Genomic DNA, 55,074 nt, shown 5'->3' on the forward strand with positions numbered 1-55,074 from the left:
AGGAAGCACGGCGACGACTGCCTGCAGGAATTGCGCTGGCTCTACGACCGGCGCGATCTCGCAGAGGCCAGGGCTGATCTTGCCGCATGGCTTGCCAAATGGTCGGCACGCTATCCGCGCCTGACAGGCTGGGCCGAGGATGCCATCGAACAAACCCTGACCTTCTTCAGGCTGCCGAGACAGCACCACAAGCATCTCAAATCCACCAACATGCTGGAGCGGNCAAGCATCTCAAATCCACCAACATGCTGGAGCGGCTCAACGAGGAAATCCGCCGGCGCACCTATGTCGTGCGCATCTTCCCCAATACCGAAAGCTGCCTGCGCCTGGTCAGGGCGTTGGCCGTCGAGACCAATGAAAACTGGATGGAGGCCAACCGATACATCAACATGGACGACCTGCGCGAGCACAAGAAGCTCGCTCTGCGCCAAGCCGCATGACCAGCATCATGGCCGCCCCATTTTGCAGAACTTGACGCACACAACCGCGCATTTGCGACGAGGACGGCGCAGAGCTTTATGCCGGCCCGGCCGACGGGGCGTATTCGGCGTAGGCAACCACTCCGATCCGCGACCTTGCCTTCTCCCTTGGGGGTGAGAAGCGGTCCGCGCAGCAGACGAAAAGCCAATTGTTGGCTTTTCGAGTTTCGAACGCCCTGAGCCTGCGAAGGACCAAGGGTGGTCCGGTCCACCCGCCCGGTCCCCGCTGCTTCGCAGGGTCCCGGCATTCGCCGCCTTTTTTATCGTGCCAGTGGGACGGTGAATTCGCCTCCGGCGGACTCACCCGACAGGGGAGAAGGAAAAATCAGCAGGGGCCGTCCTCGACGACGCGGTAGTCGGCGGCACGGGCCTCGCAGGCGTTGGGAAAGGTGCGCAGCTCGCCATGGCGGCGGGCGCAGACCGGGGCGTATTCGCGCGTGCAGAATGTCGGCTCTTCGCCACCACCGCCACCACCGCCGCCGTCGCGGCAAGGGCCGTCGCGAACGATGCGGTAGCCTTCCCGTTCGGCAAGGCAGGCATTGGCGAAGGTCTGGCGGTCACCGCCGCGCCGCGCGCAGACCGGCTCGTATTGCCTGGTGCAGAATTCCGGTTCCGGCCGTGGCGGGCGCGGACGTGGTCCCGGCCCGTCATCGACGACGACGGTGCAGGCCGCAAGAAGACCCGACAGGAAGAGAATAGTAAAACCCTGGCGCGAGAAGATCGTCGCAAGAAATCTCATGAATATGCCTCCCTCGAGACCCCCGTCCCCGGCGCAAAACGCGCCTGTCGATCCTCGCCATTCCCTTGCCAAATGCAACCCCGTTTGCGGCGCGGGAGCCATGCGATGCCCGGCCCGCGCATTGCTTTGGCCCTGGACCAAACCGCTGGACCATGCGTGGCCGGGCTCTGGCTGATGAACTCTTAAGAACCCAGGTTTATCGAAGCGCCTTCGTTGGGATGCGTCGATGGACGCGGCCCGCGGCGCTATCTTGCAACGATCACGTTTCCGTGCGATAAATTTTGTGTTCGGGCATTTGCGACCCGGAGAGCGGAACGTTTTGGACGACCTTTCCCCGATACTGTGAATCTCTGACGGCCCCATTTTCGGCGGGGGGTTTTACCATGCGCAAATGCAGGACTGCCGAAGCAACCACCGGGACTTGCCCACGATGCCAGGCGGCGGGCAAACCATAAGACTGACACGGGTGAAGGAGTTTCCCCAATGGCCCAGACCGGCACCGTTAAATTCTTCAACGCGACCAAAGGCTTCGGCTTCATCACGCCCGACGGCGGCGCCAAGGATGTGTTCGTCCACATTTCCGCGATCGAGGCCTCGGGCCTGCGTACCCTCGTCGACGGCCAGAAGGTCACCTTCGACGTTGAACCCGACCGCATGGGCAAGGGTCCGAAGGCGGTCAACCTCCGCGCGGCCTGAACCGGCGGTGCCCGCGCGCCCGTCAGGGCGCTCGAAAAAGCACCTAAAGCGTGTTTGAACCGGCTTTGTCAGCCGTCCAGAGTTTCGAAGGCGCGACGTTTCCCGTTGCGCCTTTTTCATGACCGCCGTCGCCGGAGGCAAAGGACGCTTTATCGGTCAATGCCGTGGCTGATCGCCGGAGCAATCGTCTGGCGCGAATTGCCTTCGGTGCCACGATCTATTTGACCAGCCTTCAGCGTTGCCGCCGTCGCCAAAACTTTCTCTTGCCGATAGCGCTAAAATAAAGGACAAATTTCCCTTCGGGCATTTGCCGGCCCGAAACTGGACTTTATGGGATCAAAGGGAGCTTCCCATGCCGCAGACCGGCACCGTCAAATTCTTCAATCATGCCAAAGGCTTCGGCTTCATTACGCCCGACGACGGGCAGAAGGATGTCTTCGTTCATATTTCGGCCGTGCAGGCTTCGGGTCTTTCCGGTCTGGAGGATGGACAGAAAGTGACATTCGACACCGAGCCGGACAAGCGCGGCAAGGGTCCGAAGGCCGTCAACCTGTCGGTCGGCTAAGCTGGCTCAAGACAGTCCGGACGGAGATTGACGAGGCGGAGCGCCTTGCGTACGCGCTTGGTTTTGCCGCAAGAACTGGATCGTATCAGCCAATTCCGTTCAGCCCCCGTTCAGCCACGGTCTTCTATTAATCGTCCCCTAGGCTGGACCGCATCCCCGAAAACTATCCGGGCCGGCACGAAGGAGACCAAAATGAATCGCATTTTCAAGACCGCCATCCTGGGCGCCGCTCTCGCCGCGACCACCCTCGCCACCTTGCCTGCCGCCAATGCCAAGGACTGGAACCGCTGGCATCATGGCCATGGTCGTCATCATAATGGCGACGCGCTTGCGGCCGGTGTCGTCGGCCTTGCGGCCGGCGCTCTGATCGCCGGTGCGCTGAGCAACCCGCAGCCGCGCTACAGCAGCTATGATGACGATTACGACTACCGCGAAGTGCGGCCGGCGCCGGTGCGCCGTTACTATGCCGAACCGCGGGTCGTCTATGCCGACCGCTATGCCGAGCCGTGGACCCGCGACTGGTACGAATACTGCTCGGACCGCTACCGGAGCTTCAATGCCCGCAGCGGCACGTTCACCGGCAATGACGGTGAGCAGCATTTCTGCGTCGCGAATTGAGCTTCCCTGTCCCACAAAAAGCGCTGACCGCAAGGCCAGCGCTTTTTTTTTGGCAGAAAGACATCGCTAAGTCAGGAAGGGATTGGTCCGCCTCTCCTCGCCAAAGCGGCCACCCGGGCCGTGGCCGCAGATGAAGCCGATCTCGTCACCGAGCGGCAAAAGCTTGTCCTTGATCGAGGCGATCAGCGCCGCATGGTCGCCGCCCGGCAGGTCGGTGCGCCCGACCGAGCCGCGAAACAGCACGTCGCCGACATGAGCGAACTTCGCCGCGCGATTGTAGTATACGACATGGCCGGGCGCATGGCCGGGGCAGTGCAGCACCTCGAACATATGTGAGCCGAACGACACCGTCTCGCCCTCTGCGAGAAACCGGTCGGGCACGCAGTTGCGCGCCCCGGCAATGCCGTAGCGCTGGCCCTGGTTCTCGAGATTGTCGAGCAATAGCTTGTCGGCTTCGTGCGGGCCGATGATCTCGATGCCGAGTGCTTCCTTCAGCTCCATGGCGCCGCCGGCGTGATCGATGTGGCCATGGGTGATCCAGATCGCAGCGGCGGTGATCGCATTGTCCTTCAGCACCGCCAGCACCTTGTCGATGTCGCCGCCCGGATCGACGACGACGCCATGCTTGTCATCCATGTCGAACAGGATGGTGCAGTTCTGCTGGAAAGGCGTGACCGGCACGATGCCGGCATTGAGCTGACCCATGATTGTCCTTTCGCTGTTCCAGCGTGATGTAGAGGCGCGGGCGAAGGCCGTCCACTGCTGAAAGGCAAACAGTCCGTCCCAAAACAGAAATGGGCGGCCCAACGGCCGCCCATTTGACGAAGCCTGAGTCTCGAGCAATTCCAGGAAAAGTGTAAAGCGGTTTTCCGTCCGGAATTGGGTAAAACAACAAACTAGATCATTCGCCGTGAAACGGTGAATGATCTAGAGGCTTACTTCTTCATCGCGCCCATGACCGCACCGATGATGCCGGTCAGGATGGCGCCGCCGCCGGCGCCGCCGAGCAGGTTTTTGAGGTTCAGCGTATCGCCCAATCCGCCCGCTGCCGTTGCAGCCGCTGCCGGGTCGGCCGTGCCGCCGAGCAGGCTGCCGAGGATCGCCGCCCCGCCGACGCCGCCAACGGCGCCACCGATGATTTTGGTCAGCTGGCCCATCGCCGCATTCTTCAGCGCAACGCCGACCGCCTGACCACCGACAACACCTGCAATTACCTGTACAACGAGCGCAATGAGCGTATTCGTATCCATGTACCTAGTCCCTCCATAGCTGCCAGCCTCCCGGGCCGACACCATCATGAGACGCTGAATTGTACGAAAGTCAAATGCACAGATGCTGAAATAAAGGGGCCGGCCTCAAAACCGCCCCTGCTTGCGAAAAAAGCTGTGACTTTCGTTATTCTGCGGCTATCGCATGCTTAGGTTGCACCGCAGCAGAATAGTCGTTCATCAAAGTCTTGGCGATCTCGCCGACCTCGAATCGGTACGGACCGATCTCGGAGACCGGCGTCACTTCCGCTGCCGTTCCGGTGAGGAAGCACTGTTCGAAGCCTGCGAGTTCCTCAGGCATGATGGCGCGCTCGACGACTTCAAGGCCGCGGTCTTTCGAGAGGCCGATGACGGTGCGGCGGGTGATGCCGTCGAGGAAGCAATCGGGCTTCGGCGTGTGGATCTTGCCATCCTTGACGAAGAAGATGTTGGCGCCCGTTGCTTCGGCGACCTGGCCGCGCCAGTCGAGCATCATGGCATCGGCATAGCCCTTGGCCTCGGCGGCATGCTTGGACATGGTGCAGATCATGTAGAGGCCGGCGGCCTTCGACTTCGACGGCGCGGTGCGCGGATCGGGCCGGCGCCATTCCGCCAGATCGAGACGGATGCCCTTGAGCTTCTGCGCCGGGTCGAAATAGCTCGGCCATTGCCAGATGGCGATGGCGCAGTTGATGCGGCTGTTCTGCGCCGACACCCCCATCTGTTCGCTGCCGCGCCAGGCGATCGGCCTGACATAGGCGTCCTGGAAACCCTGCTTCTTCAGAAGCGTGGTCGAGGAGTCATTGAGCTCGGCCACGGAATAGGGAATATTGAAGCCGAGCAGGCGCGCCGATTCATGCAGACGCTCGGTGTGCTCGTTGAGCTTGAAGATGGCGCCGCCATAGGCGCGCTCGCCCTCGAAGACGGCGCTGGCATAGTGCAGGCCGTGGGTCAGCACGTGGATCTTGGCATCGGCCCATTTGACGAACTCGCCGTTGATCCAGATGAAGCCGTCCAGTTGGTCGAAGGGAACGGATGCCATGGAAACCTCCCGCGGGCGGCGACCCGCACATCATTAGTGTTGTTCTTGTTGCGCGACAGCCGCGTCGGGCGGCCCTTGAAGCGTAAGCGGAGAATCGAACTCTGGCAAACTCAGGAAGTTCCGGAAAAACCGCACTCCCTTGCCTTTTCGTTCGCATTCAGCCGAAAAGCTTGTCAAAAATTACCATTGCGGGGAAATTACGTCAATAGTACTGACATAATTTCCCTCTATGGACGGAGAAATGATGACGGATCGAAGCCCAACTGCCGGAAAACCGATCAAGACGCCGATCACCGACGAGGACGGCATCGACTTCGCCATCATCGAACTGTTCTTCTTTGCGTATCGCGATTTCACTTCCGATCCGGACCAGATCCTGGCCGATTACGGCTTTGGCCGCGCCCATCACCGGGTGCTGCATTTCGTCAACCGCCGGCCGGGACTGACGGTCGCTGAACTGCTCGACGTGCTCAAGATCACCAAGCAGAGCCTGGCGCGGGTGCTCAAGCAGTTGATCGACACCGACCATATCGTGCAATTGCAGGGTCCGCGCGACCGCCGCCAGCGGGAGCTCTATCCGACAGCCAAGGGGCGCGCCCTGGCGCTGGCCCTGGCGCGGCCACAGTCACGCCGCATCCGTGCTGCATTGGAAGATTCCGGAGCCAGCGAGCGTCCCTTGATCGAACGATTCCTGGAAGCCATGGTCAATCCGGAACTAAGGGCGCAGATCGACATTGTGCCTGCAAACATGTCAGGGAAAAGCCATGGAGACCATTGAGAGGGTGGACCAGCCGACGGCGCCGGACGATGACGCGCCGCATCTGCTTGTGGTCGACGACGACACCCGCATTCGCAATTTGCTCAAGCAGTATCTGACCGAAAATGGTTTTCGCGTCACAGTCGCCGGAAATGCCGGCGAGGCCAGGCGAAAGCTTGCAGGACTCGACTTCGACCTCCTTGTCCTCGACGTCATGATGCCCGGAGAGACCGGCGTCGACCTCACCAAGGCGCTGCGGGCGGAGAAGAACGTACCGATCCTGATGCTCACCGCGCTATCGGAAACCGACAGCCGCATCACTGGGCTCGAGGCCGGCGCCGACGACTATCTGCCCAAGCCCTTCGACCCGCGCGAACTGATCCTGCGCATCAATAACATTCTGCGCCGCGGCGGCCCGGCGACGACGCCCAAGGTCGAGCAGCTGGTCTTCGGCCCCTACACCTTCCAGATCGCCAGGCGCGAGCTGAAGCGGGGCGGCGAGGCGCTGAAGCTGACCGACCGCGAGCAGGAGATCTTGGCGATCTTTGCCGCGCGGGCCGGCGAAACGATCCCGCGTCACGAGCTTGTCGGCGACGATTCGGAAGTCGGCGAGCGCACCATCGACGTCCAGATCAACCGCCTGCGCCGCAAGATCGAGCGCGATCCGTCCAATCCGGTCTGGCTGCAGACGGTGCGCGGTATTGGGTATCGGCTCAGCGTGGAATAGAATGCCGCTGACGGCCGCCCTTGGCCATAGATGTGTGGCCATCGACCAGCGGCCATTGACCCAGCGGAAGGATAAATGGCGACCACGCAACTGGAACGGCCGGAACAAGGCGGCTTTGGCGCGCGCGTATCACGCGCGCTGAAAGCAATGCCGCGTGCCTGGAAGCGGTTCTGGCGGCTGGTTGCGTTCTATATGCCCAAGCGGCTTTATGCCCGCTCGCTGATCATCGTCATCGCGCCGATGATCCTTCTGCAGTCGGTCGTCGCCTTCGACTTCATGGAACGCCACTGGGCAACCGTGACGCAGCGCCTGTCGCAGGCCACCGTGCGCGACATCGCCGCGATCATCGACATGATCGAGACCTATCCGCATGATGGCGACTACGCCAACATCGTCCGCATCGCCCAAGACCGCATGCAATTGAAGGTCGACCTCTTGCCGCCCGACCCGTTGCCGGCGCCTGGACCCAAGCCCTTCTTCTCGATCCTTGACGACGTCCTTTCCACCGAGATCACCCGCCAGATCAACCGCCCGTTCTGGATCGACACGGTCGGCAATTCCAACATCGTCGAGGTCCGCATCCAGCTCGAGGGCAAGGTGCTGCGCGTCTTCGTGCGCCGCAGCCAGGCCTATGCCTCCAACACCCACATCTTCCTGATCTGGATGGTCGGGACGTCACTGGTGCTGCTGACGATTGCCATCCCCTTCCTTCGCAACCAGATCCGGCCGATCCTGTCTCTGGCCGAGGCCGCCGAAAGCTTCGGCAAGGGCCGGCCGATGCCGCGCGATTTCCGCCCACGCGGCGCCGAGGAGGTTCGCCGGGCCGGCTTTGCCTTCATCCAGATGCGCGAGCGCATCGAACGCCAGCTGGAACAGCGCACCGCCATGCTGACCGGCGTCAGCCACGATCTCAGAACCATCCTCACCCGCTTCAAGCTGCAGCTGGCGCTGGCCGGCGGCAAGCCCGAGACCAAGGCCGCGCTCAACCAGGACATCGACGACATGCAGTCGATGCTGGAAGGCTATATCGCTTTTGCCCGCGGCGAAGCGTCGGAAGATGCCGGCCATTTCGATCTCGAGGCCTATTTCCAAAAGCTCGGCGAGGAGGCGTCGCTGCACAAGCGCAAGCTATCGACCGTGCTTGCCGGTGATCCGGACGTGCATGTGCGCCCGCACGCTTTCGCCCGGCTGTTGTCCAATGTCGCCGGCAATGCCTTGCGCTATGCCAAGACGGTGGAGATCAGCGCCGATCACGGCCGCGGCTCACTCGTCGTCACCATCGACGATGACGGTCCGGGCATCCCGCCGGAAAAGCGCGAGGACGTGTTCAAACCGTTCGTGCGGCTCGACGAGGCGCGCAACCTCGACGCCAGCGGCACCGGCCTTGGTCTCTCTATCGCCCGCGATATTGCCCGCAGCCATGGCGGCGACATCATGCTGGAAGACAGCCCGCTCGGCGGCCTGCGGGCGGTGATCAAGGTGCCCGCCTGACCAAAGCATGATCTGGAAGTCGGGCTCGGCCAAAAACCACCTTCATCCGCCCGTCATGAAACCATGGTCAAGAGCGCGCATGAAGCGCGCGACCTCAGTTGATTCAGCTCAGCCGCCTCACTTCGACCTCGTGCCTGCCCGGGTGCGCTGGAGCGAAGCGAGGGCAGCCGGGCCGTACCGCTATCGCATCAAGGCAACTGTCGACCCGAGCAAAGGACCGCCATGCGCATCCTGATGGTCACCGACGCCTGGCGGCCGCAAGTCAACGGCGTCGTCCACACGCTGGAGCGGCTCACCGAAACGCTGAAAACCTTCGACGTTGCGGTCGACTTCCTGACCCCGAACATTTTTCGCACCTTGCCGTTGCCGACCTACCCCGACATCAGGCTGGCGCTGACCACGCCCGGCCATGTCGCGCGGCTGATCGAGGCTCGCAAGGCCGACCATATCCATATCGTCACCGAAGGCCCGCTCGGCATCATGGCGCGGCGCTATTGCCGCAATGCTGGCCGTCCCTTTACCACCAGCTATCACACCCGCTTTCCCGAATATCTCAGCGCCCGCCTGCCGGTGCCGGAGAGGTGGGCCTATCGCTGGCTGCGTGATTTCCACAATTCCGGACAAGGCACGCTGGTCGCCACCCAGTCGCTGGCGGAGGACCTTGCGTCGCGAGGCTTCACCAAGCTCAGGCCGTGGACGCGGGGCGTCGACACCGATCACTTCCGCCCGGACAAGAAGAAGGACCTCGGCTTTCCCGGCCCGGTATTCCTGTGCGTCGGCCGCGTCGCCATCGAGAAGAACCTGAGCGCCTTCCTCGATCTCGACCTGCCCGGCAGCAAGGTGATCGTCGGCGAAGGACCGGAACTGGCCAGGCTCAGGGCGAAATACCCGCAGGCGCATTTCCTCGGCCATCGCCCGAACGATGAGCTGGCCGAGATCTACGCCTCGGCTGATGTTTTCGTTTTCCCCAGCCGCACCGACACGTTCGGCAACGTGATCATCGAGGCGCTGGCCAGCGGCACGCCGGTGGCCGCCTATCCGGTCACCGGACCGATCGACATTGTCGGCGACGGCATCGGCGGCGCGGTGTCGACCGATCTGCGCGAGGCCTCGCTCGCCGCGCTCAATGTCGACCGCGCCGAGGCGCGCGAACGCGCCATGCGCTACAGCTGGAAAGCCTGCGCCGAGATGTTCATGGACACGGTCGAAGAGGCGCTCGGCACCACGCGCAAGCTGGCCGCCTGACGCAATCTTCCTAAAATAGTCGCCCGCCGTCCGGCACCTTGCGCTCGATGGCGCCAAGCACCACGGCGCCTTCTTCATCAGGGAAGCCGAGCGTGAGCACTTCCGACATGAACGGACCGATCTGGCGCGGCGGGAAATTCACCACCGCAAACACCTGCCGTCCCACCAGCGTTTCCGGCGCATAGTATTTCGTGATCTGTGCCGAGGATTTCTTCACGCCGATCTCAGGGCCGAAATCGATCTTCAGCTTGAAGGCGGGTTTGCGCGCCTCGGGGAAAGGCTCAGCCTCGACGATCGTGCCGGCACGGATGTCAACACGATCAAAATCGGCAAAGCTGATCTCGGGCTTGCGCGCGCTGCTCGAACTCATGGAAGCTCAAGCGTTGCCATAGGTCTCGAACAGGACGCCGGCCAGCGCATCCTTGGCCGAGGTTCCCGACCAGACAACGAACTGGAAGGCCTGGAAATAGCACTCGCAGGCTTCAAGCGCCGACGACAAAAGCACCTCGACCTGCTGGCTCGACGGTTCGACCCCGCCGGCGAGCAGCAGCGACTGGCGAAACATGATCGCGCCCTCCTGCTCCCAGAGATCGAAATGGCCAAACAGCATCTGCTCGTTGATCAGCGACAAAAGCCGCATCACTTCCAGCGCGCGGGCTTCCGGCACCTTGATGTCGAAAGCACAGGCCAGATGCAGCGCCTCGAAATCCTCCATCCATGAGAAGGAGACGTGATAGTCGGTCCAGCTGCCGGCAACCGAGATCGAGATTTCGTCATCGCCGGCCCGTTCGAAGGACCAGTCATTGTTATGGGCGACCTGCTCGATGACATCCACCGGATGGATTTCGCGGGAGAATTCGAGTTCGAGAAGTTCCATGGAATGCTTCCTGTGTTCAGGGGAGCGCCACACGCTCCGCGGGGCACACACGACGAACAATCTTGTCTTGAACTCGGACGGCCAGGACTTCACGACACAAAGACCCCGGACCGGACCCCACCGCCCGGCCGCATGACCCTGCTCCGAATCATGCAACAAATTCAGTCTATTGATCGGGAGTCGCGTGAACAGCCTAATTTTTCGCACTGCGTCATCAGCATGTGGAAAGGCGCTGTCACAAAGATTCATGCATCGCCGGTAAACGATTCACGGCAAAGCATTTTTTCGGATTGTGCTTTGTGGAAAAGTTCAAATTTTATTTTTTTGCTTTGGGCTTTGCCGCAGCCACAGGTGCGGCCTGTCCGGTCAATTCGGCAAGCCTGGCCTCGAGCGCATCGATGCGGGCGGCCAGCCTGGTGTTTTCTTCGCGGGCCTTGGCAGCCATGTCGCGGGCAGCCTCGAACTCCTCGCGCTGCACCACATCCATGGTGTTGAGGATGCGCTCGGCCTGCCCCTTGAAGGCAGTCTCCACCTCGCGGCGCACGCCTTGTGCGGCACCCGCGGCATCGGTCATCAGCTTGGCGAATTCATCGAGAATGCGGTTCGGTCCGGTCGACATGGCAAATCCTCGCTTGCTGGAATTGACGTAGTGACACTGCCTGCGGAATGCAAGAACGTTGAAGCTGGTGCGGCTTCATGTCGGACGCGATTTGGCTCACGGTCCGGCCGACAGATTGCTATTATCGCAAATGGATTCTTGGAACGACGGTTGCCGTGACGGACAGTGCGGACTTGGAGAAGCGCTTTGCAGCACTCGATGCAGCACTCGCAAAGGGCATTTCGGATGCCAGTGCGGGCCGGGTCTAGCCTGGCGACGAGGTGCTGGACAGGCTTGAAGCCAAATACAGGGCAATGGCAGAGAGAACCAAGTGAAGTTACTGGTCTTCACAGACCAGCGGCCTAGTTTTCCTCACGACTTGCTCCAGGCAAGAGTCACTCTCATTCAGGATCAACCAATGGCAACGCCCCCGCGCCGACCGACCAATCCGATGGAAGCCGCTGAAGCGGCCTTCAAGCCGGTCAAGAAACCCGTGCCTCCCATTCGCGAACCCTCCGCTGCACCAAACGTTCGCGAGCTTGTCTCGATCAGGATCGATCGCGCCGTGCTCGACCATTTCCAGGAAGATGGCCCCGGCTGGCAAGACAGGATCAACGATGCGCTCAGGCAATTGGTCGCCGGCAAGCCGCAGGGTTGAGCCCGTTATCTCTGACGATCAGGCTGTCGTCACCTTGCCTTGACCCCGCCAAAACCCTGCCGCATGGTCCGCGCCCTAACGCGAGCCCTCCCGGGAGATCCTGTTGAACGACTATTTCCTGCTGCCGATGGCGTCGCTGTCCTTCCCCAACATCGACCCGATCCTGGTTCAGATCGGCCCGCTGGCGGTGCACTGGTACGGCATCGGCTATATCGTCGGCATCCTGTTCGCCTGGTGGTACGCCAAGCGGCTCGTCACCAACACAAGGCTGTGGCCTGATGGCGTCTTGCCGATGAAGCCGATCGACCTCGACGATTTCATCGTCTGGGCCGCCGTCGGCGTCGTGCTCGGCGGACGCACCGGCTATGTGCTTTTCTACGATTTAAAGCGCTATATCGACCACCCGCTCGACATCTTCGCCGTCTGGCAGGGCGGCATGTCGTTCCATGGCGGCCTGCTTGGCGTCATCCTCGCCATGACGCTGTTTTCCCTCAAGCGCGGCATCCGCACCTGGACGCTGTTCGACGTGGTGGCAGCCGGCGTGCCGGTCGGGCTCGGCCTCGTCCGCATCGCGAACTTCGTCAATGCCGAACTCTGGGGTCGCGTGACCGACGTGTCGTGGGGCGTCGTCTTCTGCAACGAGCGTCTCCAGCAGACCGTGGCGGGTTGTGTCGCGGGCCTGGAGCCTCGCCATCCGAGCCAGCTCTACGAAGCGCTGCTCGAGGGCGCGGTGCTGTTCCTGGTCCTGCGCTTCCTCACCCATTCGCGGCTGAAGCTGAAGACGCCGCGCTTTGTCGGCGGCGCCTTCATTTGCGGCTACGGCCTGTCACGCATCTTCGTCGAGTTCTTCCGCGAGCCCGACCAGCAGCTCGGCTACCTCCTCGGCGGCTGGCTCACCATGGGCATGGTGCTGTCGCTGCCGATGGTGCTGGCCGGCATCTGGGCGATGGCCACAGCCAAACCGGCGCCGCAACCACAGCCGGCATGACACGGCTGAAGACCCGCATCGTCGACCTGATCGGCGCGCTCGGCCCCCTCCCCGTCAACGAGTACATGGCGCTCTGCCTGTTCGATCCCAGCGACGGCTACTACACCACGCGCGAGCCGTTCGGCGCCGCCGGCGACTTCGTCACCGCACCCGAGATCAGCCAAATGTTCGGCGAACTCGTCGCCGTCTGGCTCTATCAGGCCTGGCTGGCGATCGGCCGACCCCTGCCGGTCACCATCGCGGAGATCGGGCCTGGCCGCGGCACGCTGATGAAGGACATGCTTCGCACCCTGACGCGGCTCGATCCGGCTATCGCCGCCGGAGCATCCTTCGCTCTGGTCGAGACCAGTCCGCGGCTGACTGAAATCCAGAAGCAGACGCTTGCCGAAACTTCGGTTGAGCTCGGCTGGCACGAAACCATCGCCACACTACCGCAGGCGCCGTTGCTGATTGTCGGCAACGAATTGTTCGACGCTGTGCCGATCCGCCAGTTCATCCGCGCCGGCGCCGGCTGGCGCGAACGGGTGATCGGCCTCGATGTCTCAGACGAGTTGAGCTTCTTCGCCGGCGCCGGCTCGGTCGAGGCGACGCTGCTGCCGGAAGACGCCGCCGAGGCGCCACAAGGCTCTATTTTCGAAATAGCACCGGCCCGCGCGGCACTGATGGCGACCATTGCCGAACGCATAGCCGACCACGGCGGCGCCGGGCTGTTCCCCGATTACGGCCATCTCCAGCCCGGTTTCGGCGACACATTGCAGGCCGTGCGCAGGCACGCCCCCGAAGATGTGCTGGCCAATCCCGGCGAAGCCGATCTCACCGCCCATGTCGACTTCGCTGCACTGGCCGCCGTCGTGCGGGCGCATGGCCTCGATGTGGAATTGGCGACGCAGGGCGACTTTTTGCTTGGCACGGGATTGCTTGAGCGAGCTGGCCAGTTGGGCAGCCAGGCAAGCCAAGAGGCACGACAAACCATTGCCGATGCCGTCGAGCGCCTGGCCGGCCCCGACGGCATGGGCACGCTGTTCAAAATCCTGAAAATCCTGCCGCATCAGCCAGTCTGACCCTCAGAGATCGTTACAAGCCGTCTCGCCATGTCGCTTGTGGTCGCATGCCTGCTTTTGGCCAATGCAAAGTCGACGCGGCAGCACTGTCGCAATCACTCGGCCGAACTTCGCCTTGACGAAAACGCCGGCGCGGACAACAAACCCATCCATGCTGAATCAGACCAAACCGGATCCTGTTCGCTCGCCGCTGCTGGAAGCGGCCAAGCCGCGAGGTATCCGCCATGGCTATTTCACCCGTATCGGCGGCGTCTCCGGCGGCATCTATCAGGGACTTAACATCGGCACCGGCTCGGATGACGATCAGATGCTGGTCGCCGAGAACCGCCGCCGCGTCGCTGCCTGGATGGGTGTGCCGGCCAGCCATCTCCTGACCGCGCATCAGGTCCACTCGCCCGATGTCGTTATTGCCAGGGAACCCTTTCCCGGCCCGCGGCCCAAGGCCGACGCCATCGTCACCGACCGGCCGGGCATCGCCATCGGCGCCTCGACGGCCGATTGCGGCCCCGTGCTGTTCGCCGATGCGCAAGCGCGCATCATTGGCGCTGCACACGCCGGCTGGAAGGGCGCTTTCACCGGTGTGCTTGAAAACACCATTGCCGCGATGGAAAGCCTCGGCGCCCGCCGTGAGCGCATCATTGCGGTTCTCGGTCCTTCGATCGGCCCCGACAATTACGAGGTCGGGCCGGAATTCGTCGCCCGTTTCGTCGAAGCCGATGCCGAAAACATCGGCTATTTCGCGCCTTCGGCCAATCCGGCGCATGCAATGTTCGATCTCAACCTCTATACGGTCGACCGGCTGAAGAAGGCTGGCGTGACCGCGCAGGGGCTTGGCCGCTGCACCTATGCCGAGGAGGATCTCTTCTTTTCCTACCGGCGCGCGAGGCATCGCAAGGAACCGGACTACGGTCGGCAGGTTTCGGCAATTGTTTTGGAGAACGGATAATGGCGCTGCATTTCGAACGGTCGGAATTTGACGCCCGGCGTGACCGGTTGATGATCGAGATGACGGAAAAGAAGCTCGATGCTGTACTGCTTTTCGCCCAGGAGAGCATGTACTGGCTAACCGGCTACGACACGTTCGGCTTCTGTTTCTTCCAGTGCCTGGTTGTGAAGGCTGACGGCTCGATGGTGCTGCTCACCCGCTCGGCCGATTTGCGCCAGGCGCGCCACACATCGATCATCGACAACATCGTGCTGTGGACCGACCGCGACGGCGCCAACCCGGCGGTCGACCTGCGCAACCTGCTCAACGACCTCAATCTCCTCGGCGCCCGCATCGGCGTCGAATACGACACCCATGGCCTGACCGCCTTCAATGGCCGCCGCGTCGACGAGCAGCTGCAGACCTTCGGCCAGATCGCCGACGCCTCCGGTATTGTCGGCCGTCTGCGCCTGTTCAAGAGCCCGGCTGAAATCGCCAAGGCCGAAAAGGCCGCCAACCTTTCCGACGACGCGCTCGACGCGGCCCTGCCGCTGATCAAGCAGGGCGGCGACGAAGCGCTGATCCTTGCCGCCATGCAGGGCGCGGTGTTTGCCGGCGGCGGCGACTATCCGGCCAATGAATTCATCATCGGCTCGGGCATCGACGCGCTGCTCTGCCGCTACAAGGCCGGGCGCCGCAAGCTGACCAAGAACGATCAGCTGACGCTCGAATGGGCCGGCGTGTTCCATCACTATCACGCGCCGATGATGCGCACCGTGCTGACCGGCAAGGCGTCGAAGCGCCATCAGGAGCTGTTCGACGCCGCCCGCGCGGCTCTTCTGGCGGTCGAGAAGGCGATGACGCCCGGCAACACCTTCGGCGACGTCTTCGACGCGCATGCCCGCACGCTGGAGGCGCACAGCCTGACCAAGCATCGGTTGAACGCCTGCGGCTATTCCGTCGGCGCCCGCTTCACCCCGTCCTGGATGGATATGCCGATGTTCTACCAGGGCAATCCCGAGCCGATCGCGCCCAACATGACATTGTTCGCGCACATGATCATCATGGACTCCGAAACCGAGACGGCGATGACGCTTGGCCGCACCTACCTGACCACCGAATCCCAGCCGAAGCCGCTTTCACGCCATGATCTCGACTTGATCGTACAGTGAATCCATAATGGTTGGTCCACGCGGGGGCGTTCGCGACTAAGGAGTTTTCGGGCAGATGAGACGATCGCATGTGACGACCGTGTCATTGCTCGCAGCGCTTGTGCTGGCCGCTTGCACCAATGCCAAGGACGTCCTTGAGCCGTCCGCCATCACGCCGCCGGCAGCCTCGGCCCAACCGGCTCAGCCCTTGGCTGCCCCGGGCATCGCGCCCGCCGCCACACCAGCGCCGGCCGTCGGCGCCACGACACCCGCCAACCCCGCGCAGAGCGCCGCCGCTTTGTCGAAGACCCGGCTGCAGATCGCGCCGATCGTCGGCGCCTCCGTGGAAGCGGCAACGCCGCTGACGGCCGAACTGCAGACACGCGCCAAGCAGCGCGGCATCACCCTTGCCGGCAGCGCCGACCAGGCCGCCACCCATGTGCTGAAGGGCTACTTCTCGACCATGACGGAAGGCAAGGATACCACCGTTATCTATGTCTGGGACGTCTATGACCCCGCTGGCAACCGGCTACACCGCATCAATGGCCAGCAGAAGGCGCCCTCGGTCAATGCCGCCGAAGGCTGGCCCGCGGTTGCACCCGCTACCATGCAGGCGATCGCCGACCAGACGATCGACCAGTTCGCGGCCTGGCTCGGCGGCAGCGCCGGCTGATCCGCCTGTTACCGGCTTCCGTTCACTGTTGACGTTTTTGAGATTAGCCGGCGGATTCCCGTCAACGAGGCTTGCAATACCGGCACGGCTCGCTACAAGCCCGATTAAGAGGACCTCCCCATCCTTCGCCAGGAACGGTGCATGAAGCTTTTCGCGGGCAATTCCAACCGGGTGCTGGCCGAAGCGGTCGCCCGCTATCTCAATGTCCCGCTGGGCAAGGCCAGCGTCAGACGCTTCGCCGATCAGGAAATCTTCGTCGAAATCCAGGAAAACGTGCGCGGCGAGGATGTCTTCATCCTGCAGTCGACCTCGTTCCCGACCAACGATCATCTGATGGAACTGCTCATCATGATCGATGCCTTCATGCGCTCCTCGGCCAAGCGCATCACCGCGGTCATCCCCTATTTCGGTTACGCCAGGCAGGATCGCCGGGCCTCGGGCCGCACACCGATCTCGGCCAAGCTGGTCGCCAACATGATCACCCGCGCTGGCGTCGACCGCGTTTTGACGCTCGACCTCCATGCCGGCCAGATCCAGGGTTTTTTCGACATTCCGACCGACAATCTGTTCTCGGTGCCGGTGATGGCCCGCGACGTGAAGGCAAAATACAAACAGCTTGCCAATGTCGTCGTCGTCTCGCCCGATATTGGCGGCGTGGTGCGCGCCCGCGCGCTCGCCAAACGCTTCGACGCACAACTGGCCATCGTCGACAAGCGCCGCGAACGTCCCGGTGAATCCGAAGTGATGAACATCATCGGCGCGGTCGCCGGCAAGGATTGCCTGCTGATCGACGACATCGTCGATTCCGGCGGCACGCTGTGCAACGCCGCCGATGCGCTGCTCGCCAACGGCGCTACCAGCGTCACCGCCTATATCACCCACGGCGTGCTGTCGGGCGGTGCGGTCGCCCGGATCAGCGGCTCGAAGCTGCAGGAACTGGTGATCACCGATTCCATCCAGCCGACGCAAGGCGTGCTCGACGCCCCGAATATCCGCGTCATCTCCATCGCCGACCTGATGGGCGAGGCGATTTCGCGCACAGCGACCGAAGAGTCCGTGTCGAGCCTGTTCGATTAATCCATGTTGCCCAAAAGCGTGCCCACGGGCCTGGCTCGGGGGTAATCTCCTTTTTGGAATCTGCCCCAAACCGTCGTGAAAGGAGCCAGCTGATGCGCAATCGAATCAAGGCTGCAGGCATCGCAGGAATGCTTCTCGCAATCGGCATCGCCAGCGCGGCCTATGCGCCGACAATCGCTCCGGTTTCGACCGCGCAGGCGCAAACGGAATATCTTCCCACCGAAAAGGATTTCATCGGCAAATGGAGCATCGCAGGGTCCGCAATCCGGCCACCGCGTGATCTGAAAGAGCCGGCGAAGCCCGACCAGGAAGCGTCTGCGACCGAATTTCAGCAGACTGTGACCGCCTTTTATGGCGCCTTCGACTATCTGGAGATCACGGCGGACGGCCGCTACAATTTTCACCAACCGGGTGACCCGGCATCGGGGCCTTGCGTCTGGTGCGGGACATGGTCGTTCAAGAACGATTCCCTGTGGCTCGAACTGGACACGGCGCCCAGGCTCGACATCTACGCCGAGGGCGGCGACATGCAGATGACCTACACGGCCGAGCCTGAAGAGACGTCACGATACAAATGGCTTGTTTTCAGCTGGACCAAGGCTGATTGAACTGAGGGGTGAGGCGTTCTCGCGCACGCCAACCGAAGCATCGGTGTCAAGCCCGATCTCCTGAGGCGGGCAGTCAGTCCATGGTTGCATTGTGCGAGGAGTTCACCATGGCCATACTGCCCCTCCAATCAACGGAGGAGTAGCAGATGCGGCGTAGGACTTTGCTCGGGCTCGCGGTTTCCATCGCAGCCACCCTTTCAGCACCGGCGGCCTGGGCCGCCGATTTTCCGGACCGGACCATCACCATGGTTGTCCCCTTTTCCGCCGGTGGCTCGACGGATCTGGTCGCGCGCCTGGTCGCCAACAAGATGTCCGAAAAGCTGGGCCAGCAGATTGTCGTCGAAAATGTCGGCGGCGCCGGGGGCAGCATCGGCGCTGCCCAGGTCGCCCGAGCCGAACCGGACGGCTACACGATCCTGATGGGCACGGTCGCAACCCACGCGCTCAACCCGCTGATCCTGAAGACAAAGCCCTACGACGCGGAGAAGGATTTTGCGCCGATATCGTTGCTCGTGCTGGTGCCAAACGTCCTGGTCGTAAACCCTGAATTCCCCGCCAAGGACGTCAAGGAACTGATCGAGATGCTGAAGAAGGACCCGGACAAATATGCCTACGCCTCATCAGGCAATGGCACCCCGCTGCATCTCTCCGGCGAGCTTTTCAAGACGATGGCCGGCGTCAGTATGCAGCACATTCCCTACAAGGGCGCCGGACCGGCCTTGAACGACGTTATCGGCAATCAGGTGCCGATGATGTTCGACAACCTCCCCTCTTCATCGGGCCATATCAAGAGCGGGACGCTGAGAGCGCTTGGCGTCACCACCAAGGAGCGCGTTCCCTCCTTCCCCGACATACCGGCCATTGCCGAAACCATTCCCGGCTATGAAACCTACAGCTGGAACGCTCTGTTCGCGCCCGCAGGCACGCCGCCGGAGGCCGTCGCCGTTCTTCAGAAGGCGGCAGTTGAAGCCCTGAAAGACCCTGATGTGATCGCCCGCATGGCCCAGTTCAGCGCCTCGATCGTGGCCTCCACCCCGGAAGAGCTTGGAGCGCATGTGAAGGCCGAACTCGCCAAATGGGAACCGATCGTCAAGGCCAGCGGCGTTCAGCTGGACTAGGGCCTACGACAAAGTGCTGCGGGCTTTTTCCTGGCGCTACGGCGCCGGGGCCTCAAGTCGAGGCTGAGCCCGCCGCATGCCTTCGTCGCGGGCGCCGCGCATATAGCCGCGCGGCGAGGCCCCGAGCATGCGCTTGAACATGGTTATGAATGCCGGCACGCTGTCATAACCGAGGTCGAGCGCCACCCTGGTGATCGGCTCGCCATCGGCGAGCCTGGGAAGTGCCGCAAACAGGCAGGCCTGCTGGCGCCAAGTCGACAAGGACAGTCCGGTCTGGCGCTGGAAGGCGCGGGTGAACGAACGGCGGCTCATGCCTGCGGCATCCGCCCACTCGTCGATCGTGGCGTGCGGCGAAGGTGCCGCGACAAAGCGTCGGCAGAGCGCCGCCAGCTTCGGGTCGGACGGGAACGGCAGCCCGAGCGGCCGTTCCGGCAAGGTCGGGATCTCGTGCAGCAAGAGGTTCATGATCAACCCGCCGCGGCCTTCCAGTTCGCCACCTTGCGGCAGCTTTTCCGATTCTACGATCAGGCTGTGCATCAGCTCGGTGACGCCGACGACACGCAAGCCTTCCGGCAGGCCGGGGATAGCGCCCGGCATGACATAGACCGAGCGCATCGAGACGTCGCCCAGCATTTCGACAGAATGCTCGGTGCCGGCCGGTATCCACATTGCGTGGTCGGGCGGCACCATCCAGCGCCCGTACCTGGTCGTCACCAGCACGACACCGACCAGCGCATGCAGCAGTTGGCTGCGGCTGTGGCGGTGTTGCGGCACGAGGTAACCGTCCGGATATTCGGTCGGCAAAGCCACCGCCGGCCCGGAAACCTCCTCCAGCCACTGCCAGCGGCTTTCGTGCAATCGGCCGAGATCGGCATTGCCGGCGCGGAAGATGTCCCTGCCATGTGGCATCGGCTATGGCCCACTTGCGAAACTATTGGACCAAACCACGAAAGAAGTCGCCTCGCAAGCGGCTTATAAGGCAGCCATCCCCAAGGCGCTCCGCAGGGGCGTCGCCCAAGCGCTTCAGACGAGCGTCCTTAAGGCGGTCCGCGGGAGCGGCCGCCAAGCCTGCCCGCGGGCAAACACCCGCCAAAAAGACCTCGGAGCCTGCCTTGACCGATACGACAGCCACCAGCATTGCACCGCAGCCAAGCGCCAGCCTCCCTTCAGCCCAGGCGACCGCCTTCACCGTCATTCTGGCGGTGAGCTTTTGCCACGGCATCAACGACATCATGCAATCGCTGCTGCCGGCGATCTATCCGCTGCTGAAAGAGAATTACGGTCTCGATTTCTGGCAGATCGGTCTTCTGACCTTCACCTTCCAGGTCACTGCGTCGCTGCTGCAGCCGGTCATCGGCATGATCACCGACAAGCGGCCAATGCCCTATTCGCTGCCCTACGGCATGGCGTCCTCGCTGATTGGCCTGATCGTTCTGGCCTATGCCGGCCACTATGCGCTGCTTCTGGTCGGCGCCTCGCTGATCGGAATCGGCTCGGCGATCTTCCATCCGGAATCCTCGCGCATTGCCCGCTTTGCCTCCGGCGGCCGCTTTGGCCTGGCGCAATCTTTGTTCCAGGTCGGCGGCAATTTCGGCCAGTCGATGGGGCCGCTGCTCGCTGCCTTCATCGTTGTGCCCTTCGGCCAGACCAGCATTTCATGGTTCGCCGTCGGGTCTCTGATCGGCATCATCGTTTTGTCGCGGGTCGGCGGCTGGTACAGCCGGATGCGCGCCGCGCAGGGCAATCGCAAGGCGGCAAGCTTCGTCTCCCCCTTCCCGCGCAAGAAGGTGATGGGAGCGCTGGCGGTGCTGACGCTGCTGGTGCTGACCAAGAACGCCTACATCGCCTCGCTCTCCAGCTACTACACCTTCTATTCCATCCATAAGTTCGGCGTGTCGGTGCAGATGAGCCAGGTCATGCTGTTCCTGTTCCTCGGCGCCTCGGCGCTGGGCATCCTGCTCGGCGGACCGTTCGGCGACCGCTACGGCCAGAAGGCGATGATCTGGTTCTCGATCGTCGGCGTGCTGCCGTTCACGCTGGCGCTGCCCTACGCCAATTTCGAATGGACGATGATGCTGACGGTGCTGATCGGCCTGATCCTGTCCTCGGCCTTCTCCAACATCGTCGTGTTTGCGCAGGAGTTGGTGCCGGGACGTGTCGGCACCATCGCCGGGATCTTCTTCGGCTTCGCCTTCGGCATGGGCGGCATTGCAGCCGCTGTGCTCGGCGTCGTCGCCGACATGAAGGGCATCGATTTCGTCTTCCAGATCTGCTCGTATCTGCCGCTGCTCGGCCTGCTGACGGTGTTCCTGCCCAACATGAAGGAAGCCAGGAAGGCGCAAGCGGCGGCCAGATAAAACCGGTCGATTTTGCGGATTTGACGCAGGGCGCGGCATTGCTGCGCCCTCTGTGATTCTTTCACCATGCGCTGGTTGAAAAGCCTGCTAGAGATAGTCATCAACGAAGGCTTGGGGCCTTCGACGTCTCTGGGGGATGACATGCGCAAGATCGTATTGGCCGTATTGGGTGTGCTTCTTGTTACCTTGCCGGCGACGGCACGCATCGTTCCCTTTCCGCCGGGTTTCAAGACGCAGTCCGTCGAAACCAACGGCACCAAACTCTATGTGCGCGTTGGCGGCAAGGGTCCCGCCGTCGTGCTGCTGCACGGCTTTGCCGATACCGGAGACATGTGGGGCGCCGCGGCCATCGCCCTCGCAAAGGACCACACCGTCATCGTGCCGGACCTGCGCGGCATGGGTCTGTCGGCCCACCCGGAAGCGGGCTACGCCAAGAAGAGCCAGGCCGTAGACATCGCCGGCGTGTTGGATGCCCTGAAGATCGACAAGGCAGATCTCGTCACCCACGACATCGGCAACATGGTCGGCTATGCGCTTGCCGCGCAATATCCCAAGCGCATCACCAAATGGGTCATCATCGATGCGCCGCTGCCCGGCATCGGCGATTGGGAAAAGATCAAGCAAAGCCCACTGCTTTGGCACTTCAACTTCCGCGGCCCGGATATGGAGCGGCTGGTCGCAGGGCGCGAGCGCATCTATCTCGATCGCTTCTACAACGAACTGTCGGCTGACCCCAAGAAGATCGACGAGGCCACGCGCAAGCACTACGCCAAGCTCTATGCCCGTCCGCATGCGATGCATGATGCTTTCGAGCAGTTCAAAGCCTTCGACCAGGATGCGATCGACAACCAGGCGATGCTCGCCGCCGGCGGCAAACTGACCATGCCGGTACTGGCTGTCGGCGGTGAAAAATCCGCTGGCACTACGCAGGCCGATCTCCTGCGGCTTGTTGCGACCGATGTCACGGGCGGCATCGTGCCCGCTTCCGGACACTGGATCATGGAGGAAAACCCCGACGACACCGTCAAGCTGATCACTGGTTTTCTCGATAAGTAGGCACTGTCCCGCTGACATTTCGACGAAACCAAAAGCACCCGCCTGACGGCGGGTGCTTTGCCTATCCAGGTGGACGATTCTAGGCCTTGAAGAAGGCCAGCAGGTCGGCGTTGATGACATCGGCATGGGTGGTCGCCATGCCATGCGGGAAGCCCTTGTAGATCTTGAGCTCGCCCTTCTTGAGCAGCTTGACCGAGAGCAGGGCGGAGTCGGCGATGGGAACGATCTGGTCGTCGTCGCCATGCATGACCAGCACCGGCACGTCGATGGCCTTCAGATCGTCGGTGAAGTCGGTTTCCGAGAACGCCTTGATGCAATCATAATGCGCCTTGGTGCCGCCCATCATGCCCTGGCGCCACCAATTCTCGACGACAGCCTGCGATACCTGGGCGCCGGGGCGGTTGAAGCCGTAGAACGGGCCGGCCGCAATATCGTGGAAAAACTGGGCGCGGTTGGCTGCCTGGGCGGAGCGGAAACCATCGAACACCTCGATCGGCAGGCCACCCGGATTGGCCGCCGTCTTCAGCATGATCGGCGGCACCGCGCCGAGCAGTGCGGCCTTGGCGACACGGCCACCGGAACCGTACTTCGCGACATAGCGGGCCACTTCGCCGCCACCGGTGGAATGGCCGACATGGATCGCGTCCTTGAGGTCGAGATGCGCCGCAAGCTCCGCGACATCAGCGGCGTAGGTGTCCATCTCGTTGCCGGTATCGGTCTGGGTGGAGCGGCCATGGCCGCGCCGGTCATGGGCAATGACGCGATAGCCCTTGGACAGGAAGAACAGCATCTGGGCGTCCCAGTCGTCGCTGCTCAGCGGCCAGCCGTGATGGAAGACGATGGGTTGTCCCGTTCCCCAATCCTTGTAGAAAATTTCGGTGCCGTCCTTGGTGGTGATCGTGCTGCTGCCGGGCTTGGTCATCTCGCTCTCCATTGATTGCTTCCGCGATAATCAATATCGCGATAACCATACGACTAGCGCAGGTCCAAATCCTTGTCTACAGAAAATATGTATCGCGATATCATTTTTCGTGGTACATATTGATGTGCTCAGTCGGCAAAGGAATGCCTCGTGCCTCTCCCGTTGGACAACCAGCTCTGCTTCACGCTTTACGCCACCAGCATGGCAATCAATCGCACCTACAAGCCCATGCTGGACGAGATGGGCATCACCTATCCGCAATATCTCGTGCTGAACGCACTTGCCGAAGCCGGCGGGATGTCGGTCGGCTCGATTGCGCACAGGCTCGCTTTGGAATCGAGCACCATCACGCCGCTGGTGAAGCGCATGGAACAGGCCGGTCTCGTCACCCGCCAGCGCAGCCAGACGGACGAGCGCCAAGTGCAGGTCGACCTGACGCCTGCCGGCCGCGCGCTGCTCGTCCAGTGCAACTGCCTCAACGAAACCCTGATCGAACGCTCGGGCATGACGATGGCTGATCTCGATGCCTTGAATCGGCGGATCCAGGCGCTGCGCGAAGCGTTGAGCAGCAAGCCGGACTAGCTGCCCTACAAACACGCCAGGCTTAATCCTTGCCGGCCAGCCAGCGCACGACGTTGCCCATCAGCTTGCCGTAGAGCGGCCAGCCGAGAAAGTCCTGCGACAGCCAGTGCGGGCCGATATCCGTCGCCCAGGCGACAGTGCGGCCGTGGCCAACGCTGCGAGCAGCAAGCAGCGGCCAGTCCGTGCCACGATAATGGCAGGTCGCCAGCAGCTGGGACGAGCCATCGCGCCTGAAATCGAGTTTGTTCATGCCGAGGATCGGCGGCAACGGGCCCGCGACACCGGCAAGGATTGGATGCGACGCCTGAAGGATCGACGGCTGCAGGCCTTGCGGCACTTCCAGCCCGTCCGAGAATGGCAGGCAGCGCACGGGCAGCACGTCCTCGACCGGGGTGTCGTGGAAACGCGCCGTGCCGAACATGCCCTGGAACCCCAAATAGCCGCCGGTCAGCATCAGCCCGCCGCCGCCTTCGACATAGGCCTTGAGGACGTCGAGGCGGTTGACGCCGATGCGCCCGGCGCGGGCCTCCGGCGTGACCAGCAAGGTCAGCGCGCCGACATCGGAGATCACCACCGCCTGGTATTCGGCCAGCGCGTCGAGGTCATACGGAAATTCGGCCGCGCAACGATCGCCACCGATCTGCGTCACCGCTATGCCCTCTGCGGCAAGTGCGGCATTGAAGGCCGTCGCGCCGTTTACCCACGTCGCACTCGTCAGCACATCGCCGCCGGCGGCGACCGAGGTCGTCGCCGCGAAGGTCTCGCCTGCCAGCAAGAGTTTCATCGTCGCCCTCGCACTGTTCGACTGAGGATTGAAAGGCGAGCGCCGGCTCGAACCGGCGCCCGCAAAGCCTTGGGAGGCTTAGAGCAATTCCAGGAAAAGTGTGACCGGTTTTCCGTCCGGAATTGCGTAAAACAAAGGGATAGAGCGGTTCGCCGTTTCCGTGAAACGGTGAAACGCTCTAGAACTTGAACTCGGCCAGGTTTTCCGGCGTCACGATCTTGGCCGGGCCGAGGATCAGTTCACCGCTGGCGCCGATCGTGTACTCGCCGAGCCTGCCTGCCGTGAACTTCTCACCTTCCTTGCCGGTGATCTTGCACTGCGCCAGCGCCTGGGCCGCCTGATAGGTCAGGTAGCCGAGATCGGTGACATTCCACCAGATATCCTGGGCAGCGCCATCCTTGATGTATTTCGAAATCAAAGTGGCCGGCGCAAGGCCGGTCAGCTTGACCTTGCCGATCATACCGGCTTCCTCGAGTGCGCGCGCGGCCGCCGGAAGGCCTATGCCTGCCGGCACGATGATCACCTTGAGATCCGGAAACGCCTGCACCAGCGCCAAGGCCTGCTGCTGGTTGACCTGCTCGCTCTCCTCGCCATAGGCGACCTGCACCAGTTTCATCTTGGCGTATTTCGGCTCTGCCGCCATCTTCGCCTTCATGAAGTCGATCCAGGCGTTCTGGTTGGTCGCCGTCGGCGTCGACGACAGGATGGCGAACTCACCTCCGCCGCCGCTGAGGTTGAATGCGCTTTCCAGCATCATTTCGGCCAGACTGTCGCCCTTCACCTGGTTCACGAACACCGCGCGCGCATCGGCCGCGACGTCGGAATCGTACGAGATCACCCGGACGCCTTGCTGAACGGCGCGCTTCAGCGCAGGCGCAACGGCATTGGCGTCGTTGCCGGCGATAGCGATGACGCCGACCTTCTGCGACACAAGGCTGTTGATGAATTCGATCTGTGCCTCGGCCGTCGCCTGCGACGGGGCGACCTGGGTGGCGGTGCCGCCAATTTCCTTCGCCGCCTCTTCGGCGCCGCCGAAAGCCACCTTGAAGTAGGGATCGGTGTCGAGCTTGGGCAGGAAGCCGACGGTCACCGGTTCCTTGGCGCATTCCTGGCTGTAGGCCAGCGAGGCCGGCGCAAGCAGAACCGCGGATGCGAGCAGGGCTATTCTAAACGCTTTCATTGTGTCTCCTCCGTCAGAATTCGGGCTTGAAGAAAGGGGCCCGAGATCACCCCTTGGTTTCGCGCAGGACGCGCGATCTTGACAGCCGCTCCTCCAGGGAGCGCCAGTAGTTGCCGACCAGCAGCGAGCCGATCAGGAGCAGGCCGATGATCATGCCTTGGGCGTCGCCGCCGATCTGATTGAGCGCCAGCACGTTGCGGATGATGGCGATCAACAGCAGCGCCAGCATGACCCCCGTGAGCCGCCCCTTGCCACCGAAGACGCTGACGCCGCCGAGCAGCACGATGGTGATGACGTCGAGTTCCATGCCGAGCGCATTGTTAGCGCGGGCGTTGGAAAGGCGCGCGGTGTAGACGATGCCGGCGATGGCCGCGACGAGGCCCGAAACGACGAAAAGCTTCAGCACCATTTGGCGCGTGTCAATGCCGGAATAGCGCGCCACTTCGGGGCTGCCGCCAAGCGCATAGATGCGCTTGCCGGTCGGCGTCTTCTGCAGCACCACCGCGAAGATCGGCGCCAGCAGCAGGAACGGCACGATGGTCCACGGGATTTGTGTGCCCGGCAGATTGCTGATGCCGAAATCGACAACCGCCGGCGGCAATATGTTGACCGAACCGGTGCCGAGCAGGATGTAGCCAATGCCCCGATAGAGCGCCATGGTGCCGAGCGTCACCACCAGCGACTGCAACCCGAGGCCCGACACCAGATAGCCGTTGAAGGCGCCGAGCAGGCCGCCGAAGACGAGCGTCAGCGGAATGGCGGCCAGCGTCGGCACGCCAGCCTGGACAAGCAGGCCAAAAATCACGGATGTCAACGCCAGCACCGAGGCGATCGACAGGTCGATCTCACGGGTGATGATGAGCAGCGTCATCGGCAGGATCAGCAACGCCTTTTCCGAGGCGCTTGCGGCCAATTGCGAGAGGTTGAAGCCGGAGACGAAATTCGGCACGAAGACCGCCGCATAGATGAAGACGGCGAGGCAGGCGGTCGCCAGCAGCAGATCCCAGAAGTCGATCGAGCGGATAAACTTTCTCATCTCGCCCTCGCCTGTCTTGCCTGTTCGGCACGCCGCACGATGAAGGTGTCGATGCCGATGGCAACCAGGATCACCAGGCCATAGACGCCCTGCAGCCAGAGCGGGTCGACACGCACCAGCGTCAGCCCGTTCTTGATGACCAAGAGAGTGAGCGCGCCAAGGATGATGCCGAGCAGCGTGCCCGAGCCGCCGCGGATGGCGACGCCGCCGACCACTGCAGAGGCGATCACCGTGAGTTCGAAGCCGAGCGCGACGCGGGCATCGATGGTGGCATAGCGCGATGCCCACAGCGCCCCGCACAGACCGCCGAGCAGGCCGGCCATGCCGAAGGCCAGCAGAATGCGCCGGTCGACCGGAATGCCGATCAGCCTTGCGCCGTCCGGGTTGGAACCGGTGGCAAACAGCTCGCGCCCGGTTGCGGTGCGATAGAGCAGCACATAGCCGGCGCACAGGATGACAATAGCGATGATGACGATCAGCGGCACGCCTGCGATCTTCAGCCCGGTCATGTCGAGCCAGGCTTGCGTGACTTCGTCGGCGCTGACCTGGTCGCCCGCCGCCCAGATCGAGTTGAAACCGCGGAAGATCGACATCGAAGCCAGCGTAACGACGATGGCCGGGATCTTTCCCCTGGTAACGACAAGGCCGTTGAGCAGTCCGGCAAAGCCGCCGACCGCGCAGGCGGTGATCAGGCCGATGTCGATGTCCAATCCGGGATAGGCCTGAACCATGCTGGCCGCCATATAGGCGGAGAGGCCGATCACAGCTGCGATCGACAGGTCGATGTTGCGGGTGATCAGCACCAGCATCTGCGCCAGTGCGGCGACAATCAGCAAGGCCGCGTCCATCGACACAGCGGTGAGGTTCGCCGCGCTCACCATGCGCGGGTTGATGATGGTGACCGGAATGGCGACGGCGAGCATCGCCGCAAGCAGGCCGAATTCCCGCCGCTTCAGAAAATCGAACGGTCCTTTTGCCTTTTCCTCCTCGGCGGCGCGTTCTATCTGCGCTGCCTGGCCGGCACGTTCATCGGTCCTGGTCGCCGCTTCCAGTACCTTTTCCTGCGTGGCTTGTCCGCGCGAAAACTCAGCAGTCTGGCGGCCTTCGCGCAGCACGATAATGCGGTCGCACATGCCGATCAGCTCGGGCATCTCTGACGAGATCAGCAGGATCGCCATGCCTTGCGCGGCAAGGTCAGCGATCATTGCATGCACTTCCGCCTTGGTACCGACATCGATGCCTTGCGTCGGCTCGTCGAGGATGAGCACGCGCGGCTCGGTGCGCAGCCATTTGGCCAGCACCACCTTCTGCTGGTTGCCGCCGGATAACTCTTTCACCGGCTGCCCATAACCGGAAAAGCGCAGCTTCATGCGCTTCAGCCAGTCCGCCACCAGACCGATGGCGCGGTCGGTGCCGTAGAGACCGCGTTGTGCGGCCTTGTCGAGAACAGGTAGCACCGCATTGTCGAGGATGGAGAAATCCATCACCAGGCTCTGGCCCATGCGATCTTCCGACACATAGGCGATGCGCGCATCCATGGCGTCGCGCGCCGAGGCGAACTGCACGGGCTTGCCGTCGATCAGGATTTCGCCGGCGTCGGGCCGGTCGATACCGAACAGCACGCGCGCAATCTCGGTGCGTCCGCTGCCGACCAGGCCGCCAAGCCCCAGCACCTCGCCGGCGTGAAGCTTGAGGTCGATACCGGCAAACCCGCCGGCGCGCGAAAGTCCCTTCGCCTCCAGCACCAGCGCGCCTGAGGCATGGCGCCGTTCGGGATAGAGGTCGGTGACTTCACGCCCGACCATCATGCTGATGGCGGCAGCGCGGCCAAGCTCGGCCTTCGGCTTGACGCCGATCAGGCGCCCGTCACGCAGCACGGCGATGCGGTCGGCGATGCGGAAGATTTCATCCATGCGGTGGCCGACGAACATCATCGCCACGCCATGCAGCCTGAGATCGGCAACGACGGAAAACAGCCGCTCGACCTCGCGCTGTGACAGCGCCGCCGTGGGCTCGTCCATGATCAGCACGCGGGCATCCAGCGACAGCGCGCGGGCGATCTCGACCAGTTGTTGTTCAGAGGTACGCAGTGTTCCCAGCCGCGTTGCCGCCGGCACGTCGAGCCCGACGGTAGCCAGCACCTTGCGGGCGCCGGCCAGCATGGCGGCATTGTCGATGCCGCCAAAGCGGTCGCGCGGCATGTGGCCGAGATAGATGTTCTCCGCCACCGACAGATCGGGAAACAAGCCAGGATGCTGGTGCATGACCGCAATGCCGGCCGCCTGCGCGTCATGCGGCGAATGGAAGACGGCTGATTTGCCGTCAACCTCGACATGACCGCTGGTGGGAGAATGCACACCGGCCAGAAGCTTCACGCAGGTGCTCTTCCCGGCGCCGTTTTCGCCAAGCAGCGCCAGCACCTCGCCGGAGCGCAATTCGAAGGAGGCGTCCTTGAGCGCAATCGTGCCGCCGAAAGCCTTCGTCGCCTGAACCAGGGCAACGGGAACAGCCCGCACCACCGCAGCGTCGGCTTCGCTTTGTGTGCCCGAGTGCAGCACGTCTCCTCCCTGACTAGTTATTTATTCAATTTGCTATATTAAATAGCGCAAAGGCGCAACGGCAAAATTGACTTCCATGGTTCCGACGCGCACTGTCGCCGCCAACATAGGCACCGCAGGGTGCGCTCGGCCGCAGGTGGTTTGCGGGCTTCGCGCCGGGAATGGGACATTTGGGGAGTGCGGGTTTGTCAGGGAAAGGCAGCAATTCTGTCAAAGTTCGGCACTATAATGAGCGTTTCGTGCTCGACGCCATCCGTCGCCTCAAGGAAGCCTCCAAGTCCGATCTGGCGCGCGCGGCAAGCCTGACGCCGGCGGCCGTCGCTGCCATCGTCGACGGCCTGGAATCTTCCGGATTCGTAAAGCAAGTGGGAAAAAGGTTCGGGCAGCGCGGTTCGCCCTCCACGCTGTACCGGCTGACGCCGGAGCGCATCTACAGCGTCGGCATCAAGATCGGCCGGCGTGCGCTTGAAGCCGTTCTGGTCGACTTCGCCGGTGAAATCCGCGCAAGAGAGTCGCACGAATACCGCTTCCCCGATCCTGATTTGGTGCTGAAGGCCGGCAACATGGCGCTGGCCACCTTCGAAAAGCTGGTAGATGGGCTTGGCGATGCCAGCATCGTCGGCGTCGGCATTGCCTCACCCTATTTCCTCGGCGGCTGGAGCGAGGAACTCGGCTTTCCCGACGATCTCGGCAGCCGCTGGGAGGCGATCGACCTGACGACATGCTTTGCCACGCCGGCGAAGACGCCGGTGTTCGTGGAAAACGACGCCACGTCGGCGGCGCTGGCCGAACTTGTCCAGGGCGCCGGCGCCCGCTTTCGCGATTTCATGCACATCTCGATCGACACTTTTGTCGGCGGCGGCCTGGTGCAAGGCGGCAGGGTCCATACCGGGCCGCATGGCAACAGCGCTGCCCTCGGACCCTTGCCGGTCTCGCCCTCAAGCCTCGATTCGGTGGCGGCGAAGCCTGCGCGCTACCAGAGCCTGCTGCATCGCGCCTCGATCTATGTGCTGGTCAATCACCTGAGGTCGCGCGGCGTGGTGATCAATCGTGTGCGGGAACTCGATCCGTTGCCACCCGAAGCGCGCGTGCCGCTGTTCGAATGGATCGACGATTGTGCGAGCGCGCTGGTCGAGGCGATCATCGCCATCACCTCCATCATCGACATCGAGGCCATCGTTCTCGACTCGATCCTGCCCAGGCCGATCCATCTCGAACTGCTGGCAAGGGTGCAGACCCAGTTCAACCAGGCCAGCGCAATCGGCATCGTGACGCCGGAGATCGTGTCGGGGCAATTCGGCCCTGAGGCCTCCTCGATCGGCGCTGCCATGCTTCCGTTCTCGGCGCTGCTGGCGCCCGACAGCGGCGTGCTCATGATCGGCAAGGACCGGACGAAACTGCTGAGCGCTCTGTCCACGCTCGGCGGCGCCAAGGGAAACGGATCAAATCCGCCCACCGACCTGCCGGCCTGAGCGCAATGCGGCGCGCCCAACGCAGGCATCGGCCGCCCTTGCCCGCCATGGCTTGCACGCCTGCCCGCCTTCCGCTATAGAGCCGCCACCCGCGTAGACACCCTTGGAGGCAACGCGGCGGAAGGCTGCCTTCCCTTGTGATCCCGAACAAAGCTCCGCGTATGCGGTTTCTGGCATTCGGACATCCAGGCCTGGCGGCTTTCGACGTTTACGGTCCAGGCACACTGCCACCGCAAACGCTCCATAAAACGCGAAAGGAAATGCCATGAGCCACGATACTTACGAGCTCAAGGCCGAAGCGCGCGAACAGGTCGGTAAGGGGTCCGCCCGTGCAGTTCGCCGCAACGGTAAAGTGCCTGCAGTTATCTACGGCGACAGACAGCCTCCCCTGGCGATTGCGCTGAACTACAAGGACGTCTTCTACAAAATCCATGGCGGCGGGTTTTTGACCACGATCGCCACGATCGATGTCGACGGCAAGAAAATCCAGGTTCTGCCCAAGGATTTCCAGCTCGACCCGGTCAAGGATTTCCCGGTCCATGTCGACTTCCTGCGCATCGGCAAGGACACCGAGGTCAACGTCGACGTGCCTGTCCACTTCATCAATGAAGACAAGTCGCCCGGCATCAAACGCGGCGGCGTGCTCAACATCGTGCGTCACGAAGTCGAGTTCCACTGCCCGGCCAATGCGATCCCGGAATTCATCACCGTCGATCTCACCGGCGCCGACATTGGCGATTCGATCCACATCTCGGCGGTTACCTTGCCGGCCGGCGTCAAGCCGGTGATCTCCGATCGCGACTTCACCATCGCGACCATTGCCGGTTCCTCGGCGATGAAGCCGGAGACGGAAGAGACGGCGGAAGCGGCAGCCCCCGAAGCGGCGGCCCCTGCTGCCGAAGAGAAGTAATTTTCGGGCCCGGAGTTCACGATGCTTGTCTTTGCAGGCCTCGGCAATCCGGGCGCGAAATACGCTGATAACCGGCACAATGTCGGCTTCATGGCGGCGGACGCAATTGCCCGCCGCCATTCGTTTTCGCCCTGGTCGAAGAAGTTCCAGGGCCTGATCGCCGAAGGCACGATTGCCGGCGAAAAGATTCTTCTGATCAAGCCGCAGACCTTCATGAACCTGTCGGGACAGCCGGTCGGCGAAGCCCTGCGCTTCTACAAGCTCGGCCCCGAGGCGCTGACCGTCTTTTACGACGAGATCGACCTGCCGGCCGGCAAATTGCGGGTCAAAGTCGGCGACGGCGCCGGCGGCCACAACGGCATCCGCTCGCTCGACCAGCATGTCGGCAAGAACTTCCGCCGCGTGCGCATCGGCGTCGGACACCCCGGCGTCCGGGAAATGGTGCAGTCCCATGTTCTCGGCGACTTCGCCAAGGCCGATCGCGAGTGGCTGGACGTGCTGCTCGACACCATCGCCGACGATGCCGGGCTGCTGGCCAAGGGCGAAGACAGTTCCTTCATGAACCGCATCACGCTGGCGCTTCGCGACAAGCTCGTGCCGACCAGCGACGACGACCGCCCGCCGCCCAAGGCGCCGAACACGCAGAGCCCGAAAGCCCAGAGCCACATCCGCCAGGCACGGCCACAGCAGGCGCCGGCCAAGCTGCCGGAAAGCGGCCCTATGGCCGCCATGCTGAAGAAACTGTTCGGCAAGAAGGACTGAGCGTCGATAGGATCGGGACTGCGGGGCTTGACGTTGCTCACCCCTATCGCCCATAGCCCTCATCAAATTTCTAGTTTCCCGATAGGACCGGACACATGGGTTTCAAATGCGGCATCGTTGGCTTGCCCAACGTCGGCAAGTCGACGCTTTTCAACGCATTGACCAGGACGGCGGCGGCGCAGGCCGCCAACTATCCGTTCTGCACCATCGAACCGAACACCGGCGAGGTGGCGGTGCCTGATCCGCGGCTGCAGAAGATCGCCGCAATCGCCAAGTCTAAGGAGATCATCCCGACCCGCATCTCCTTCGTCGACATCGCCGGCCTGGTGCGCGGCGCCTCCAAGGGCGAAGGGCTGGGCAACCAGTTCCTCGCCAACATCCGTGAGGTCGACGCCATCGTGCATGTGCTGCGCTGTTTCGAGGATGACGACATCACCCATGTCGAGGGCAAGATCGACCCTGTCGCCGACGCCGATACGGTCGAGACCGAGCTGATGCTCGCCGACCTCGACAGCCTCGAGCGCCGCATCGTGCAGATCCGCAAGCGCGCCGGCAGCAAGGACAAGGAAGCAACCACCGTGCTGCCGATGATGGAGGCCGCACTCGAGCTCCTCCAGGCCGGCAAGCCGACCCGCATCCTGCTCAACGGCATTTCAGCGGAAGACCTGCGCATCCTGCAGGGACTGAACCTCTTGACCTCGCACCCCGTGCTCTATGTATGCAACGTCGCCGAAGCCGACGCCGCCACCGGCAACGAGCACACCAGGGCCGTGGAAAAGATGGCGACCGCGCAGGGCGCCGGCACCGTGGTGATCTCAGCCGCGATCGAAGCCGAAGTCGCCCAGCTCTCCGACGAGGAAGAGATGGAGTTCCTGTCCTCGCTCGGCCTCGACGAACCTGGCCTCAACAAGGTCATCCGCGCCGGCTACGATCTGTTGCATCTCATCACCTATTTCACCGCCGGGCCGAAGGAGACCCGCGCCTGGACGATCCACAAGGGCGACAAGGCCCCGCAGGCGGCCGGCGTCATCCACACCGATTTCGAGCGCGGCTTCATCCGCGCCCAGACCATCGCCTATAACGACTACGTCACACTGGGCGGCGAAGTGGCGGCCAAGGAAGCCGGCAAGGCGCGCGACGAAGGCAAGGAATATGTCGTCCAGGACGGCGACGTCCTGCTGTTCAAGTTCAACACCTGAGACGCCGAGGCATCTCGCGGCTCGCGCGCTGACCGCGGCCGATCACAGCTGCGTCAAGTGGAGGAGCCAGCCTGCCGCTTCGCTTGACTGCCCTTGGCACCGGGTCTAAGGCCCTCTGCATCCGATTGGCCGTGGCCGTGGGAACTGCCGCGCGTGCAAGACCCATCGCTATCGAACGGAACCTCTTGGGCTCAACCAATGGAGAGCGGCGATGATCAAGGCCTTCGTCGTCGACAATGACCGCCTGCGCCCCGCCGACGATCTCGTGGCCAATGGCGATCAGGTCGTCTGGGCCGACCTTCTCAACCCGACCAAGGAAGAAGAAACAACGATCGAGACTTGGCTCGGTGTTGCCATCCCGACGCGCGAGGAGATGGAGGAGATCGAGATTTCGAGCCGCCTCTACATCGAGGACGGCGCCTACTTCATGACCGCCACCTTGCCGGCGCAGACCGAAATCGATGATCCCTTGATGTCACCGGTTACCTTTGTGCTTGCCGGCCCGAGACTGGTCACCATCCGCTATCATGAGCCGAAGGCGTTCAAGACCTTTCCGCTGCGCGCCGAGAAGGTGGCGACAGGCTGCACCACCGGCAACACCATCCTGATCGGCCTGCTGGAGGCGATCGTCGATCGCCTAGCCGATATTCTCGAACGCGCCGGCCGTGACATCGAGACGATCTCGCGCGACATTTTCGAGGCGCGGTCGACCAAGGTGAACAAGCGCAATCGCGATTTCCAGGAACTGCTCAAGGCCATAGGCCGCAAGGAAGACATTGCCTCCTCGATCCGCGACAGCCTGATCTCGCTGCAGCGCCTCACCGGCTTCCTTGCCCACGTCGCGACCCAGATCAAGATGAGCAAGGACGTCCGCGCCCGCATCAAGACAGTATCGCGCGACGTGCTGTCGCTCGCCGACCATGCCACCTTCCTGTCGCAGAAGATCTCGTTCCTGCTCGACGCGACGCTCGGCATGATCTCGATCGAGCAGAACGCCATAATCAAGATCTTCTCGGTCGCCGCCGTCATCTTCCTGCCGCCGACGCTGGTGGCTTCGATCTACGGCATGAATTTCGACGTCATCCCGGAGCTGAAATGGGAGCTCGGCTATCCCTTCGCCATCGGCCTGATGATCCTGTCGGCGATCCTGCCGTTCTGGTATTTCCGCCGCCGCGGCTGGTTGTAGGCCCAATAGAATTCGCTTGACCAAACGCCGCCCGGACGGCATCCGGATGCCCGGTGATCGTACAACCGGATTGGGATCATGACCGCAAAAAGCTGGGCCTACGAGGATTTCACCGAGGGCGCATCGATCGACCTCGGCGCCAAGCAGGTGAGTGCGGCCGAAATCATCGAATTCGCCACCGAATTCGACCCGCAGCCGATGCATCTCGACGAAGCCGCCGGCAAGGCCAGCATCCTTGGCGGCTTGGCCGCCTCCGGCTGGCACACCTGCGCGATCTTCATGCGCATGCTGTGCGACGCCTTCCTGCTCGACTCGACCGCGCAAGGCGCGCCCGGCATCGACCAGGTCAAATGGAAGAAGCCGGTGCTGGCCGGCGACACACTGGCCGGCAGCACCAGCGTGCTTGCCAGGCGCCTGTCGAAATCCAGGCCTCAGCTCGGCCTCGTCACCTTGCGCAGCGAACTGTTCAACCAGCGCGGTGAAAGCGTCTTCGAACTTGAGAACACTGTCATGTTCTTGACCCGCGAGGCCGGCGCATGAGCCTCGACGCGTTCTTCCGCATCGGCGATACCATCAACCTCGGTTCGCACACATTCGAAGCCGAGGCGATCAAGGCGTTCGCCTGCAAATACGATCCACAGGTCTTTCATGTCGACGAGGAGGCCGCAAAGAAAAGCGTGTTCGGCCGCCTCTGCGCCTCAGGCTGGCACACCGCGGCCACCTGGATGAAGCTCAATCTCAAAAATCCTATGGACGCTTCTCAATGGACCGGACCCGGCCCGGTACCAGAATTCGGCCCCTCCCCCGGCTTCAGGAGCCTGAAATGGCCAAAGCCGGTCTATGCCGGAGAAACCGTCACCTTCACCCGCACGGCCGTCTCCCACCGCCCGCTGGCCAATCGCCCCGGCTGGCGGCTGCTCGCGCTGCGCTCGGAAGGATTCGATTCGACGGGCGACAAGGTGCTGGAGTTCGACAGCGCGGTGCTGGTGAAGGCTGGGTAGGGCTAGGGTTTAGGCAGTAGGGATTAGGCAGCAGTGGGTGCTGCGCCTTGCACGGAATGCGGAGCTTCCCTCCCTACTCCCTACTCCCTACTCCCTACTCCCTACTCCCTACTCCCTACTCCCTACTCCCTACTCCCTACTCCCTACTCCCTACTCCCTTCTCCCTACTCTCTAATGCCCCTCAAACCCGATCAACGTCCGCACCGGCACGCCCAGCGCTTCGAGCTTCGCCCGTCCGCCGAGATCCGGCAGGTCGATGACGAAGCAGGCGGCAAGAATATCGGCGCCGATCTGCCTCAGCAGCTTGACCGCCGCCTCCGCCGTGCCGCCGGTCGCGATCAGGTCGTCAACCAGGNGCGGCAAGAATATCGGCGCCGATCTGCCTCAGCAGCTTGACCGCCGCCTCCGCCGTGCCGCCGGTCGCGATCAGGTCGTCCACCAGGATCACCTTCTCGCCCGGCGCAACGCCGTCCTTGTGCATCTCCATCTCGTCCAGCCCGTATTCCAGGCTGTAGGCGACGCGTACCGTCTCGTAAGGCAGCTTGCCCTTCTTGCGGATCGGCACGAAACCGGCCGAAAGCTGGTGCGCGACCGCACCGCCGAGGATGAAGCCGCGTGCCTCGATGCCGGCGATCTTGTCGATCTTCTGCCCGGCATAGGGATGCACCAGCTCGTCGATGGCCCGGCGGAAGGCGCGCGCATTGCCGAGCAAAGTGGTGATGTCGCGAAACAGGATGCCGGGCTTGGGGTAGTCCGGAATGGTGCGGATCGCGGCGAGCAGCGTGTCTTCGAGCGAGGATTTCATTGGTCGAGATTACCTGAAACGGAGGTTGTTGCGCGACAATTGTTCGATCGAACTGCAGCCCATCAGCTTCATGCCGCGCTCGATCTCGATCCGCATCTGCTCCAGCGCCCGCTCGACGCCCGGCTGTCCGGCCGCCGCCAGGGGGAACAGATAATAGCGGCCGACGCCAACAGCCTTGGCGCCGAGCGACAGCGCCTTCAGCACATGGGTGCCGCGCTGCACGCCGCCATCCATGATGATGTCTATTCTGTCGCCGACGGCATCGACGATCTCGGCCAGCTGGTCGAACGCCGCCCGCGAGCCGTCCAGCTGCCGGCCGCCATGGTTGGACAGCACAATGCCGCTGCAGCCGATCTCGACGGCGCGCTTGGCATCCTCCACCGACATGACGCCCTTGAGGCAGAACGGACCTCCCCACAGTCTGACCATCTCGGCAACATCGTCCCAGGTCATCGACGGATCGAGCATCTCGGTGAAGTAGCGGCTGATCGACATCGTGCCGCCGCCCATGTCGACATGCTCGTCGAGCTGCGGCAGCTTGAACCCCTCATGGGTGAAATAGTTGATCGCCCAGCCCGGCTTCAGCGCGAACTGCAGCATGCCGGCAAGGTTGAGCTTGAAGGGGATGGCAAAGCCGGTGCGCTTGTCGCGCTCGCGGTTGCCTCCGGTGATGCTGTCGACGGTCAGCATCATCACTTCGACTCCAACCGCTTTCGCCCGCTGCATCATCGCCCGGTTGAGGCCGCGATCCCGGTGGAAATAGAACTGGTAGACCTGCGGGCTGCTGCTGATCTTGCGCGCTTCCTCAAGACTGACGGTGCCGAGCGAGGACACGCCAAACATAGTGCCGAATTTGGCCGAAGCCTTGGCCACCGCGCGCTCGCCTTGATGATGGAACAGCCGCTGCAAGGCGGTCGGCGAGCAATAGACGGGCATGGCCAGCTTCTGGCCCATCACCGTCACCGACATGTCGATCTCGCTTACCCCGCGCAGCACGTTGGGAACGAGGTCGCAGCGCTCGAAGCTCTCGGTGTTGCGGCGATAGGTGACCTCGTCGTCGGCCGCGCCATCGATGTAGTTGAAGATTGGCCCCGGCAACCGCTGCTGGGCCATGCGCCGGAAATCGGAAAAGTTGTGACAGTCGCGTAGCCGCATCATCGATCCCAAATGCCCCTTTAGCCGGCGATCCGCCGGGCGCGCGTGCAATACCAATCGCATGGCGCCGTGCCAACGGAGTTCTTACTGGACGGCTGCTGCGCCAAGATGCGAACCATGCCCGGTTTGGCAAGCAAAAAGGGCGTCCGAAGACGCCCTTTCCATTTCCGAGGAATAAGATGCGGCTTAGTGCGCCACGCCTTCCCACACCTTGCGCTTGGTCAGATACATCAGCGCGCCGAACAGAAGCAGAAACACCAGAACGCGGAAGCCGGTCTTCTTGCGGTCTTCCATATGCGGCTCGGCCGCCCACATCAGGAACGCCGAGACGTCGCGCGAATACTGGTCGATCGTCTGCGGCGAACCGTCATCGTAGGTGACCTGGCCGTCGGAGAGCGGCTTGGGCATCTTCAGCGACACGCCGGACATGAAGTATGGATTGTAGTGGGTGCCTTCGGGGATCACCATGCCGGCAGGTGGCGTCTCGTCGTAGCCTGTCAGCAGAGAATGGATGTAGTCCGGGCCGCCCTGCGCGTATTGCGTGAAGATGTCGAAGACGAAGCGCGGGAAGCCGCGCTCGACGCCGCGCGCCTTGGCCAGCAGCGACATATCCGGTGGGGCAGCGCCGCCGTTGGAAGCGGCAGCCGCCTCCTCATTGGCGAACGGCGCCGGGAAATGGTCTGACGGCTTGCCCGGCCGGTCGAACATGTCGCCGGCATCGTTGGGTCCATCATGGATGGTGTACTCGGCCGACAGGGACTTGATCTGCGCTTCCGAATAGCCGAGGTCCTCCAGCGTGCGGAACGCCACCAGATTCATCGAGTGGCAGGCCGAGCAGACTTCCTTGTAGACCTTCAAGCCACGCTGCAGCTGCGCCTTGTCGTAGGTGCCGAACGGACCGGCAAAAGTCCAGTCCATCTCCTTCGGCTCGTGGATCGGGAAATGCGTCGGTGCCGCCGCGTTGTGCGCCTCTTCAGCGGCGATCGCCACACTGCCGACGGCTCCGATGCCAGCGGCAAACACGCCTAGCAGGGCGAGCGAGGTGAGAATCTTTTTCATGCCAAATCCCCTTAGATTCTCACTCAGCCTTTGGTTTCCGGCGCCGCGGTCGCACCGGCCGGATGTCCCCCTCCGGCACCCTTGTTCTTCTCCAGCACCGCCTCGGTGATCGAATTCGGCAGTCTGCGTGGCGTCTCGATCAGGCCAAGCACCGGCAGGATGACGAGGAAGAAGGCGAAGTAGAACAGTGTCGCCGCTTGAGCGTAGCCAACGTAGTTGCCCGAGACCTCACCTATCAGGAGGGTCAACAGACCGCCGCCTTCCGCCGGCTGCGAGCCAAGCCAGCCAAGCAGGACAGCGTCGGCGACGAACAGCCAGAAGAACAGCTTGTACCAGGGCCGGTAGACCGCCGAGCGCACCTTGGAGGTGTCGAGCCACGGCACCAGGAACAGCATGACGATGGCGCCGAACATGCACAGCACGCCGCCGAGCTTGGAGTTGATCGGCCCGATGTTGAAGGTGATGGCGCGCAGGATCGCGTAGAACGGCAGGAAGTACCATTCCGGCACGATGTGGGCCGGCGTCTTCAGCGGGTTGGCGATCGTGTAATTGTCCGGATGGCCGAGAAAGTTCGGCAGGTAGAAGACGAAATAGGCGAAGAAGAACAGGAACACGATCATGCCGAATGCATCCTTGATGGTCGCATAGGGCGTAAAGGCAACGGTGTCGGTCTTCGATTTCACCTCGATGCCGGTCGGGTTCGACTGGCCGACCACGTGCAGCGCCCAGACGTGCAGCACGACGACGCCGGCAATCATGAACGGCAGCAAATAGTGCAGCGCAAAGAAGCGGTTGAGCGTCGGGTTGTCGACGGCAAAACCGCCGAGCAGCAGTTCCTGGATCCAGTTTCCGACCAGCGGAATGGCGCTGAAGAAGCCGGTGATGACGGTGGCGCCCCAGAAGCTCATCTGACCCCAGGGCAGCACATAGCCCATGAAGCCGGTCGCCATCATCAGCAGATAGATGATGCAGCCGAGGATCCACAGCAGCTCGCGCGGCGCCTTGTAGGAGCCGTAATAAAGCCCGCGGAAGATGTGGATGTAGACGGCGACGAAGAAGAACGAGGCGCCGTTGGAATGCATGTAGCGCAACAGCCAGCCCGAATTGACGTCGCGCATGATCTTCTCGACCGAATTGAAGGCGAGATTGGTGTCGGCGGTATAGTGCATGGCCAGCACGATACCGGTCAGGATCTGCGCCACCAGCATGATCGTGAGGATGCCGCCGAAGGTCCACGCATAGTTGAGGTTGCGCGGCACCGGATAGGCGATGAAGCTGTCATAGACCATGCGCGGCAGCGGCATGCGGGCGTCGAACCAGCGTTCGATACCGGTCTTGGGCGTATAGGTCGAGTGTCCCTCGCTCATCGAATTATCCCCTGCCTCAACCGATAAGGATTTTGGTATCGGAAATGAACTTGAATACCGGCACGGCCATATTTTCCGGCGCCGGGCCTTTGCGGATGCGGCCGGCGGTATCGTACACCGAACCGTGGCACGGGCAGAACCAGCCGCCGAAATCGCCTTCCTGGCCAAGCGGAATGCACCCCAGATGCGTGCAAACCTGCACCATCACCATCCAGGCTTCCTTGCCGGGCGTGGTGCGGTTGGCGTCGGTCGCCGGCGCATCGGCGGGCAGATTGGCGTTGCGGGCAATAGGATCCTTGAGGTCGGCAAGGTTCACGGCCTCGCCGTCCTTCATCTCCTGCTCGGTGCGGTTGCGCACCACGACCGGCTTGCCGCGCCATTTGACAATCAGCGACATGCCAGGCGTCAGCGAGGCGACGTCGACCTCGACCGAGGCGAGCGCCAGCGTCGAGGCATCGGGGCGCATCTGGTCGATGAACGGCCAGGCAACGGCGCCTGCGCCAACGACTGCGGCCATGCCGGTGGCGACGTAGAGAAAATCACGACGGTTGGGATCCTGGGTGTCGGTTGCGCTCACGGGTGCCTGATCCTTTCGCCTCTTCCGAGCCGGCGGCCGAGCTTTGTCCCCGCTCCATCGCGCCGGCCCGACAGCGCATGGCGAACAAGCTAGCGAATTCCTCCGGCATTTGGATTTCGGTTTATGCGTGAAGCCCGTTTTTGTCCAGCGGGCTGAAGCCACAAGGGCAGATTGTCGCGGGGACAGAACAGCGCGTCAGTTGGCCAGATGCCCAAAGGTCGGCAAAGGCGGCTAAACAACAGGGAAATATCAGCAAATCCGAGGCTCCCCGCCTGTCTCGACAGGACAGGTTGCCGTGATCTAGTCTCGCCGGCATGGCACATATTATCGACCGCGAGACCTGGACCAGGACGCCCGGCCGCTGGCAGGGCGAACTGCAATGCGGCGCCTACGACTCCAACTCCTGCCTGATTTTCAACTATCAGGAAGAGATTGGCGGCGGCCCGCGCCTGCACACGCATCCCTATTGTGAAATCTTCATCATCCGGCAAGGCACCGGCCTGTTCACGATCGGCGACCAGCAGATAGAGGCCACGGCCGGCCAGATCCTGATCGTGCCGCCCGATACGCCGCACAAATTCACCAATCTTGGCCCAGGCCCGCTCGAAACGACCGACATCCACGAAAACGGCAGCTTCATCACCGAATGGCTGGAATGATTGTCGCCGGCTGGTGACCTCTAGCTTGCACCGAGCCTGACCAGCACGGCCCTTGGGATGTCGTATTCGCGGATGGCCGACTCATGCCGGCGCAGGCCGCAGAGTTCACGCTGGATGAAATAGGCGTGCACCGCCGCGGCAGCCTCCTTGAGCAGCCGCGGTCGCTGCTCCTCGTCGCCGTTGTTCTGACGGAGCTTGGCCACCGTTTCCTCGACCCGTTGGCCGGCACGGCCGAGCGCTGCGGCCTTTTCAGCCAGTATCTCATGGCCGAGGGCGTCGAACGCGGCTTCGGCAGCCGAGGCGCCTAGGGATGGCGGACGCAGTGACATCTCAGCCTCCTTTTCTGTCTTGAGAGAGCATCATGCGGTGCGTGACGAATTCTTCGCTCACCACCGGCTGGAAACCAAGCCGTTCATAGAACCCAAAGGCTTCTTGTGGCGCGCGGGTGTTCAGCACGGCAAAATGCTGACGTGCCCTGTCAATGACGGTCTCGACCAGCATGCGGCCAATGCCGCTGCGGCGATGACGCGCGCTGACGAACAGGTGCCTGACCCGGCCGTGGTCCCTGCCTTCGAAATAAGGATCGATGTTCAACCCGCACACACCAGCGAGTTCTCGGCCATGCCATGCACCAAACAGCGCCTCGCCTCGTTTCAGGAACTTGTTGCGGCCGCCCGCCCAGCCATCCGCCAGCCGCACCAGCATCCAGTAGCCTTCCAGCCGGCTCTCCTCCTTCAGCGCATCGAAGGCCGGCGCGGTTGGCCGCAGCCGCTTGAGGACGTAGCCGATATCAGGCGACGCTGCCATGCCCTACTCCGCCGGCCGTGTCTCTTCCAGCACGCTTTCCTCGTGGTAGAGGAAGCCGCCGGACTGCCGCTTCCACAGCCGCGCATAGAGCCCGTCGAGCGCCACCAGCTCGTCATGCGTGCCCTGTTCGACGATGCGGCCTCCGTCCAGCACCACAAGACGGTCGAGCGCGGCGATGGTCGACAGCCGGTGCGCTATGGCGATGACCGTCTTGTTCTCCATCAGCCTGGCCAGATTCTCCTGGATCGCCGCCTCGATGTCGGAATCGAGCGCCGAGGTCGCCTCGTCGAGGATCAGGATCGGCGCATCCTTGAGGAAGACGCGGGCGATCGCGACGCGCTGGCGCTGGCCGCCCGACAGTTTCACGCCGCGCTCGCCGACAAAAGCCTCGTAGCCGGTACGGTCCCGGTTGTCGCGCAGGCCCAATATGAACTCGTGCGCCTCGGCCTTCTTCGCCGCCGCGATCACCTCGGCCTCGGTCGCGTCCGGCATGCCGAGCTTGATGTTGTCGCGCAGCGAGCGGTGGAACAGCGCCGTGTCCTGGCTGACCACGCCGATATTGGCGCGCAGCGAGTTCTGCGTCACCTCGGCGACGTCTTGCCCGTCGATCAGGATTTTGCCGCTCTCGAGGTCGTAGAGGCGCAAGATGAGGTTGGCGAGCGTCGTCTTGCCCGCGCCCGACGGCCCGACCAGCCCGACCTTCTCGCCAGGCTTGACCACAAGGTCGATGCCATTCAGCACGCCAAAACCCTTGCCGTAGTGGAACTCGACATTCTTCACCTCGATGCGGCCGCCGGCGACGACAAGCTCTTTCGCATCCGGCGCATCGACAAGGCCAAGCGGCTGCGAGATCAGCGCCTTGGAGTTTTCCAGGACGCCGAGATTTCGCAATATGCCGTTGAGCTGCATCATCACGCGCCCGAGCAGCATGTTGAGCCGCAAGACCAGCGACAGCGTGAACGCGACGGCGCCGACGGTGATCGACCCTTCGACCCAGAGATAGACGGCAAAGCAGCCAATCGCGGTGATCATGATGCCCGACAGCGTCGTCAGCGCCATGCGCACGCCGGTCAGCCGGCGGGTGAAGGGCCGTAGTGCATCGAGATAGATGTCGAAGCCGTTCTTGATGTAGCGGTCGTCGCCGTCGGCCGAGAATAGCTTCAGCGTCTGCACGTTGGAATAGGAATCGATGATGCGCCCATTGATCATCGAGCCAGCTTCAGCCGTGGCCTCGGCATGCCTGCGGATCGAGGGCAGATAGAGCTTGGCCAGCCAGGCGAACGCGAGGATCCAGATCACCACCAGCACGGCCAGGCGCAGATCCAGCCCGGCGACCAGCGCCAAGGTCGTCACCGTATAGATGAGCATGAACCAGATGACCTCGATGAAGCTCTCCATCAGGTCGCCGGTCGCCTGCCCGGCCTGCCAGACTTTTGTCGCGATACGGCCGGCGAAATCGTTCTGGAAGAAGGTGTAGGACTGCCGCGACACATGCCGGTGCGCCTGCCAGCGCACCAGATTGTAGAAGCCCGGCGTGATCGTCTGTTCGTTGACCAGCGCCGACAGGCCGACGACGACTGTGCGGATGACCGCCACCACGACGATCATGAACACCAGTTCAGGACCGGCGGCGGTCCACAGCGCATTCCAGCTGCGCTCGCCAGGAAGCTGGTCGAGAATATCGACCAGCCGCCCGACGAAGTAGAACAGCCCGGCCTCGATCAGCGGCGCGATGCCGCCGATGACCAGCATGGCGAAGAAGGCGAACTTCGCCTGGCCGACATAGTGCCAGAGGAAGCCGCCGACGCTTGACGGTGGCCGAAGGTCCGCCGGCTCCCTGAACGGATAGACCCAGTCCTCGAACCAGCGATAGACGGCTGTCATCATGCTGACGTCATCACTCTGCGGCTTCACCCTTCACGCCGATGTCGTTGGCAACAGCGTCATTGGCGGCATCGACCGGACCGTCGTCGAGCAGGAACCCGCCCGACTGGCGCTGCCAGAGCTGCGCGTAGAGCCCGCCGCTGGCGACGAGTTCCTCGTGCGACCCCTCCTCGATGACACGGCCCTTGTCGAGGACGACGAGCCTGTCCATCGCCGCGATGGTCGACAGCCGGTGCGCAATGGCGATGACGGTCTTGCCTTGCATGAGCTTGTAGAGATTCTCCTGGATGGCGGCCTCGGCTTCGGAATCCAGCGCCGACGTCGCTTCGTCAAGGATAAGTATCGGTGCGTCCTTCAACATAACGCGAGCAATGGCGATGCGTTGCCGCTGGCCGCCGGACAATTTGACGCCGCGGTCGCCGACATGAGCGTCGAGCCCTTTACGTCCGGTGTGATCCGAAAGCCTGCCGATAAACTCCAGCGCCTCGGCCCGCCCGGCTGCCTCGATAACCATTTCCTCCGTCGCATCGGGCCGCCCGTAAAGGATATTGTCGCGCACAGAACGATGCAGCAGCGAAGTGTCCTGCGTCACCATGCCGATCTGCGCGCGCAGCGAATCCTGCGTCACCGAAGCGATCTCCTGGCCGTCGATCAGGATCCGGCCGTTCTCGAGGTCGTAGAACCGCAACAGGAGATTGACCAGCGTCGACTTGCCCGCGCCCGAGCGCCCGACAATGCCGACTTTCTCGCCGGGCTTCACCGTCAGCGACAGGTTCTCGATGACGCCCTTCTGCTTGCCATAGTGGAAACGAATGTCGTCGAAGCGGATCTCGCCCTTGGTGACGGCAATGTCCTTCGCCCCCGGCCGGTCTTCGACCAGGCGCGGCAGCGAGATCGAGGCGATACCGTCTTGCACCGTGCCGATGTTCTCGAACAGGCTCGACATTTCCCACATGATCCACTGCGACATGCCCCACATACGGAGCACGAGGCCGATGACCACGGCGACGGCGCCGATCGTCACCGCCTGGCCGAGCCACAGCCACAGCGCCGTCGCCGTCACCGAAAACAGGAGCAGCGCGTTGAGGATATAGAGCAGGCCGTAAAGCACCGTCACCAGCCGCATCGACCGGTAGACCGTGTCGAGGAAGCCTGCCATGCCTTCTCTCGCGAACGTTGCTTCGCGCCGTGCATGGGAAAACAACTTGACCGTCTGGATGTTGGTGTAGCTGTCAACGACGCGGCCGGTCATAGTCGAGCGCGCATTGGCCTGCGCCTCCCCGACCTTGCCCAGCTTCGGGATGATATAGCGCAACAACCCGATATAGCCGAGCAGCCAGACGCCGAGAGGTGCCGCCAGCCGCAAGTCGGCCGAGCCGACGATGAACAGCATGCCGAGGAAATAGACGATTACGTAATTGAGCACCTCGATAACCTTGATGACGCATTCGCGCACGGCGAGTGCCGTCTGCATCAGCTTGGTGGCGATGCGGCCGGCGAATTCGTCCTGGTAGAAGCTCATCGACTGCTTCAAGAGATAACGATGCACCTGCCATCGGATGCGCATGGGGTAGTTGCCCATCAGCGTCTGCTGGTTGAGCAAAGAATGCAGCCATACTGTACCTGGCAGCGCGAACAGCACGACGAAGGCCATGCCGGCGAGCTTCCAGCTCTCGGTCTGCAGGAAGGTTTCGCGGTTCTGCCCGGACAGCCAGTCGACGATGTGGCCCATGAAGCCGAACATCCACACTTCCGCGATGGCAATCGCCGTCACCAGCACCGCGTCCAGGATGATGTATGGCCAGGCGCCGCGCGTATAATGCACGCAGAAGGCAACCAGCGTCTTCGGCGGCTCGACCGGTTCCGCTGCGGGGAACGGATCGAGCCTTCTTTCAAACCAGCTAAACATAGTGATGCTCACAAAACTTTTGTCCGCTCATGCGGCGCGGGAAAAATCCCCGGGGCGCTCCGCGTCCCCAGACCGTACGTCGGCGGGGACCGACGGCCCGGAATCACCCGGGCCATCGGTCCTGCTTCGCGCAATATAGGGACTTGCGGGCTTTTCACCGACAGAAGCCTTCGACTGAGCTGACGGCACGCCGCCGCCAGTCCGGTTTTTCGCGCCCGGCCGGATCAGCCGGATGATCCGGCGCACCAGCGACGGCCGGCTGTGGTCGGGAACCGCACGCGAGAAATCGACATCCGGCAACATGCCGCGATGCGGACGCCGGCGCATCTGGGCGTGAACCGCCGACGAATACGTCTCGCCGACCAGCAACGCCCAGGTCGCCGTCTTGCGTTCGTGCAGGCTTCTTGAACCCGGTATCTTATAGGAATCGAACATCGGTCCGTCCTCCGTGTGAAAATAGACATAAAAAGGCGAAGCAATGTCGTGCGCCGGCCTTCGGCCGGAGGCACGGATTGCATCCGTCGGGACACGACGATAGGCCTCGGTCGCGACATGCTCAGCTGGGGCGCTTGGCCCCTTTAACGGTTTGAAAAACATCGCAGGATTCCTTCGAGAGCCGAAAATTGGGTTCGGCGGGAATCGGTGCGATCAGATCTAAGAAATCAGGTAAATCGTCGTACCGAAACCGCCGGCGGGCAGGTAAGCCCACGGGAGGGGCGCTGGATGTGCATGGTCATCATGAAATACCCCTCCATCGGTTCGGGTTGACAATGCGTGCGGTATAATCGACTTCGCAGAAAATGGCCACCCGCAGGTCCAGCAATTTCCAAAACCAGCCACCCGCTGTGGCCGATCTGCCACTTATTAGAAAGACGCGGAAATGAACCACCGTCTCCGCATCGCCCTCTACCAGCCTGACATCGCCGGCAACACCGGAACAATCCTGCGCTTCGCCGCCTGCCTCGGCCTTGGCGTCGACATTATCGAACCAGCCGGCTTTCCGCTCTCCGACAAAGCGCTCAAGCGCGCCGGGATGGACTACCTCGAAATGGCTGCCCTGACCCGGCATGTCGACTGGAACGCCTTCGAGGATTGGCGCAAGGGCCAAGCCTGCCGGCTGGTGCTGCTCACCACCAAAGCCGCGACCCCCTATACGGGCTTCAGCTTCGCCCAAGGCGACATCCTGCTGTTCGGCCGCGAATCCGCCGGCGTGCCGGATCCTGTCCATCAGGCGGCGGATGCGCGGCTGACGATCCCGATGCAGCCGGGCACGCGCAGCATCAACGTCGCGCTGTCCGTCGCCATGGTCGCCGGTGAAGCCATCCGGCAGCTCGGCTAGAACCTTCAACGCGTTGTCGTCATCGCCAACGGCCCTTGCGTCTTGCATCATTCTCACCCAGGCGCACATCGCCTTCTCCTCAATTGCCCTATCGACATTTCCTGGCTACAAGCTCAACTTAAGTTGAGGTCAAGCGGAAAATCGAGATGGCTCCGGTAAAGGAATTGACGGTCGGCCAGTTGGCCATGCGCAGCGGCGTGGCGGTGTCGGCGCTGCATTTCTACGAGGCGCGCGGGCTGATCCGCAGCCACCGCACGTCGGGCAACCAGCGGCGCTATGGCCGCGACGTGCTGCGGCAGGTGGCGATCATCCGGATCGCCCAGGAGGTCGGCATCTCGCTGGCCGAGATCGGCGCCGCACTTGAATCGCTGCCAGAAGGCCGTACCCCGACGCGCGAGGACTGGAACCTGTTGTCGACCGGCTGGCGCGACGACCTCGATCGCAAGATCACTCAGCTAAAGAAGCTGCGCGACGGCCTTACCGACTGCATCGGCTGCGGCTGCATGTCGATCGACAAATGCCCGCTGCGAAACAGGGAAGATCGCTTGAGTGCGCAAGGGCCGGGCGCAAGGCGACTGCTTGTGGAATCCTAATCCGCCGCGGGCAGCCGCCGTATGGTGAATTCGATTACGTCGCCCGGCCGCTCGAACCAGCTTTCGATCTCGGTCCAGTAGGCCTGCTTGGGAAAACGCTCGAACCATTCCTTGGCCTTGAGCCGCGCATCCGGGCGCGGCAAGACGAAGGTCTCGCGCAAAAACCCGTCACGCGGCATGCGCTCGCGCTCGGCGCGTGAACGATCGAGCCTTTTCTTCAGGCCATGCAGCGGCGGTCTTGCCGGCGTGCGCATGAAAGAACTCCTGGGCCGAACCAGATGACACTTGACCCTTGCCCCTAAGAGATTAGGGATCGCGCCCGGAAAAGGCTAGTGGTCCGATTCCAACATTCGCCTCCCTAATCCCCAGGCGCCGTTGCGAATGTTGGAATCACAAGGACCGCTAGCAAGTTCATGTTTCTGGTGGAGTTTTCGAATTTGACATTTGCATCGTGCCCTGCGCCACGCTGTGTGCAAATGTCAAATTCACTCCACTAGGTCCTTTGTCGGCCGCGACCGGAGACAGCATTTTGGAACGACCAGAAATACCGGCAGGCCTGCCACCCGACATCGAACAGAAGAAAATGAAGGCTAGGCTCTGGTTCGAGACGCTGCGCGAGCGCATTTGCACAACCTTCGAGCAGATCGAACAGGAACTGCAGGGACCACTGGCCGAATGGTCGCCCGGCAGCTTCGAGAAGACGCCGTGGGAACGCGACAATGGAAAGGGCGGCGGCGGCGCCATGTCGATGATGCGCGGCCGCGTCTTCGAGAAGGTCGGCGTCCATACTTCGACCGTCTATGGCGAATTCTCGCCCGAATTCAGGAAGCAGATGCCCGGCGCCGAGGAAGACCCGAGCTTCTGGGCATCAGGCATTTCGTTGATCGCGCATCCCTGGAACCCCAACGTGCCGGCCGTGCACATGAACACCCGCATGGTCGTGACGTCGCGCCACTGGTTTGGCGGCGGCGCCGATCTGACGCCGGTGCTCGACCGCAACCGCACGGAAGATCACCCCGACACGGTCGCCTTCCATCGAGCCATGCAGTTCGCCTGCGAGAAGAATGCCGCGGTCGCCGACCACCCGAAGTTCAAGGCCTGGTGCGACGAGTATTTCTATCTGCCGCACCGCAACGAGCCGCGCGGCGTCGGCGGCATCTTTTTCGACTGGCTGCATTCGGGGGAGGAGAAAGGCGGTTGGAATGCCGATTTGAACTTCGTCCAGGATGTCGGGCGTTCTTTCCTTGTCGTCTACGGACACCTGGTTCGCGCCCATTTCAACGAGAACTGGACCGACGACGACCGCGACGAGCAGCTCATTCGCCGCGGCCGTTACGTCGAATTCAACCTTCTTCACGATCGCGGCACCATCTTCGGCCTGAAGACCGGCGGCAATGTCGCTTCGATCCTGTCCAGCCTGCCGCCGGAGGTCAGGTGGCCGTAAAAAATCGGTGAGCGAAACGTGAGCCGCATTGACGTCCCATTCGCCGAATCTGGGCAGCCAATGTGGCATCGCCATTATCTTTTTCGTCTAATAGGCAATTGAAATAAAACGACTATTTGTCGTTTCGGGCCGGGAAGCGCCGGCGGTTCAGTCCCGAACCGCGACACGACGCTACCGGACGGCCCTGAACAAGGCGGAGCATTTTCCAAACGGATGCCCGCATTTCCAGGAGTATTACATGCGAAAGCTCATTGTTTCGGCAGCCGCCGCTGCCCTTCTCGCTTCCGGCTCGATTGCCTTTGCCGCGGTCAAGCACACCACGGGCACGGTCAAGACCTATGATGGCACGGCCATGAGCCTCGTTCTGGACGATGGATCGACCTTTACGCTGCCCAAGACCTTCAAGGATCCTGGCCTGAAGGCAGGCGAAAAGGTCCGCGTTTCCTGGGACATGAGCGGCAAGAACAAGGTTGCCGAGTCCGTCAAGATCGAGAAGTGATCGGGACAAGACCGAACGTTCTCGCCTTGGCTTAGCCTGGCAAGAGGGGGCGGAGCAGCGCTGCTCCGCCTTTTTCGCCCCCACGGCAACCAAACTCGTGGAACCGTGTTATGCTAACTCCCCCGTGCGCGCCCCCGAAACCGACTGCTGTGACAGGGCGCGGAACAGAGATGGCGGAGCTTCGTGTGCCCATGAGAGGCACAGGCTCCAAGGAGGAAAAGGAGAAAATCCCATGAAGGAATTCCATTGCGGCTCGCTGGTTCCCGGCTGTGAGTGGCACACGCGTGCCGGTGAGGAAGCCGAGGTCATGCGCCGCGCCGTCGACCATATGCGCGAGACACATGGCGAAACGGTCATTCGCGAGACGATGATCGAGGCGATCCGCTCGCGCATCGAGAAAGTTCGCGACGCGGCCTGAGCAGTCCTATCTGGCCTTCAAGGCTTCCGCGGCGCGCTCCAGCAGCGCGTCGCGATCGAGCGCAAAGCCGGACCCGATCCATTCCTTTTCCAGGTTTTTCAGAATCGCACCGAGCATTGGCCCCGGCGACGCGCCAAGCGCCGTCAGATCGCCGCCCTTGACTGGGAACACCGGTTTTTCCCATTTCAGCGCAAAAGCGAGCAGGCGCGAAAACCCGCCGGCCTGAACCAGCGCGTCATTGTCCTCGAGAGCCCGCGCTCGCGCCGACGCCAGCGACAGCCGCAGGCGATCGAGAAAACCCTGGCGCTCGCCGGAATAGAGTTTCTTGGCCAGTTCCGCTTCGCTTGTCTTGGGCTCGACGGCAGCCGTCAGCGCCCAGTGGCGCAGGCGCTCCGCCTCAGTGGTCGAAAGTTTCAGCCGCTCGGCCAGTGTCTTCATCCTCGCCGCATCGGGCGGCACGATCGCCTCCAGCCTGAGCAGCGGGTCCGGCGCCCAGCCCAGATCCTTTTCTGTCTTGATCAGCCCATGAATGGCATCGATGCCCCATTTCTCGCTTTCCGGCAGGGCGCTGGTGAGCCCGCCGGCCTGGCGCATCCACAGCAAGGCGCGCGACGGATCTGGGGCCGATAACAACTTCTTCAGCTCGGACCAGATGCGTTCGGCCGAGAGATGGGCGAGACCGTCCTTGAGCCGGGCGCAGGCCTTCAATCCCTCGGCATCGGGCCGACCCTCGCCGTACCAGGCGAAAAAGCGGAAGAAACGCAGGATGCGCAGATAGTCTTCGCGGATCCGCTGCTCGGCATCGCCAATGAAGCGCAGCCTTCGTGCCTCGATATCGCCGACGCCGCCGACCAGGTCGACGACCGTCCCATCAGCCTCCGCATAGAGCGCGTTGATGGTGAAATCGCGCCGTTCGGCGTCGGCCTTCCAGTCGCGGCCGAACGACACTTTGGCGCGGCGGCCATCGGTCTCGATGTCGGCGCGCAGCGTGGTGACCTCATAGGGCGCGCCGCCGGCAATCACCGTGATCGTGCCGTGCTCGATGCCGGTCGGCACCGCCTTGAAGCCCGCCGCCTCGGCGCGGCGAACGGTTTCCTCGGGCAGGCAAGTGGTAGCAACGTCGATATCGGCGACCGGCTGCCCAATCAGTGCATTGCGCACCGCACCGCCCGCGATGCGGGCTTCCTCGCCGCCTTGCGCCAGCACGGCAAGCAGCCGCTGCAGATGCTTTTCACCCAGCCAGTCGGCTCTGCCCGCCAGCGATACCGGATCACTCAAGCATAGAGCCTTTCATAGAGCGTGCGGATGATGCCGGCGGTGACGCCCCAGATGCGCTGGCCGCCATAGGGCATATCGTAGAAGAACCATTCCAGGTCGTTCCACATGCGGCTGTCCCTGGTGTGGTTGGCCGGATCCATCAGGAACGAAAGCGGTACTTCGAAGGCGGCGTCGACCTCGTCGGAATTGAGCGACAGCGTAAAACCGGGCTCGACGATCGCCAGCACCGGCGCGATGCGATAGCCGCTGCCGGCGACATAATCGGGCATGCGGCCGATGATCTCGATGCGGTCATGGCCGAGGCCGATCTCCTCGAAGGTCTCGCGCAAGGCCGCTGCTTCCGGGGTCGCATCGGTGGGATCAATGGTGCCGCCAGGAAAAGCCACCTGCCCGGAATGGCTGCGCAGTTTTTCCGCCCGCTTGGTCAAAAGCACGGTCGCATCGCGTCCATGATCGACGACCGGGATCAGCACCGCGGCGTCGCGCAGCGCTTTGAGCTGCGTCAACCGTGGATGGCCGGGGTTGAAGCGATGATCGCCATAATCGTCGCCGGCATGGACTTCAGCTTGCGCCGCGACCCGCGCGCGAAAATCCGCTGTGGAAAACGGCGGCGGCCTCACCTGATCCATCATGCGCTCAGCCGCTTCAGTTTTTCCGCCGGCATGATCGGATAGATTTCGCCTTTCGAGCGCACGGCAAACATCGTCTTGCCGCCGATATCGATCTCCTCGCCATGCTCGACCAGTTCGTACATCACCGGCCGCGCCACCAGCGCTTCCAGCCGCCCGCGCACAAGCACATAGGGTTTTAGCCCGCCGGTCTCGTTCTCGTCGACGAAGCGCAGCGGATGGCCAGGTCCGGCCTCGACGACATCGCCGACATTGGTGCGGAAAGTGATGGTCTGCTCGGCGCCGGCGCCGGAAACATCCATTTCAACCGCGATGAAAGGCGCGTCCACGACGCGGATGCCGACCCGTTCGACCGGCGTCACCAGATAGGTCCTGCCATCCTCGTCCTTGCGCAGCACGCTGGAAAACAGCTGCACCAGCGGCATGCGGCCGATCGGCGTGCCGAGATAGAACCACGTTCCGTCTTGTTTGATCTCCATGTCTAGATCGCCGCAAAAGTCGGGATTCCAGCGCTCCACCGGCGCCGCGCCCTTGCCGGCGCGAGCCGCACGCGAGATCAACGCTTCGAGACCGCGCGCCTCGGTTGCGGCAGTAAGGCTGTGCTCGCGATGTTCGGAGCGTTCCGTCATGGTCACGAAATAGTCACTGTTGTTCCGCTTGTCAGCCTAAGGCTGTGATTTAAATTCATTCGTAGGCGCCAGGCGAAGCCGAATCGCGGCATTCTAAGGCACTACAGTGCAAGCCGGTACTTCCAGCACAAGGATCGATGCGGCATGAGCGTAATGGTCAAGGAAAGCCCAATCAGCGAAAAGGACATGATCGCCCAGGCCGAGACGGCGCTGGCCGATATTTCCAGGGTGCGCGACGGCGTCGGCCGCGTCATTTTCGGCCAGGAAGTGGTGGTCGAGCGCACGCTGGTGGCGCTGCTTGCCGGCGGCCATGCGCTGCTGGTCGGCGTGCCCGGCCTTGCCAAGACCAAGCTGGTCGAAACGCTCGGTGTCGTGCTCGGCCTCGATTCGCGCCGCATCCAGTTCACACCCGACCTGATGCCGTCGGACATTCTCGGCTCAGAGGTGATGGAGCAGGACGAGGCCGGCAGGCGCTCCTTCCGCTTCATCTCCGGCCCGATCTTCGCGCAATTGCTGATGGCCGACGAGATCAACCGCGCCTCGCCGCGCACCCAGTCGGCGCTGCTGCAGGCGATGCAGGAATATCACGTCACCATCGCCGGCATTCGCCACGACCTGCCCGCGCCCTTCCATGTACTGGCGACGCAAAACCCGCTGGAGCAGGAAGGCACCTATCCCCTGCCCGAAGCGCAGCTCGACCGTTTCCTGTTCAAGCACCGGGTGAGCTACCCCGGCNTCCTGCTCGAAACCACCGGCATCGAGGACGCCAAGGCGCAAAACGTGCTGCAGCCGGCGCGGCTGAGGGAAATCCAGACGCTGATCCGCCGTATGCCGGTGCCCGAAAGCGTCGTCGACGCCATCCTCAAACTGGTGCGTTCGGCGCGTCCCGGCCAGGGCAATACCGAGACCGACAAGCATGTCGCCTGGGGTCCCGGCCCGCGCGCCAGCCAGGCGCTGACGCTGTGCGCCCGTGCGCGCGCGCTTTATGACGGGCGGCTGGCGCCGTCGGTGGACGACATCCGCGCGCTGGCCGAACCGGTGCTGCAGCACCGCATGGCGCTGACCTTTGCCGCCCGCGCCGAGGGCACGACTGTGCGCGACGTGGTGGCGAAACTGGCCAAAGGAATCTGATGGCACGTATCGGCGAAGTCCAGGCACCGGCAGCGACGCGCGACGCGCTCGCCAGGGGCCGGTTGCGGGCTTCGCTGGTGCCGGACCTGCTGGTCGAGGCACGCCGTATCGTCAATACGGTAATTGCCGGCTGGCATGGCCGCCGCAAGCGCGGCATCGGCGAGAATTTCTGGCAGTTCCGCCCCTATGTCGAAGGCGATTCCTCGCGCATCGACTGGCGCCGTTCGGCCCGGGACGACCACACCTATGTGCGCGACCGCGAATGGGAAGCAGCCCACACGGTGTGGCTTTGGGCCGACCCATCGCCCTCCATGCTCTACAAATCGACTGGCGCCAGCGTTTCCAAGGAATCGCGCGCGCTGGTGCTGGCACTGGCCATGGCCGAATTGCTATCTCGCAGCGGCGAGCGCATCGCATGGCCCGGCCTGACAGATCCGTTCACCGCCCGCAACGGCGCCGAGCGCATCGCAGCGCAATTGATGCACGCCGCGGACCTGCCAGCAAAGCCTGACCTGTCCGCCATCCGCCGCTTCTGCGACATCGTCGT

The 55,074-nt window shown here is 62.8% G+C and carries 60 protein-coding genes and 3 pseudogenes (1 of these 63 only partly in view); 35 read left to right on the plus strand and 28 right to left on the minus strand.

Translation table 11 applies throughout. The features are described 5' to 3' along the window. Positions 1-440 (plus strand): annotated as a pseudogene (locus tag X771_RS01000000164555) (transposase); the annotation flags it as partial. 364 nt (positions 441-804) lie between these two features. Here the strand turns inward: X771_RS01000000164555 and X771_RS164550 are convergent. Further along, entirely contained in the window at positions 805-1,218 is a 414-nt protein-coding gene (locus X771_RS164550; RefSeq protein WP_023672018.1) for a Kazal-type serine protease inhibitor domain-containing protein, read from the minus strand. Positions 1,219-1,701: 483 nt separating this feature from the next. On the opposite strand from X771_RS164550, the gene X771_RS164545 reads away from it, so the two are divergent. The 3 genes from X771_RS164545 (at position 1,702) to X771_RS164535 (ending at position 3,097) form a co-directional block, all read left to right on the plus strand. Beyond that, a complete protein-coding gene (locus X771_RS164545) occupies positions 1,702-1,914 on the plus strand; it encodes a cold-shock protein (RefSeq protein ID WP_006202520.1) in 213 nt (70 codons plus the stop codon). Positions 1,915-2,266: 352 nt separating this feature from the next. Then, positions 2,267-2,479 carry a cold-shock protein gene (locus tag X771_RS164540; protein WP_023672019.1) on the plus strand — a complete coding sequence of 71 codons (213 nt, stop codon included), beginning with the start codon at positions 2,267-2,269 and terminating at the stop codon, positions 2,477-2,479. Positions 2,480-2,671: 192 nt separating this feature from the next. Beyond that, the gene (locus X771_RS164535) at positions 2,672-3,097 is read left to right on the plus strand and encodes a BA14K family protein (protein WP_023672020.1); all 426 of its coding nucleotides are present in this window, start codon (positions 2,672-2,674) and stop codon (positions 3,095-3,097) included. Positions 3,098-3,163: 66 nt separating this feature from the next. Here X771_RS164535 and X771_RS164530 read toward each other — a convergent pair whose 3' ends face one another. The 3 genes from X771_RS164530 to X771_RS164520 all read right to left on the minus strand — a co-directional run bounded on the left by X771_RS164530 (position 3,164) and on the right by X771_RS164520 (position 5,386). Then, positions 3,164-3,802, minus strand: coding sequence for an MBL fold metallo-hydrolase (locus tag X771_RS164530; protein WP_023683724.1), 639 nt, complete (start codon positions 3,800-3,802; stop codon positions 3,164-3,166). A gap of 230 nt (positions 3,803-4,032) precedes the next feature. Next, positions 4,033-4,347 (minus strand): hypothetical protein, encoded by a 315-nt coding sequence (locus tag X771_RS164525; RefSeq protein WP_023686110.1) that lies wholly within the window; start codon positions 4,345-4,347, stop codon positions 4,033-4,035. 145 nt (positions 4,348-4,492) lie between these two features. Beyond that, positions 4,493-5,386, minus strand: coding sequence for a branched-chain amino acid aminotransferase (locus tag X771_RS164520; RefSeq protein WP_023686111.1), 894 nt, complete (start codon positions 5,384-5,386; stop codon positions 4,493-4,495). 244 nt (positions 5,387-5,630) lie between these two features. On the opposite strand from X771_RS164520, the gene X771_RS164515 reads away from it, so the two are divergent. The 4 genes from X771_RS164515 to X771_RS164500 all read left to right on the plus strand — a co-directional run bounded on the left by X771_RS164515 (position 5,631) and on the right by X771_RS164500 (position 9,606). Continuing rightward, positions 5,631-6,164 carry a MarR family transcriptional regulator gene (locus tag X771_RS164515; RefSeq protein WP_023686112.1) on the plus strand — a complete coding sequence of 178 codons (534 nt, stop codon included), beginning with the start codon at positions 5,631-5,633 and terminating at the stop codon, positions 6,162-6,164. Further along, positions 6,151-6,870, plus strand: coding sequence for a response regulator transcription factor (locus X771_RS164510; protein WP_023672025.1), 720 nt, complete (start codon positions 6,151-6,153; stop codon positions 6,868-6,870). Before X771_RS164515 ends, X771_RS164510 begins: the two co-directional genes overlap by 14 nt. A 75-nt stretch (positions 6,871-6,945) precedes the next feature. Next, complete coding sequence (locus X771_RS164505) at positions 6,946-8,361, plus strand: ATP-binding protein (protein ID WP_023686113.1); 1,416 nt, start codon at positions 6,946-6,948, stop codon at positions 8,359-8,361. Between the two features lie 222 nt (positions 8,362-8,583). Further along, complete coding sequence (locus tag X771_RS164500; RefSeq protein ID WP_023686114.1) at positions 8,584-9,606, plus strand: glycosyltransferase family 1 protein; 1,023 nt, start codon at positions 8,584-8,586, stop codon at positions 9,604-9,606. A gap of 10 nt (positions 9,607-9,616) precedes the next feature. Here the strand turns inward: X771_RS164500 and X771_RS164495 are convergent, their stop codons facing one another. The 3 genes from X771_RS164495 to X771_RS164485 form a co-directional block, all read right to left on the minus strand. Continuing rightward, positions 9,617-9,976: a tRNA-binding protein gene (locus X771_RS164495; RefSeq protein ID WP_023672028.1), complete on the minus strand. Its 360-nt coding sequence runs from the start codon at positions 9,974-9,976 to the stop codon at positions 9,617-9,619. A gap of 6 nt (positions 9,977-9,982) precedes the next feature. After that, positions 9,983-10,483, minus strand: a complete 501-nt coding sequence (locus X771_RS164490; protein ID WP_006202532.1) for a YbjN domain-containing protein — start codon at positions 10,481-10,483, stop codon at positions 9,983-9,985. Between the two features lie 316 nt (positions 10,484-10,799). Then, positions 10,800-11,102, minus strand: coding sequence for an accessory factor UbiK family protein (locus X771_RS164485; RefSeq protein WP_023672029.1), 303 nt, complete (start codon positions 11,100-11,102; stop codon positions 10,800-10,802). A 397-nt stretch (positions 11,103-11,499) separates the two neighbouring features. On the opposite strand from X771_RS164485, the gene X771_RS164480 reads away from it, so the two are divergent. From X771_RS164480 to X771_RS164440, 9 genes are all read left to right on the plus strand, one after another. Next, positions 11,500-11,739 (plus strand): BrnA antitoxin family protein, encoded by a 240-nt coding sequence (locus tag X771_RS164480; RefSeq protein WP_023686115.1) that lies wholly within the window; start codon positions 11,500-11,502, stop codon positions 11,737-11,739. A gap of 103 nt (positions 11,740-11,842) precedes the next feature. Beyond that, positions 11,843-12,727, plus strand: coding sequence for a prolipoprotein diacylglyceryl transferase (gene lgt, locus X771_RS164475; protein WP_023686116.1), 885 nt, complete (start codon positions 11,843-11,845; stop codon positions 12,725-12,727). Continuing rightward, a complete protein-coding gene (locus X771_RS164470) occupies positions 12,724-13,788 on the plus strand; it encodes a class I SAM-dependent methyltransferase (protein WP_023683719.1) in 1,065 nt (354 codons plus the stop codon). Before lgt ends, X771_RS164470 begins: the two co-directional genes overlap by 4 nt. Positions 13,789-13,939: 151 nt before the next feature. Further along, positions 13,940-14,734 carry a peptidoglycan editing factor PgeF gene (pgeF, locus tag X771_RS164465; RefSeq protein WP_023686117.1) on the plus strand — a complete coding sequence of 265 codons (795 nt, stop codon included), beginning with the start codon at positions 13,940-13,942 and terminating at the stop codon, positions 14,732-14,734. Continuing rightward, positions 14,734-15,885: a Xaa-Pro peptidase family protein gene (locus tag X771_RS164460; protein ID WP_023683716.1), complete on the plus strand. Its 1,152-nt coding sequence runs from the start codon at positions 14,734-14,736 to the stop codon at positions 15,883-15,885. The genes pgeF and X771_RS164460 overlap by 1 nt, the downstream gene beginning before the upstream one ends. 55 nt (positions 15,886-15,940) lie before the next feature. Further along, positions 15,941-16,537 carry a hypothetical protein gene (locus tag X771_RS164455; protein ID WP_023686118.1) on the plus strand — a complete coding sequence of 199 codons (597 nt, stop codon included), beginning with the start codon at positions 15,941-15,943 and terminating at the stop codon, positions 16,535-16,537. Positions 16,538-16,678: 141 nt separating this feature from the next. Beyond that, positions 16,679-17,614 (plus strand): ribose-phosphate pyrophosphokinase, encoded by a 936-nt coding sequence (locus tag X771_RS164450; protein ID WP_023686119.1) that lies wholly within the window; start codon positions 16,679-16,681, stop codon positions 17,612-17,614. Between the two features lie 92 nt (positions 17,615-17,706). Next, positions 17,707-18,222: a hypothetical protein gene (locus X771_RS164445; RefSeq protein ID WP_023686120.1), complete on the plus strand. Its 516-nt coding sequence runs from the start codon at positions 17,707-17,709 to the stop codon at positions 18,220-18,222. A gap of 146 nt (positions 18,223-18,368) precedes the next feature. After that, positions 18,369-19,340, plus strand: coding sequence for a tripartite tricarboxylate transporter substrate binding protein (locus tag X771_RS164440; protein WP_023686121.1), 972 nt, complete (start codon positions 18,369-18,371; stop codon positions 19,338-19,340). 36 nt (positions 19,341-19,376) lie between these two features. On the opposite strand, the gene X771_RS164435 is transcribed toward X771_RS164440, so the two are convergent. Continuing rightward, positions 19,377-20,249, minus strand: coding sequence for a helix-turn-helix transcriptional regulator (locus X771_RS164435; protein WP_023686122.1), 873 nt, complete (start codon positions 20,247-20,249; stop codon positions 19,377-19,379). A gap of 203 nt (positions 20,250-20,452) precedes the next feature. Here X771_RS164435 and X771_RS164430 point away from each other — a divergent pair, with 203 nt between their 5' ends. Beyond that, entirely contained in the window at positions 20,453-21,697 is a 1,245-nt protein-coding gene (locus X771_RS164430; protein WP_023686123.1) for an MFS transporter, read from the plus strand. A gap of 141 nt (positions 21,698-21,838) precedes the next feature. Beyond that, positions 21,839-22,753: an alpha/beta hydrolase gene (locus tag X771_RS164425; RefSeq protein WP_023686124.1), complete on the plus strand. Its 915-nt coding sequence runs from the start codon at positions 21,839-21,841 to the stop codon at positions 22,751-22,753. A 79-nt stretch (positions 22,754-22,832) separates the two neighbouring features. Here the strand turns inward: X771_RS164425 and X771_RS164420 are convergent, their stop codons facing one another. Then, positions 22,833-23,675 (minus strand): alpha/beta hydrolase, encoded by an 843-nt coding sequence (locus X771_RS164420; RefSeq protein WP_155921599.1) that lies wholly within the window; start codon positions 23,673-23,675, stop codon positions 22,833-22,835. A 150-nt stretch (positions 23,676-23,825) separates the two neighbouring features. Between X771_RS164420 and X771_RS164415 the strand changes: the two genes are divergently transcribed. Continuing rightward, positions 23,826-24,257, plus strand: a complete 432-nt coding sequence (locus X771_RS164415) for a MarR family transcriptional regulator (RefSeq protein ID WP_023670043.1) — start codon at positions 23,826-23,828, stop codon at positions 24,255-24,257. 22 nt (positions 24,258-24,279) lie between these two features. On the opposite strand, the gene X771_RS164410 is transcribed toward X771_RS164415, so the two are convergent. From X771_RS164410 to X771_RS1000000166155, 4 genes are all read right to left on the minus strand, one after another. Next, positions 24,280-25,041: a glutamine amidotransferase gene (locus X771_RS164410; protein ID WP_023686126.1), complete on the minus strand. Its 762-nt coding sequence runs from the start codon at positions 25,039-25,041 to the stop codon at positions 24,280-24,282. Positions 25,042-25,219: 178 nt separating this feature from the next. Further along, positions 25,220-26,221 (minus strand): rhamnose ABC transporter substrate-binding protein, encoded by a 1,002-nt coding sequence (locus X771_RS164405; RefSeq protein WP_031202339.1) that lies wholly within the window; start codon positions 26,219-26,221, stop codon positions 25,220-25,222. Positions 26,222-26,267: 46 nt separating this feature from the next. Beyond that, complete coding sequence (locus tag X771_RS164400; protein WP_023686128.1) at positions 26,268-27,257, minus strand: ABC transporter permease; 990 nt, start codon at positions 27,255-27,257, stop codon at positions 26,268-26,270. Then, the gene (locus tag X771_RS1000000166155) at positions 27,254-29,815 is read right to left on the minus strand and encodes an ATP-binding cassette domain-containing protein (RefSeq protein WP_023686129.1); all 2,562 of its coding nucleotides are present in this window, start codon (positions 29,813-29,815) and stop codon (positions 27,254-27,256) included. The genes X771_RS164400 and X771_RS1000000166155 overlap by 4 nt, the downstream gene beginning before the upstream one ends. A 239-nt stretch (positions 29,816-30,054) precedes the next feature. Here X771_RS1000000166155 and X771_RS164395 point away from each other — a divergent pair, with 239 nt between their 5' ends. From X771_RS164395 to X771_RS164365, 7 genes are all read left to right on the plus strand, one after another. Then, positions 30,055-31,287 carry an ROK family transcriptional regulator gene (locus X771_RS164395; protein WP_245262497.1) on the plus strand — a complete coding sequence of 411 codons (1,233 nt, stop codon included), beginning with the start codon at positions 30,055-30,057 and terminating at the stop codon, positions 31,285-31,287. Positions 31,288-31,552: 265 nt separating this feature from the next. Then, positions 31,553-32,197: a 50S ribosomal protein L25/general stress protein Ctc gene (locus tag X771_RS164390; protein WP_023686131.1), complete on the plus strand. Its 645-nt coding sequence runs from the start codon at positions 31,553-31,555 to the stop codon at positions 32,195-32,197. Positions 32,198-32,218: 21 nt separating this feature from the next. Continuing rightward, positions 32,219-32,959, plus strand: a complete 741-nt coding sequence (pth, locus tag X771_RS164385; protein ID WP_023686132.1) for an aminoacyl-tRNA hydrolase — start codon at positions 32,219-32,221, stop codon at positions 32,957-32,959. A 95-nt stretch (positions 32,960-33,054) separates the two neighbouring features. Further along, complete coding sequence (gene ychF / locus X771_RS164380; RefSeq protein WP_023686133.1) at positions 33,055-34,158, plus strand: redox-regulated ATPase YchF; 1,104 nt, start codon at positions 33,055-33,057, stop codon at positions 34,156-34,158. A 211-nt stretch (positions 34,159-34,369) separates the two neighbouring features. Continuing rightward, positions 34,370-35,344 carry a magnesium/cobalt transporter CorA gene (gene corA / locus X771_RS164375; protein WP_023686134.1) on the plus strand — a complete coding sequence of 325 codons (975 nt, stop codon included), beginning with the start codon at positions 34,370-34,372 and terminating at the stop codon, positions 35,342-35,344. A 78-nt stretch (positions 35,345-35,422) separates the two neighbouring features. Beyond that, complete coding sequence (locus X771_RS164370; protein WP_023670033.1) at positions 35,423-35,884, plus strand: MaoC family dehydratase; 462 nt, start codon at positions 35,423-35,425, stop codon at positions 35,882-35,884. Continuing rightward, entirely contained in the window at positions 35,881-36,345 is a 465-nt protein-coding gene (locus X771_RS164365; RefSeq protein ID WP_023686135.1) for a MaoC family dehydratase, read from the plus strand. Before X771_RS164370 ends, X771_RS164365 begins: the two co-directional genes overlap by 4 nt. A 171-nt stretch (positions 36,346-36,516) precedes the next feature. Here X771_RS164365 and X771_RS1000000167820 read toward each other — a convergent pair. The 6 genes and pseudogenes from X771_RS1000000167820 to petA all read right to left on the minus strand — a co-directional run. Further along, positions 36,517-36,699 (minus strand): annotated as a pseudogene (locus X771_RS1000000167820) (adenine phosphoribosyltransferase); the annotation flags it as partial. Positions 36,700-36,701: 2 nt separating this feature from the next. Next, positions 36,702-37,150: pseudogene (locus X771_RS01000000164560) on the minus strand (adenine phosphoribosyltransferase); the annotation flags it as partial. A gap of 9 nt (positions 37,151-37,159) precedes the next feature. Then, a complete protein-coding gene (locus X771_RS164360; protein WP_023686136.1) occupies positions 37,160-38,305 on the minus strand; it encodes an alpha-hydroxy acid oxidase in 1,146 nt (381 codons plus the stop codon). 186 nt (positions 38,306-38,491) lie between these two features. Beyond that, a complete protein-coding gene (locus X771_RS164355) occupies positions 38,492-39,364 on the minus strand; it encodes a cytochrome c1 (RefSeq protein WP_023670029.1) in 873 nt (290 codons plus the stop codon). Between the two features lie 23 nt (positions 39,365-39,387). Further along, positions 39,388-40,731: a cytochrome b N-terminal domain-containing protein gene (locus X771_RS164350; protein ID WP_023670028.1), complete on the minus strand. Its 1,344-nt coding sequence runs from the start codon at positions 40,729-40,731 to the stop codon at positions 39,388-39,390. Positions 40,732-40,747: 16 nt separating this feature from the next. Then, complete coding sequence (gene petA, locus X771_RS164345) at positions 40,748-41,308, minus strand: ubiquinol-cytochrome c reductase iron-sulfur subunit (RefSeq protein WP_023670027.1); 561 nt, start codon at positions 41,306-41,308, stop codon at positions 40,748-40,750. Between the two features lie 314 nt (positions 41,309-41,622). Here petA and X771_RS164340 point away from each other — a divergent pair, with 314 nt between their 5' ends. Then, a complete protein-coding gene (locus X771_RS164340) occupies positions 41,623-41,967 on the plus strand; it encodes a cupin domain-containing protein (RefSeq protein WP_023683696.1) in 345 nt (114 codons plus the stop codon). A gap of 20 nt (positions 41,968-41,987) precedes the next feature. On the opposite strand, the gene X771_RS164335 is transcribed toward X771_RS164340, so the two are convergent. From X771_RS164335 to X771_RS0133025, 5 genes are read right to left on the minus strand one after another with little or no spacing between them, the layout of a single operon-like run. Next, positions 41,988-42,296: a DUF6665 family protein gene (locus tag X771_RS164335; RefSeq protein ID WP_023686137.1), complete on the minus strand. Its 309-nt coding sequence runs from the start codon at positions 42,294-42,296 to the stop codon at positions 41,988-41,990. Position 42,297: 1 nt separating this feature from the next. Further along, a complete protein-coding gene (locus X771_RS164330; protein WP_023686138.1) occupies positions 42,298-42,774 on the minus strand; it encodes a GNAT family N-acetyltransferase in 477 nt (158 codons plus the stop codon). Between the two features lie 3 nt (positions 42,775-42,777). Continuing rightward, positions 42,778-44,661 (minus strand): ABC transporter ATP-binding protein, encoded by a 1,884-nt coding sequence (locus X771_RS164325; protein ID WP_023686139.1) that lies wholly within the window; start codon positions 44,659-44,661, stop codon positions 42,778-42,780. Between the two features lie 10 nt (positions 44,662-44,671). Then, a complete protein-coding gene (locus X771_RS164320) occupies positions 44,672-46,567 on the minus strand; it encodes an ABC transporter ATP-binding protein (protein ID WP_023686140.1) in 1,896 nt (631 codons plus the stop codon). Between the two features lie 27 nt (positions 46,568-46,594). Beyond that, on the minus strand, positions 46,595-47,002 hold the full coding sequence (locus tag X771_RS0133025) for a hypothetical protein (RefSeq protein ID WP_023686141.1): 408 nt from the start codon (positions 47,000-47,002) through the stop codon (positions 46,595-46,597). A 445-nt stretch (positions 47,003-47,447) separates the two neighbouring features. Here X771_RS0133025 and X771_RS164315 point away from each other — a divergent pair, with 445 nt between their 5' ends. Next, positions 47,448-47,906, plus strand: a complete 459-nt coding sequence (locus X771_RS164315; RefSeq protein ID WP_023670018.1) for a tRNA (cytidine(34)-2'-O)-methyltransferase — start codon at positions 47,448-47,450, stop codon at positions 47,904-47,906. A 146-nt stretch (positions 47,907-48,052) separates the two neighbouring features. After that, complete coding sequence (soxR, locus tag X771_RS164310) at positions 48,053-48,499, plus strand: redox-sensitive transcriptional activator SoxR (protein ID WP_023686142.1); 447 nt, start codon at positions 48,053-48,055, stop codon at positions 48,497-48,499. Here soxR and X771_RS164305 read toward each other — a convergent pair. Further along, complete coding sequence (locus tag X771_RS164305; protein WP_023683688.1) at positions 48,496-48,753, minus strand: hypothetical protein; 258 nt, start codon at positions 48,751-48,753, stop codon at positions 48,496-48,498. The genes soxR and X771_RS164305 overlap by 4 nt on opposite strands. A 275-nt stretch (positions 48,754-49,028) precedes the next feature. On the opposite strand from X771_RS164305, the gene hemF reads away from it, so the two are divergent. The 3 genes from hemF (at position 49,029) to X771_RS164290 (ending at position 50,860) form a co-directional block, all read left to right on the plus strand. Beyond that, the gene (gene hemF / locus X771_RS164300) at positions 49,029-49,943 is read left to right on the plus strand and encodes an oxygen-dependent coproporphyrinogen oxidase (RefSeq protein WP_023686143.1); all 915 of its coding nucleotides are present in this window, start codon (positions 49,029-49,031) and stop codon (positions 49,941-49,943) included. A 238-nt stretch (positions 49,944-50,181) separates the two neighbouring features. Next, entirely contained in the window at positions 50,182-50,442 is a 261-nt protein-coding gene (locus tag X771_RS164295; RefSeq protein WP_023686144.1) for a DUF1344 domain-containing protein, read from the plus strand. A gap of 232 nt (positions 50,443-50,674) precedes the next feature. Then, the gene (locus tag X771_RS164290; protein WP_023670013.1) at positions 50,675-50,860 is read left to right on the plus strand and encodes a DUF1059 domain-containing protein; all 186 of its coding nucleotides are present in this window, start codon (positions 50,675-50,677) and stop codon (positions 50,858-50,860) included. A gap of 6 nt (positions 50,861-50,866) precedes the next feature. Here the strand turns inward: X771_RS164290 and X771_RS164285 are convergent, their stop codons facing one another. From X771_RS164285 to X771_RS164275, 3 genes are read right to left on the minus strand one after another with little or no spacing between them, the layout of a single operon-like run. After that, positions 50,867-52,138 (minus strand): CCA tRNA nucleotidyltransferase, encoded by a 1,272-nt coding sequence (locus tag X771_RS164285; protein WP_023686145.1) that lies wholly within the window; start codon positions 52,136-52,138, stop codon positions 50,867-50,869. Continuing rightward, complete coding sequence (locus tag X771_RS164280; protein WP_023686146.1) at positions 52,135-52,767, minus strand: CoA pyrophosphatase; 633 nt, start codon at positions 52,765-52,767, stop codon at positions 52,135-52,137. Before X771_RS164280 ends, X771_RS164285 begins: the two co-directional genes overlap by 4 nt. Next, positions 52,767-53,396, minus strand: coding sequence for a DUF1285 domain-containing protein (locus tag X771_RS164275; protein ID WP_023686147.1), 630 nt, complete (start codon positions 53,394-53,396; stop codon positions 52,767-52,769). The genes X771_RS164280 and X771_RS164275 overlap by 1 nt, the downstream gene beginning before the upstream one ends. Before the next feature lie 144 nt (positions 53,397-53,540). On the opposite strand from X771_RS164275, the gene X771_RS164270 reads away from it, so the two are divergent. Both X771_RS164270 and X771_RS164265 read left to right on the plus strand, forming a co-directional pair. Continuing rightward, positions 53,541-54,527 (plus strand): MoxR family ATPase, encoded by a 987-nt coding sequence (locus tag X771_RS164270; protein ID WP_023686148.1) that lies wholly within the window; start codon positions 53,541-53,543, stop codon positions 54,525-54,527. Beyond that, on the plus strand, positions 54,527-55,074 hold the 5' portion of the coding sequence (locus X771_RS164265; protein WP_023683683.1) for a DUF58 domain-containing protein. The gene runs 367 nt beyond the window's last position; the window shows 548 of its 915 coding nt (coding positions 1-548); the start codon lies at positions 54,527-54,529; its stop codon lies off the right edge, out of view. The genes X771_RS164270 and X771_RS164265 overlap by 1 nt, the downstream gene beginning before the upstream one ends.

Source organism: Mesorhizobium sp. LSJC269B00, assembly GCF_000502815.1.
Classification (GTDB): domain Bacteria; phylum Pseudomonadota; class Alphaproteobacteria; order Rhizobiales; family Rhizobiaceae; genus Mesorhizobium.

What these genes read in the sequence shown, in the direction of transcription:
- X771_RS164520 (WP_023686111.1), bottom strand. Translation starts at nt 5,386, where the DNA reads ATGGCATCCGTTCCCTTCGACCAACTGGACGGCTTCATCTGGATCAAC.
- X771_RS164325 (WP_023686139.1), bottom strand. Translation starts at nt 44,661, where the DNA reads ATGATGACAGCCGTCTATCGCTGGTTCGAGGACTGGGTCTATCCGTTC.
- X771_RS164540 (WP_023672019.1), top strand. Translation starts at nt 2,267, where the DNA reads ATGCCGCAGACCGGCACCGTCAAATTCTTCAATCATGCCAAAGGCTTC.
- X771_RS164455 (WP_023686118.1), top strand. Translation starts at nt 15,941, where the DNA reads ATGAGACGATCGCATGTGACGACCGTGTCATTGCTCGCAGCGCTTGTG.
- X771_RS164485 (WP_023672029.1), bottom strand. Translation starts at nt 11,102, where the DNA reads ATGTCGACCGGACCGAACCGCATTCTCGATGAATTCGCCAAGCTGATG.
- X771_RS164510 (WP_023672025.1), top strand. Translation starts at nt 6,151, where the DNA reads ATGGAGACCATTGAGAGGGTGGACCAGCCGACGGCGCCGGACGATGAC.
- ychF (WP_023686133.1), top strand. Translation starts at nt 33,055, where the DNA reads ATGGGTTTCAAATGCGGCATCGTTGGCTTGCCCAACGTCGGCAAGTCG.
- X771_RS164405 (WP_031202339.1), bottom strand. Translation starts at nt 26,221, where the DNA reads ATGAAAGCGTTTAGAATAGCCCTGCTCGCATCCGCGGTTCTGCTTGCG.
- X771_RS164535 (WP_023672020.1), top strand. Translation starts at nt 2,672, where the DNA reads ATGAATCGCATTTTCAAGACCGCCATCCTGGGCGCCGCTCTCGCCGCG.
- X771_RS164340 (WP_023683696.1), top strand. Translation starts at nt 41,623, where the DNA reads ATGGCACATATTATCGACCGCGAGACCTGGACCAGGACGCCCGGCCGC.
- X771_RS164525 (WP_023686110.1), bottom strand. Translation starts at nt 4,347, where the DNA reads ATGGATACGAATACGCTCATTGCGCTCGTTGTACAGGTAATTGCAGGT.
- corA (WP_023686134.1), top strand. Translation starts at nt 34,370, where the DNA reads ATGATCAAGGCCTTCGTCGTCGACAATGACCGCCTGCGCCCCGCCGAC.
- pth (WP_023686132.1), top strand. Translation starts at nt 32,219, where the DNA reads ATGCTTGTCTTTGCAGGCCTCGGCAATCCGGGCGCGAAATACGCTGAT.
- X771_RS164530 (WP_023683724.1), bottom strand. Translation starts at nt 3,802, where the DNA reads ATGGGTCAGCTCAATGCCGGCATCGTGCCGGTCACGCCTTTCCAGCAG.
- X771_RS164420 (WP_155921599.1), bottom strand. Translation starts at nt 23,675, where the DNA reads ATGACCAAGCCCGGCAGCAGCACGATCACCACCAAGGACGGCACCGAA.
- X771_RS164515 (WP_023686112.1), top strand. Translation starts at nt 5,631, where the DNA reads ATGACGGATCGAAGCCCAACTGCCGGAAAACCGATCAAGACGCCGATC.
- X771_RS164500 (WP_023686114.1), top strand. Translation starts at nt 8,584, where the DNA reads ATGCGCATCCTGATGGTCACCGACGCCTGGCGGCCGCAAGTCAACGGC.
- X771_RS164505 (WP_023686113.1), top strand. Translation starts at nt 6,946, where the DNA reads ATGGCGACCACGCAACTGGAACGGCCGGAACAAGGCGGCTTTGGCGCG.
- X771_RS164425 (WP_023686124.1), top strand. Translation starts at nt 21,839, where the DNA reads ATGCGCAAGATCGTATTGGCCGTATTGGGTGTGCTTCTTGTTACCTTG.
- X771_RS164390 (WP_023686131.1), top strand. Translation starts at nt 31,553, where the DNA reads ATGAGCCACGATACTTACGAGCTCAAGGCCGAAGCGCGCGAACAGGTC.
- pgeF (WP_023686117.1), top strand. Translation starts at nt 13,940, where the DNA reads ATGCTGAATCAGACCAAACCGGATCCTGTTCGCTCGCCGCTGCTGGAA.
- X771_RS164295 (WP_023686144.1), top strand. Translation starts at nt 50,182, where the DNA reads ATGCGAAAGCTCATTGTTTCGGCAGCCGCCGCTGCCCTTCTCGCTTCC.
- X771_RS164480 (WP_023686115.1), top strand. Translation starts at nt 11,500, where the DNA reads ATGGCAACGCCCCCGCGCCGACCGACCAATCCGATGGAAGCCGCTGAA.
- X771_RS164545 (WP_006202520.1), top strand. Translation starts at nt 1,702, where the DNA reads ATGGCCCAGACCGGCACCGTTAAATTCTTCAACGCGACCAAAGGCTTC.
- X771_RS164410 (WP_023686126.1), bottom strand. Translation starts at nt 25,041, where the DNA reads ATGAAACTCTTGCTGGCAGGCGAGACCTTCGCGGCGACGACCTCGGTC.
- X771_RS0133025 (WP_023686141.1), bottom strand. Translation starts at nt 47,002, where the DNA reads ATGTTCGATTCCTATAAGATACCGGGTTCAAGAAGCCTGCACGAACGC.
- X771_RS164445 (WP_023686120.1), top strand. Translation starts at nt 17,707, where the DNA reads ATGCGCAATCGAATCAAGGCTGCAGGCATCGCAGGAATGCTTCTCGCA.
- X771_RS164435 (WP_023686122.1), bottom strand. Translation starts at nt 20,249, where the DNA reads ATGCCACATGGCAGGGACATCTTCCGCGCCGGCAATGCCGATCTCGGC.
- X771_RS164460 (WP_023683716.1), top strand. Translation starts at nt 14,734, where the DNA reads ATGGCGCTGCATTTCGAACGGTCGGAATTTGACGCCCGGCGTGACCGG.
- X771_RS164330 (WP_023686138.1), bottom strand. Translation starts at nt 42,774, where the DNA reads ATGGCAGCGTCGCCTGATATCGGCTACGTCCTCAAGCGGCTGCGGCCA.
- X771_RS164440 (WP_023686121.1), top strand. Translation starts at nt 18,369, where the DNA reads ATGCGGCGTAGGACTTTGCTCGGGCTCGCGGTTTCCATCGCAGCCACC.
- soxR (WP_023686142.1), top strand. Translation starts at nt 48,053, where the DNA reads ATGGCTCCGGTAAAGGAATTGACGGTCGGCCAGTTGGCCATGCGCAGC.
- X771_RS164355 (WP_023670029.1), bottom strand. Translation starts at nt 39,364, where the DNA reads ATGAAAAAGATTCTCACCTCGCTCGCCCTGCTAGGCGTGTTTGCCGCT.
- X771_RS164490 (WP_006202532.1), bottom strand. Translation starts at nt 10,483, where the DNA reads ATGGAACTTCTCGAACTCGAATTCTCCCGCGAAATCCATCCGGTGGAT.
- X771_RS164550 (WP_023672018.1), bottom strand. Translation starts at nt 1,218, where the DNA reads ATGAGATTTCTTGCGACGATCTTCTCGCGCCAGGGTTTTACTATTCTC.
- X771_RS164315 (WP_023670018.1), top strand. Translation starts at nt 47,448, where the DNA reads ATGAACCACCGTCTCCGCATCGCCCTCTACCAGCCTGACATCGCCGGC.
- X771_RS164290 (WP_023670013.1), top strand. Translation starts at nt 50,675, where the DNA reads ATGAAGGAATTCCATTGCGGCTCGCTGGTTCCCGGCTGTGAGTGGCAC.
- X771_RS164470 (WP_023683719.1), top strand. Translation starts at nt 12,724, where the DNA reads ATGACACGGCTGAAGACCCGCATCGTCGACCTGATCGGCGCGCTCGGC.
- X771_RS164335 (WP_023686137.1), bottom strand. Translation starts at nt 42,296, where the DNA reads ATGTCACTGCGTCCGCCATCCCTAGGCGCCTCGGCTGCCGAAGCCGCG.
- X771_RS164360 (WP_023686136.1), bottom strand. Translation starts at nt 38,305, where the DNA reads ATGCGGCTACGCGACTGTCACAACTTTTCCGATTTCCGGCGCATGGCC.
- X771_RS164495 (WP_023672028.1), bottom strand. Translation starts at nt 9,976, where the DNA reads ATGAGTTCGAGCAGCGCGCGCAAGCCCGAGATCAGCTTTGCCGATTTT.
- X771_RS164305 (WP_023683688.1), bottom strand. Translation starts at nt 48,753, where the DNA reads ATGCGCACGCCGGCAAGACCGCCGCTGCATGGCCTGAAGAAAAGGCTC.
- X771_RS164350 (WP_023670028.1), bottom strand. Translation starts at nt 40,731, where the DNA reads ATGAGCGAGGGACACTCGACCTATACGCCCAAGACCGGTATCGAACGC.
- X771_RS164280 (WP_023686146.1), bottom strand. Translation starts at nt 52,767, where the DNA reads ATGGATCAGGTGAGGCCGCCGCCGTTTTCCACAGCGGATTTTCGCGCG.
- X771_RS164275 (WP_023686147.1), bottom strand. Translation starts at nt 53,396, where the DNA reads ATGACGGAACGCTCCGAACATCGCGAGCACAGCCTTACTGCCGCAACC.
- X771_RS164400 (WP_023686128.1), bottom strand. Translation starts at nt 27,257, where the DNA reads ATGAGAAAGTTTATCCGCTCGATCGACTTCTGGGATCTGCTGCTGGCG.
- X771_RS164450 (WP_023686119.1), top strand. Translation starts at nt 16,679, where the DNA reads ATGAAGCTTTTCGCGGGCAATTCCAACCGGGTGCTGGCCGAAGCGGTC.
- X771_RS164320 (WP_023686140.1), bottom strand. Translation starts at nt 46,567, where the DNA reads ATGTTTAGCTGGTTTGAAAGAAGGCTCGATCCGTTCCCCGCAGCGGAA.
- X771_RS164370 (WP_023670033.1), top strand. Translation starts at nt 35,423, where the DNA reads ATGACCGCAAAAAGCTGGGCCTACGAGGATTTCACCGAGGGCGCATCG.
- X771_RS164365 (WP_023686135.1), top strand. Translation starts at nt 35,881, where the DNA reads ATGAGCCTCGACGCGTTCTTCCGCATCGGCGATACCATCAACCTCGGT.